At 71.1% G+C, this 54,933-nt stretch carries 59 protein-coding genes (2 of these 59 only partly in view); 27 read left to right on the forward strand and 32 right to left on the reverse strand.

The genetic code is table 11. The features are described from left to right. Positions 1–183, reverse strand: the 5' end (the start) of a protein-coding gene (locus IE237_RS06545; RefSeq protein WP_229842358.1) for a suppressor of fused domain protein. 594 nt of this gene lie to the left of the window's left edge; 183 of the gene's 777 nt are visible here — the first part of the coding sequence; it begins with the start codon at positions 181–183; its stop codon lies off the left edge, out of view. 161 nt (positions 184–344) lie between these two features. On the opposite strand from IE237_RS06545, the gene IE237_RS06550 reads away from it, so the two are divergent. Both IE237_RS06550 and IE237_RS06555 read left to right on the forward strand, forming a co-directional pair. Then, a complete protein-coding gene (locus tag IE237_RS06550; RefSeq protein WP_189800848.1) occupies positions 345–665 on the forward strand; it encodes an ArsR/SmtB family transcription factor in 321 nt (106 codons plus the stop codon). Next, a complete protein-coding gene (locus IE237_RS06555; protein ID WP_189800849.1) occupies positions 662–1,072 on the forward strand; it encodes an SRPBCC family protein in 411 nt (136 codons plus the stop codon). The genes IE237_RS06550 and IE237_RS06555 overlap by 4 nt, the downstream gene beginning before the upstream one ends. A 32-nt stretch (positions 1,073–1,104) precedes the next feature. Here IE237_RS06555 and IE237_RS06560 read toward each other — a convergent pair whose 3' ends face one another. The 7 genes from IE237_RS06560 to IE237_RS06590 form a co-directional block, all read right to left on the reverse strand. Continuing rightward, positions 1,105–1,926 (reverse strand): YwqG family protein, encoded by an 822-nt coding sequence (locus IE237_RS06560; protein ID WP_189800850.1) that lies wholly within the window; start codon positions 1,924–1,926, stop codon positions 1,105–1,107. Beyond that, positions 1,923–2,126: a hypothetical protein gene (locus IE237_RS41715; RefSeq protein ID WP_189800851.1), complete on the reverse strand. Its 204-nt coding sequence runs from the start codon at positions 2,124–2,126 to the stop codon at positions 1,923–1,925. Before IE237_RS41715 ends, IE237_RS06560 begins: the two co-directional genes overlap by 4 nt. Before the next feature lie 92 nt (positions 2,127–2,218). Continuing rightward, positions 2,219–2,932, reverse strand: a complete 714-nt coding sequence (locus tag IE237_RS06570; protein WP_189800852.1) for an alpha/beta fold hydrolase — start codon at positions 2,930–2,932, stop codon at positions 2,219–2,221. 57 nt (positions 2,933–2,989) lie between these two features. Then, a complete protein-coding gene (locus IE237_RS06575; RefSeq protein WP_189800853.1) occupies positions 2,990–3,430 on the reverse strand; it encodes a VOC family protein in 441 nt (146 codons plus the stop codon). A 312-nt stretch (positions 3,431–3,742) separates the two neighbouring features. Continuing rightward, positions 3,743–4,012 carry a hypothetical protein gene (locus tag IE237_RS06580; protein ID WP_189800854.1) on the reverse strand — a complete coding sequence of 90 codons (270 nt, stop codon included), beginning with the start codon at positions 4,010–4,012 and terminating at the stop codon, positions 3,743–3,745. Continuing rightward, the gene (locus IE237_RS06585; protein WP_189800855.1) at positions 4,009–4,329 is read right to left on the reverse strand and encodes a hypothetical protein; all 321 of its coding nucleotides are present in this window, start codon (positions 4,327–4,329) and stop codon (positions 4,009–4,011) included. The genes IE237_RS06580 and IE237_RS06585 overlap by 4 nt, the downstream gene beginning before the upstream one ends. Before the next feature lie 229 nt (positions 4,330–4,558). After that, on the reverse strand, positions 4,559–5,422 hold the full coding sequence (locus tag IE237_RS06590; protein ID WP_189800856.1) for an alpha/beta fold hydrolase: 864 nt from the start codon (positions 5,420–5,422) through the stop codon (positions 4,559–4,561). A gap of 78 nt (positions 5,423–5,500) precedes the next feature. On the opposite strand from IE237_RS06590, the gene IE237_RS06595 reads away from it, so the two are divergent. After that, positions 5,501–6,361, forward strand: a complete 861-nt coding sequence (locus tag IE237_RS06595) for a helix-turn-helix domain-containing protein (protein WP_189800857.1) — start codon at positions 5,501–5,503, stop codon at positions 6,359–6,361. 946 nt (positions 6,362–7,307) lie between these two features. Here IE237_RS06595 and IE237_RS06600 read toward each other — a convergent pair. The 4 genes from IE237_RS06600 to IE237_RS06615 all read right to left on the reverse strand — a co-directional run bounded on the left by IE237_RS06600 (position 7,308) and on the right by IE237_RS06615 (position 10,643). Then, the gene (locus IE237_RS06600) at positions 7,308–8,621 is read right to left on the reverse strand and encodes an NlpC/P60 family protein (RefSeq protein WP_189800858.1); all 1,314 of its coding nucleotides are present in this window, start codon (positions 8,619–8,621) and stop codon (positions 7,308–7,310) included. 109 nt (positions 8,622–8,730) lie between these two features. After that, positions 8,731–9,936, reverse strand: a complete 1,206-nt coding sequence (locus IE237_RS06605; protein WP_189800859.1) for an aggregation-promoting factor C-terminal-like domain-containing protein — start codon at positions 9,934–9,936, stop codon at positions 8,731–8,733. A 159-nt stretch (positions 9,937–10,095) separates the two neighbouring features. Then, positions 10,096–10,371 (reverse strand): hypothetical protein, encoded by a 276-nt coding sequence (locus IE237_RS06610; protein ID WP_189800860.1) that lies wholly within the window; start codon positions 10,369–10,371, stop codon positions 10,096–10,098. Positions 10,372–10,376: 5 nt separating this feature from the next. Further along, positions 10,377–10,643, reverse strand: a complete 267-nt coding sequence (locus IE237_RS06615) for a hypothetical protein (protein ID WP_189800861.1) — start codon at positions 10,641–10,643, stop codon at positions 10,377–10,379. Positions 10,644–10,912: 269 nt separating this feature from the next. Between IE237_RS06615 and IE237_RS06620 the strand changes: the two genes are divergently transcribed. Further along, positions 10,913–11,899: a helix-turn-helix transcriptional regulator gene (locus tag IE237_RS06620; RefSeq protein ID WP_189800862.1), complete on the forward strand. Its 987-nt coding sequence runs from the start codon at positions 10,913–10,915 to the stop codon at positions 11,897–11,899. A 16-nt stretch (positions 11,900–11,915) separates the two neighbouring features. On the opposite strand, the gene IE237_RS40585 is transcribed toward IE237_RS06620, so the two are convergent. From IE237_RS40585 to IE237_RS06645, 5 genes are all read right to left on the reverse strand, one after another. After that, the gene (locus IE237_RS40585) at positions 11,916–12,317 is read right to left on the reverse strand and encodes a hypothetical protein (RefSeq protein WP_229842359.1); all 402 of its coding nucleotides are present in this window, start codon (positions 12,315–12,317) and stop codon (positions 11,916–11,918) included. Positions 12,318–12,365: 48 nt separating this feature from the next. Beyond that, positions 12,366–14,465 (reverse strand): SpoIIE family protein phosphatase, encoded by a 2,100-nt coding sequence (locus IE237_RS06630; protein WP_229842360.1) that lies wholly within the window; start codon positions 14,463–14,465, stop codon positions 12,366–12,368. Between the two features lie 165 nt (positions 14,466–14,630). Next, positions 14,631–15,935 carry an MFS transporter gene (locus IE237_RS06635; protein WP_189800864.1) on the reverse strand — a complete coding sequence of 435 codons (1,305 nt, stop codon included), beginning with the start codon at positions 15,933–15,935 and terminating at the stop codon, positions 14,631–14,633. Positions 15,936–16,059: 124 nt separating this feature from the next. Beyond that, positions 16,060–17,229: an acyl-CoA dehydrogenase family protein gene (locus IE237_RS06640; protein WP_189800865.1), complete on the reverse strand. Its 1,170-nt coding sequence runs from the start codon at positions 17,227–17,229 to the stop codon at positions 16,060–16,062. Positions 17,230–17,243: 14 nt separating this feature from the next. Further along, the gene (locus IE237_RS06645) at positions 17,244–18,800 is read right to left on the reverse strand and encodes an acyl-CoA synthetase (protein WP_189800866.1); all 1,557 of its coding nucleotides are present in this window, start codon (positions 18,798–18,800) and stop codon (positions 17,244–17,246) included. Between the two features lie 113 nt (positions 18,801–18,913). On the opposite strand from IE237_RS06645, the gene IE237_RS06650 reads away from it, so the two are divergent. The 3 genes from IE237_RS06650 to IE237_RS06660 all read left to right on the forward strand — a co-directional run bounded on the left by IE237_RS06650 (position 18,914) and on the right by IE237_RS06660 (position 21,259). Continuing rightward, on the forward strand, positions 18,914–19,540 hold the full coding sequence (locus IE237_RS06650) for a TetR/AcrR family transcriptional regulator (protein ID WP_189800867.1): 627 nt from the start codon (positions 18,914–18,916) through the stop codon (positions 19,538–19,540). 105 nt (positions 19,541–19,645) lie between these two features. Continuing rightward, entirely contained in the window at positions 19,646–20,833 is a 1,188-nt protein-coding gene (locus IE237_RS06655) for a serine hydrolase domain-containing protein (RefSeq protein WP_189800868.1), read from the forward strand. 54 nt (positions 20,834–20,887) lie between these two features. Further along, on the forward strand, positions 20,888–21,259 hold the full coding sequence (locus IE237_RS06660) for a hypothetical protein (protein WP_189800869.1): 372 nt from the start codon (positions 20,888–20,890) through the stop codon (positions 21,257–21,259). Between the two features lie 59 nt (positions 21,260–21,318). On the opposite strand, the gene IE237_RS06665 is transcribed toward IE237_RS06660, so the two are convergent. Both IE237_RS06665 and IE237_RS06670 read right to left on the reverse strand, forming a co-directional pair. Next, positions 21,319–22,029 carry a hypothetical protein gene (locus tag IE237_RS06665; protein ID WP_189800870.1) on the reverse strand — a complete coding sequence of 237 codons (711 nt, stop codon included), beginning with the start codon at positions 22,027–22,029 and terminating at the stop codon, positions 21,319–21,321. Between the two features lie 195 nt (positions 22,030–22,224). Continuing rightward, a complete protein-coding gene (locus IE237_RS06670; protein WP_189800871.1) occupies positions 22,225–23,445 on the reverse strand; it encodes an alpha/beta hydrolase family protein in 1,221 nt (406 codons plus the stop codon). A 268-nt stretch (positions 23,446–23,713) separates the two neighbouring features. Here IE237_RS06670 and IE237_RS06675 point away from each other — a divergent pair, with 268 nt between their 5' ends. After that, positions 23,714–24,178 carry a DUF2199 domain-containing protein gene (locus tag IE237_RS06675; RefSeq protein WP_229842543.1) on the forward strand — a complete coding sequence of 155 codons (465 nt, stop codon included), beginning with the start codon at positions 23,714–23,716 and terminating at the stop codon, positions 24,176–24,178. Further along, positions 24,175–24,840, forward strand: coding sequence for a hypothetical protein (locus tag IE237_RS06680; RefSeq protein ID WP_189800873.1), 666 nt, complete (start codon positions 24,175–24,177; stop codon positions 24,838–24,840). The genes IE237_RS06675 and IE237_RS06680 overlap by 4 nt, the downstream gene beginning before the upstream one ends. A 192-nt stretch (positions 24,841–25,032) precedes the next feature. Here IE237_RS06680 and IE237_RS06685 read toward each other — a convergent pair whose 3' ends face one another. Continuing rightward, positions 25,033–25,566: an allene oxide cyclase barrel-like domain-containing protein gene (locus IE237_RS06685; RefSeq protein WP_189800874.1), complete on the reverse strand. Its 534-nt coding sequence runs from the start codon at positions 25,564–25,566 to the stop codon at positions 25,033–25,035. 219 nt (positions 25,567–25,785) lie between these two features. Between IE237_RS06685 and IE237_RS06690 the strand changes: the two genes are divergently transcribed. Then, complete coding sequence (locus IE237_RS06690; RefSeq protein WP_189800875.1) at positions 25,786–26,985, forward strand: low temperature requirement protein A; 1,200 nt, start codon at positions 25,786–25,788, stop codon at positions 26,983–26,985. 86 nt (positions 26,986–27,071) lie between these two features. Here the strand turns inward: IE237_RS06690 and IE237_RS06695 are convergent, their stop codons facing one another. Further along, on the reverse strand, positions 27,072–27,776 hold the full coding sequence (locus IE237_RS06695) for a M24 family metallopeptidase (RefSeq protein WP_229842362.1): 705 nt from the start codon (positions 27,774–27,776) through the stop codon (positions 27,072–27,074). Between the two features lie 249 nt (positions 27,777–28,025). On the opposite strand from IE237_RS06695, the gene IE237_RS06700 reads away from it, so the two are divergent. From IE237_RS06700 to IE237_RS06710, 3 genes are all read left to right on the forward strand, one after another. Next, the gene (locus tag IE237_RS06700; RefSeq protein ID WP_189800876.1) at positions 28,026–29,177 is read left to right on the forward strand and encodes a S1 family peptidase; all 1,152 of its coding nucleotides are present in this window, start codon (positions 28,026–28,028) and stop codon (positions 29,175–29,177) included. Positions 29,178–29,380: 203 nt separating this feature from the next. Beyond that, positions 29,381–30,640 (forward strand): glycoside hydrolase family 16 protein, encoded by a 1,260-nt coding sequence (locus IE237_RS06705; RefSeq protein ID WP_189800877.1) that lies wholly within the window; start codon positions 29,381–29,383, stop codon positions 30,638–30,640. Between the two features lie 47 nt (positions 30,641–30,687). Then, positions 30,688–32,379, forward strand: coding sequence for a glycoside hydrolase family 64 protein (locus IE237_RS06710; protein ID WP_229842366.1), 1,692 nt, complete (start codon positions 30,688–30,690; stop codon positions 32,377–32,379). A 54-nt stretch (positions 32,380–32,433) separates the two neighbouring features. On the opposite strand, the gene IE237_RS06715 is transcribed toward IE237_RS06710, so the two are convergent. Next, on the reverse strand, positions 32,434–33,885 hold the full coding sequence (locus tag IE237_RS06715) for an RNB domain-containing ribonuclease (RefSeq protein WP_189800878.1): 1,452 nt from the start codon (positions 33,883–33,885) through the stop codon (positions 32,434–32,436). Positions 33,886–34,018: 133 nt separating this feature from the next. On the opposite strand from IE237_RS06715, the gene IE237_RS06720 reads away from it, so the two are divergent. Next, entirely contained in the window at positions 34,019–35,080 is a 1,062-nt protein-coding gene (locus IE237_RS06720; protein ID WP_189800879.1) for an NAD-dependent epimerase/dehydratase family protein, read from the forward strand. A gap of 124 nt (positions 35,081–35,204) precedes the next feature. Here IE237_RS06720 and IE237_RS06725 read toward each other — a convergent pair whose 3' ends face one another. After that, on the reverse strand, positions 35,205–36,317 hold the full coding sequence (locus IE237_RS06725) for a sensor histidine kinase (RefSeq protein WP_189800880.1): 1,113 nt from the start codon (positions 36,315–36,317) through the stop codon (positions 35,205–35,207). Next, a complete protein-coding gene (locus tag IE237_RS06730; RefSeq protein WP_189800881.1) occupies positions 36,314–37,045 on the reverse strand; it encodes a response regulator transcription factor in 732 nt (243 codons plus the stop codon). The genes IE237_RS06725 and IE237_RS06730 overlap by 4 nt, the downstream gene beginning before the upstream one ends. A gap of 117 nt (positions 37,046–37,162) precedes the next feature. Between IE237_RS06730 and IE237_RS06735 the strand changes: the two genes are divergently transcribed. Genes IE237_RS06735 through IE237_RS06745 form a run of 3 tightly spaced genes read left to right on the forward strand, consistent with a single transcriptional unit; the run spans position 37,163 to position 39,146 of the window. After that, positions 37,163–37,858, forward strand: coding sequence for a glycosyltransferase family 2 protein (locus IE237_RS06735; RefSeq protein WP_189800882.1), 696 nt, complete (start codon positions 37,163–37,165; stop codon positions 37,856–37,858). Further along, positions 37,855–38,487, forward strand: coding sequence for a TIGR04282 family arsenosugar biosynthesis glycosyltransferase (locus IE237_RS06740; RefSeq protein WP_189800883.1), 633 nt, complete (start codon positions 37,855–37,857; stop codon positions 38,485–38,487). Before IE237_RS06735 ends, IE237_RS06740 begins: the two co-directional genes overlap by 4 nt. Continuing rightward, positions 38,484–39,146 (forward strand): class I SAM-dependent methyltransferase, encoded by a 663-nt coding sequence (locus tag IE237_RS06745; RefSeq protein ID WP_189800884.1) that lies wholly within the window; start codon positions 38,484–38,486, stop codon positions 39,144–39,146. The genes IE237_RS06740 and IE237_RS06745 overlap by 4 nt, the downstream gene beginning before the upstream one ends. On the opposite strand, the gene IE237_RS06750 is transcribed toward IE237_RS06745, so the two are convergent. After that, positions 39,122–39,541 (reverse strand): hypothetical protein, encoded by a 420-nt coding sequence (locus tag IE237_RS06750; RefSeq protein WP_229842368.1) that lies wholly within the window; start codon positions 39,539–39,541, stop codon positions 39,122–39,124. The two genes, IE237_RS06745 and IE237_RS06750, sit on opposite strands and share 25 nt — an antisense overlap. After that, positions 39,538–40,707 (reverse strand): molybdopterin-dependent oxidoreductase, encoded by a 1,170-nt coding sequence (locus tag IE237_RS06755; RefSeq protein WP_229842369.1) that lies wholly within the window; start codon positions 40,705–40,707, stop codon positions 39,538–39,540. The genes IE237_RS06750 and IE237_RS06755 overlap by 4 nt, the downstream gene beginning before the upstream one ends. Before the next feature lie 113 nt (positions 40,708–40,820). Here IE237_RS06755 and IE237_RS06760 point away from each other — a divergent pair, with 113 nt between their 5' ends. Next, a complete protein-coding gene (locus tag IE237_RS06760) occupies positions 40,821–42,221 on the forward strand; it encodes a glycosyltransferase 87 family protein (RefSeq protein WP_189800886.1) in 1,401 nt (466 codons plus the stop codon). Between the two features lie 107 nt (positions 42,222–42,328). Next, positions 42,329–43,063 carry an SOS response-associated peptidase gene (locus IE237_RS06765; protein WP_189800887.1) on the forward strand — a complete coding sequence of 245 codons (735 nt, stop codon included), beginning with the start codon at positions 42,329–42,331 and terminating at the stop codon, positions 43,061–43,063. A gap of 43 nt (positions 43,064–43,106) precedes the next feature. Here the strand turns inward: IE237_RS06765 and IE237_RS06770 are convergent, their stop codons facing one another. From IE237_RS06770 to IE237_RS06780, 3 genes are all read right to left on the reverse strand, one after another. Beyond that, positions 43,107–43,889, reverse strand: a complete 783-nt coding sequence (locus tag IE237_RS06770) for an SAM-dependent methyltransferase (protein ID WP_189800888.1) — start codon at positions 43,887–43,889, stop codon at positions 43,107–43,109. 89 nt (positions 43,890–43,978) lie between these two features. Further along, a complete protein-coding gene (locus IE237_RS06775) occupies positions 43,979–45,274 on the reverse strand; it encodes an FAD-dependent oxidoreductase (RefSeq protein ID WP_189800889.1) in 1,296 nt (431 codons plus the stop codon). A 145-nt stretch (positions 45,275–45,419) separates the two neighbouring features. Continuing rightward, complete coding sequence (locus tag IE237_RS06780) at positions 45,420–45,908, reverse strand: MarR family winged helix-turn-helix transcriptional regulator (RefSeq protein ID WP_189800890.1); 489 nt, start codon at positions 45,906–45,908, stop codon at positions 45,420–45,422. An 80-nt stretch (positions 45,909–45,988) separates the two neighbouring features. On the opposite strand from IE237_RS06780, the gene IE237_RS06785 reads away from it, so the two are divergent. Continuing rightward, positions 45,989–48,127, forward strand: coding sequence for an MMPL family transporter (locus IE237_RS06785; RefSeq protein WP_189800891.1), 2,139 nt, complete (start codon positions 45,989–45,991; stop codon positions 48,125–48,127). A gap of 154 nt (positions 48,128–48,281) precedes the next feature. Here IE237_RS06785 and IE237_RS06790 read toward each other — a convergent pair whose 3' ends face one another. After that, positions 48,282–48,815 (reverse strand): GNAT family N-acetyltransferase, encoded by a 534-nt coding sequence (locus tag IE237_RS06790; RefSeq protein ID WP_229842375.1) that lies wholly within the window; start codon positions 48,813–48,815, stop codon positions 48,282–48,284. Positions 48,816–49,038: 223 nt separating this feature from the next. Here IE237_RS06790 and IE237_RS06795 point away from each other — a divergent pair, with 223 nt between their 5' ends. The 4 genes from IE237_RS06795 to IE237_RS06810 all read left to right on the forward strand — a co-directional run bounded on the left by IE237_RS06795 (position 49,039) and on the right by IE237_RS06810 (position 52,403). After that, positions 49,039–49,773: a D-Ala-D-Ala carboxypeptidase family metallohydrolase gene (locus IE237_RS06795; protein ID WP_189800892.1), complete on the forward strand. Its 735-nt coding sequence runs from the start codon at positions 49,039–49,041 to the stop codon at positions 49,771–49,773. Between the two features lie 92 nt (positions 49,774–49,865). Next, entirely contained in the window at positions 49,866–50,804 is a 939-nt protein-coding gene (locus tag IE237_RS06800; protein WP_229842377.1) for a penicillin-insensitive murein endopeptidase, read from the forward strand. A 294-nt stretch (positions 50,805–51,098) separates the two neighbouring features. Beyond that, a complete protein-coding gene (locus tag IE237_RS06805; protein ID WP_189800893.1) occupies positions 51,099–51,455 on the forward strand; it encodes an STAS domain-containing protein in 357 nt (118 codons plus the stop codon). Positions 51,456–51,668: 213 nt separating this feature from the next. Then, entirely contained in the window at positions 51,669–52,403 is a 735-nt protein-coding gene (locus tag IE237_RS06810) for a dienelactone hydrolase family protein (RefSeq protein WP_189800894.1), read from the forward strand. 107 nt (positions 52,404–52,510) lie between these two features. Here IE237_RS06810 and IE237_RS06815 read toward each other — a convergent pair whose 3' ends face one another. Then, complete coding sequence (locus tag IE237_RS06815; protein WP_189800895.1) at positions 52,511–53,161, reverse strand: nitroreductase family protein; 651 nt, start codon at positions 53,159–53,161, stop codon at positions 52,511–52,513. An 85-nt stretch (positions 53,162–53,246) separates the two neighbouring features. On the opposite strand from IE237_RS06815, the gene IE237_RS06820 reads away from it, so the two are divergent. Together IE237_RS06820 and IE237_RS06825 are read left to right on the forward strand one after the other, a co-directional pair. Beyond that, positions 53,247–53,936 (forward strand): IclR family transcriptional regulator, encoded by a 690-nt coding sequence (locus IE237_RS06820; protein WP_189800896.1) that lies wholly within the window; start codon positions 53,247–53,249, stop codon positions 53,934–53,936. 165 nt (positions 53,937–54,101) lie between these two features. Further along, a complete protein-coding gene (locus tag IE237_RS06825; RefSeq protein WP_189800897.1) occupies positions 54,102–54,287 on the forward strand; it encodes a hypothetical protein in 186 nt (61 codons plus the stop codon). 119 nt (positions 54,288–54,406) lie between these two features. Here the strand turns inward: IE237_RS06825 and IE237_RS06830 are convergent, their stop codons facing one another. Then, positions 54,407–54,631 carry a DUF6458 family protein gene (locus tag IE237_RS06830; RefSeq protein ID WP_189800898.1) on the reverse strand — a complete coding sequence of 75 codons (225 nt, stop codon included), beginning with the start codon at positions 54,629–54,631 and terminating at the stop codon, positions 54,407–54,409. A 185-nt stretch (positions 54,632–54,816) separates the two neighbouring features. On the opposite strand from IE237_RS06830, the gene IE237_RS06835 reads away from it, so the two are divergent. Further along, on the forward strand, positions 54,817–54,933 hold the beginning of the coding sequence (locus IE237_RS06835; protein ID WP_189800899.1) for a mechanosensitive ion channel family protein. The gene runs 933 nt beyond the window's last position; 117 of the gene's 1,050 nt are visible here — the first part of the coding sequence; it begins with the start codon at positions 54,817–54,819; the stop codon falls past the right edge of the window.

Consider the following 54,933-nt stretch of genomic DNA (forward strand, 5'->3'; position numbering starts at 1 on the left):
GAGACCATCGGCGGCTCCAGGGGCGGGCCCGGCGCCGCCCCTGGCCGATTCGTCGGGAAAGTACTCCAGAGGTGTCTCGTCACCCCTCGCCATCTCCCGGTCTAGCCGACCCTCCCCGGTGTCGCCGTCCGGCGTGTGCGCCTCGACGATCTCCACATCGCCGTCGACGAAGGACGCGATCACGACCGGTTCCTTCATGCGCAGGACGCAGGAGGACGTAAACAAGGCTGTGTCGTCCGGCGTCGACAAAGTCCGCATCCGCACCCTCTACGTCTCCGTGTCGACGACACCCAGAACCCGCTGCCGCCAAGTCGCGTCGGAATATCCCGACGTATTCTCGTGGCATGCCGACCGACGTGTTCAGCGTGCTGGCCAACCCAGTGCGCCGCAAACTGCTCGAAACGCTGCGCGACGGCCCCCGCTCGACGGGCGAACTCGCCGGACTCTTCGAGCTGGGCAGGCCCGCGGTCTCCGAGCACCTGGCCGTGCTCCGCAACGCCGGACTGGTGCGCGAGGAGCCCCGCGGCCGGAACCGCTTCTACCACCTCCAAGCCGCCCGGCTGGCCGAGGTCGGCGCATGGCTGCATCCCTTCGAGCACTACTGGAACCAACGCCTCGACGCGCTGGCCGATCTCCTGGACGAGGAAGAGGAAGACAAGTCATGACCGACAACGACACGATCACCTGCGAGAGGTTCCTTCCCCACCCGCCTGCGGCGGTCTGGAAGGCACTGACCGACCCCGACCTGCACGCCCGCTGGTGGGCCGCGGGCGACATCAAGCCCGTCGTCGGGCACCACTTCACCCTCGACATGGGCGGCTTCGGCCGACAGCCCTGCCAGGTGACCGACGTCGACCACGAGCGCCTGCTCGCCTACCGCTTCGCCGAAGGCTCCCTGGACACCACCATCACCTGGACACTCCAGCCGGAGAACGACGGCACCCGCCTGACCCTCGTCCACGCCGGCTTCGACCTCGATTCCCCGATGGGCCGTCAAGCCCGCGAAGGCATGGGCAAGGGCTGGCCCCACGTCCTGGACAACCTTGCCACCCTCCTCGGACAGGCCGCCTGACCCCGGCACTCCGACGACAGCGCGCCGGTTCACTACGGGCAGTCGTAGCGGTGGGTGAACGGACGCCCCGGGCAGGTGCGGCACTCGAAGAGATAGACACCTCCCAGGTCACCCAGTACCAAGCCCGGCCCCTCGTAGGGCATGTGGGTGTCTTCGGTCGGGACCCAGGCACGCCGCGACAGGGCGTCGGCTTCGGTGCTCTGCACTGTCAGCAGGTGTTCCATGCGATTCCCGCAGCCGCTGCAGTCCGGCCACTTCGGGTCCTGGCACCAACCGGGGTATCCGACCAGCTTTGTGCCGGGCGCGGTGGAGAGGTGGCTCTGATAGTCCCAACCCGTTTCCTCGTCCACTTCCAGGAATCGGAACTCCAACTCATCCCACATGTCGTCATGCAGGTCCCAGTAGGGGTACTCCGTCACCGGCTCCGGATGTACTACGCAGGGGCGGGGGACGTAGTTCTTCCACACCTCAGCCGGGCTCGGCGGCGCCGCCAACGCATTCCGAACCGCGCCGGCCTCCCGCCATTGCACGTGCGGGACGACCCAGCGGTAGCCGCTGTGCTTCCGTGGGCACCACAGGACCTGGAGGAGATCACATTCGTCTGGAAACGGGACGATGTCAGGAACACTGCTGCGGTAGATCTGTACGACCGGCACCATCGGCGCCTCTTCATGCTCGGGACACTGCGGCCAGGCCTCCTCGGCCGGCCACAGCAGCGGGCCTCCGACCGAGCTGTCCCGGCACGTCGGCGCACCCGCACGCGGATGAAGCCTCACCGTCTCCTTACGGAGGGGCACCACCTCGGGAAACAACTGCTCTACATCCACTGGGCGTGGCGGTGTCTGACGGGTCATGTCCACAGGCTACGGAAACTGCACCATCCCGGAAGGTCGACCAGGCGCGTCACCGCAAACAGCACGACTCTCGCGGCGGCCGGCCGCCGCAGTTCGACCCCGTCGACTACCGTGAGCGCCACGTGGTCGAGTATGGGATCGACCACCTCAAGAGGTACCGCGCCGTCGCCGCGCGATACGACAAGCCGGCGGTCCGCCATGAGGCGACCGTCCTCATAGCGCGCCCATCGGCGAATGGCTGTGACCAGCACACAAGCGCGTCCAAACCAAGCCCGCAGGCAGGGAGGTGCTCTCACTCCACGGCAGCATCGAGGAGAATCTGCGCCAGCTCGCGCGGCTGGGAGAACATCGGCCAATGGCCGGTGTCCATCTTGACCAGCCGCCAGCATTTGCTGTCCAGCAGCTCGGCCACATCTTCGTCGGGCTCGGCGTCATCGGGTTCGGCCCCCGGCATCACGCACAGGATGTAGGTCGCCGGAAGTTCACCGAGCGGCCCCGCCAGCACAGCGGGTTCGGTCAGCGTGGCACCTGGGTGAGGCGTCGAGCCACGCACGAGGCGTGCGATCTGCTCATCGGTGAGACCTTCGCCGTCGTAATGAGCAGCTGGCGCGAGCGGCCAGAACCCTCCGTTGTCGGCGATCGAGGCCTCCACTACAGCCCCACCGTCCGGCCAGGCGGAGACAAACGACTCGCCGTCAGTTGGAACACTTGAGTCGACGAATACCACGCGGGCCAGTCGGTCACCGATCCGCTCCGCGGCCTGACCGACCGGGATGCCCGAGTAGCTGTGACCCACCAGGACTACGTCACGCAGACCCTGGCGTTCTACCTCGGCAACGATGTCCTGGACGTGAGTCGCTTGCCCCGCCGGTACACCCCGCTTGTCAGCAAGACCGGACAGCGTCAACGGATAGACGCCGTGGCCAGCCGCACGCAGATACGGCACCACATCGCCCCACGCCCACGCCCCGAGCCGTGCACCTGCAACCAACACGAAATTCACCATGCCCGAACCGTAGCCGGGCAGCCTGACAACCCCCTAGAAAATGCTTTCTTACACGCCCTAGCCGATCTGTTCGGCCAGGGCGAGGATGATTCCCGAGGGGCCGCGGAGGTAACAGAGGCGATAAATGTCCTTGTACTGCGCCACCTCGCCGATCAGTTCGGCACCATGCGGGCGCAGACGGGCGATGGTGTCGTCGATGTCGTCGACGGCGAACATGACCCGGTGCATGCCCATCGTGTTCGGCGGCGGGTTGTGCGATCCGTCGCCGATCGCCGCGGGGTTGTGGTACTGCGCGAGCTCCAGCTTGCCGTGGCCGTCCGGGGATCGCAGCATCGCGATGTCGCTACGGACGCCTTCGAGCCCGACGGACTGATCAGCAAAATGGCCCTCGATCCGAGCCAGGCCTTCGACCTCCATACCGAGCTCGGTGAAGAAGGCAACGGCGGCGTCCAGGTCTTCGACAACAATGCCGACGTTGTCCATCCGCTGAAGCGTCACGATGGTTCTCCCTCTGTGTGGCGCAGACCCTCTGCGCCACCGGTATACCAAGGACGAAGCCAGCCGTACCTCCCCGACACCCGTAAACGGGCTCGGCCCCAAAGGCCCGCCTCGGGCCCCACCCTGGGATGGCCGTCTTCTCAGAGTGGGGGGAGCGGCTCTCGCCTCCTTGCCGAGATGGTCCGAGACCAGGAGCGGTTCGGACTACTGGTGCGGGCCGAGAAGGTGGATGACCTCCACGCAAGGTTCCGCAGGCCGCGCCGACCTTGAGCCGGCCGGAGCGGAGCAGCTCACGCTGCGCCGACGTGTGGGCTATCCGCAGTCGGGGCACCAGGCCGCGCGGCCCTGCCGGCGCAGAGGGCGTACGGCGATCATGTGCCGGACGACGGTATGGGTGTGGTGGGTCGGGCAGGAGATCGCGTTGATGGTGGCTGCCCCCTCTCCCTGCCTGACCATGAAGTACGGGTCGCGCTGGGTGGAGTGGTCGTGCGTGATCTCCCAGCCCGGGAGCCACGGGCACGGGCCGAGGGGTACGACGCGCTTTCTGCCGTCGCTCTCGACACGGGTCGGCCTTCGGGTCACGAGGTCGTTCCCTTCACCCGGCGACCGTCGCCGGTGAACTCCACTGGCGTGGCCGTGACGACCTGGAGGCCGAGAGCGTGAAGGGCTTCCAGCATTCCGTCGGTGTCTCGGATGTCGGTGCCGGTGGCGCGCTGGAGGAGGTAGGTGCAGGGCCACAGGAGTCCGGCTATGGCAACGAAGTGCGAGTACCAGAGGGCGCCCGTGGCGGTGCTGGGGGGCTCCCCGTGGGCTGCGGCGAGGATGTCGACGCGGGTGAGGGTGTGGGAACGACCTTGAGTATCGGTGATGGTGGCGGTCCCCGTGGGTGCCGTGGTCATGGCGCGCGCCCTTCCGCTGTCAACATCTCGTTGAATTCGCGTGATCCTAGCGTGCGGTGCGCGGGCCATACGAGGTTGCCGGCCTGAGTGCCGGGTGCCGTACATGCCGGCGGTGCGGCCGACGCCCATTTCGGGGTCCTGACCCTCTCGAACACCTCCGGAAGGACCGAGCCGGCGATGCCGGCACCGGAGACGAGGATCCGCACAGCTCCCCTGCTGGTCCCTCGGTTCACCTCGCGGCCTGGGTCGCAGCGAAGGCCAGCAGGGCGGCGGCAGTGCGCGGCGGGTCCTCGAGCAGGGGCGAGTGCCCGAGGCCGGGCAACAGCTCGACCACCGCACCCGCAACAGCGAGGTAGTCGGAGGCGGACGAGGACCGCCATCGGCGGTCGTCCTCGCCGAAGAGCACCAGGAGCGGCTTGCCCAGGACCGCCAGCCGATCCGGGAGCGCCTGCTGCTCCAGATAGGCACGGGTGGCCAGCATCGTCGAGGTGAACGAGTGGTACGTCATCCCGCGTACGTCGTCCAGGAGTTCCTCCAGGAGCTCCTCCGGGATCCGTTGGCCCGCAGGGCCGAAACCGGTGCTCGCCCTGTGGTGGAGCTGCTCGTCGGTGGGCGGCCACTGCGCCGGGGCGGGGGCGGCGGACTCCGGTGTGATCAGGGCGTCCAGGCCGGGGCCGGTGTTGATGAGCGCGAGTGCGGTCACGAGGTCGGGCCGTGCTTCGGCGAGGGCGGTGGCGACCGCGCCGCCGCTGGAATGTCCGACGATCACGGCGCGCCGGACGCCGATCAGGTCCAGTGCCGTGCCGGTCCGACGAGCCTGGTCGGAGACCGCGTAACTGCTCCCTGTCGGTTTGGCCGACCGGCCGTGCCCGAGCAGGTCGATCCGGATGACACGGTGGGTGGGGGTGAGCAGCGGGACCATCGGGGTCCATGAGCGGGTCGACGACGCCGACCCGTGGATGAGCAGGAGTGCGGGGGCGTCGCGGGGGCCGTCCTGGCAGAAGTGGATGTCGTCGCCGTCCAGCGTCAGGACCCGGCTCTCAGTGGGAGCGGCGCCGGCGCCTGCGTATGAGCGGTCGTCAGAATCAGTCATGGGTCGAGTGTCCGTGCCGATCGGTGCCGGTGGATTGGACGAATGTTCCCGTCGTCGGGCCCGGCTTAGCATGGGGCGATGCAGACGTTCACGCATGGCGCATCCCTGTGGGACGTCGCGTGTCCGCAGCGGCGCAGCCGGGTGCCTGGTGTCACCATGGCCGGGTTCCCGGTCCCGGACTTGGATGCGCTCCGGATCGTCCCGCATCCGGCCGTGACCCTGCTCGTGGAGTTCGGCGACGGCGTGCCGGTCATCAGTTGCGCCCCTGGGCGTCAGGAGCGGGGAAGCCTCGTCGCCGGACCCGGTCTCGGTTCCGGCGGGGCGGTCCGGGCCTGGGGAGCGAACGTCGAGTGCGTACAGGTGCGGCTGTCCCCGGTGGTCGCACGCTCGGTTCTGGGTGCTTCTCCCGCCGAGCTGGACGGCGCCGTGGTGCCGCTGGACGATCTGTGGGGCCGGGAGGTGTCACGGATACGGGAGCGCCTGGCCGACGTCGCATCGTGGCAGGATCGCTTCGCGTTGACGGACGCACTGCTCGCGCGCCGGTACGAGACGGGGGCGCCGGTGGACCCGGAGGTGGCCCGGGCCTGGCACCGGATCGTAGGGAGCCACGGCCTGACGCGGGTCGACGACCTCGCCGCGGACGTCGGGTGGAGCCGCAAGCGGCTGTGGTCCCGGTTCCGGTCGCAGCTCGGCCTGCCGCCCAAACGGGCCGCGAAACTGGTCCGCTTCGACCACGCCGCCCACCGTCTCGTCGCGGGCGAGGGCACCGCTCATGTCGCGGCCGACACCGGCTATGCCGACCAATCCCATCTCCACCGGGACGTCATGGCATTCACCGGTACAACGCCCGCGGTGATCGCCGGCGAGAAGTTCCTCGCCGTTGACGACATGGCATGGCCCGGCCGCGGCACCACCGACGCGTCGCACACGTCACCCTGAGGCGCACGCCCGGCGTGGAGGCCTGAACGGGACGGCCTCGCGAGCGGATGGGTGGCGTGGAGGTCCTGGTGACCGCAGCAAGGCGCGGCAGGACGGCTCGCTCCGCGTTCAGCCGACTGCTGCGTTCGCCATACCGCTCTCACCCGCCCGTACGAGCAGAGAGGGAACGCCGACTGATGCGGCATCGGACAGGGGTGAGAGATGGCTGGTCTCGTCATAGATCCTGCCATGCCACCACTCTCCTCCTTGATGCCATGGCTGACGGTAAGCGAAAGGGTCGGGCAGGGTTCTACGCCGCAACTCCTCGTCCAACCCGCAAACCAGGGAGGCCAGTTCACCACGCGCACGGGCCGGGAGTCTGGACAGAACCAGGGCGAGAAGGTCCCGGGCCGCAGCCACGTTCTCCCCCAGTTCGCAGTCGTCACAACCGCAGGTGGTCCTGAGCAGGTACAGGTACCGGCCCGGACGGGCCAGGAATGTCCGGTACGCGCACAAGGCTGTGCGGGTGTCGCCGGGCCCGAGGCCTTCGTCAGGAGGGCGTCGGCACTCCTCCCGGTGGATGACGGAAGCCGTCCGGCCGGAAGGCTTGTCGATACGGGTCGGCCACGGCAGGGGGACGGCTGACCGGTATGTCCGAGGGGGTATCACGTTCTGGGCGCGGAGCGCGCCGGGCCGATTACGCGGCATGAGCCTTTCGGGTGGCAGCCATGCCGGGATCGTGGCACGCGCTCCTGAAGTTGTCGAGGTGTCAGCAGTACGGGAATTCCGGCCCGTAGCCGCCGTCAGCGTCGCAGGCACGGACCGTCGACGCGAGGCACGTGACGGCCTCCCGCTGCGCCGTTACGCATCATGCCGAGGACCATGCCGCCGGTCCGTCGCTCGCGTCCTCCCGGACGCTCGCTCCCAGACCGGCGACATGGTCCGCCGAACGGGTCCTGACGAAGTCCTAGCCGTTGACGACCTTGTCGTAGCGCAGGGCGACGTAGCCGGAGGCGGCGTGGCCCGCGATGCGGCCGTCGGTGCCGCCGTTGAGATAGTCCTGGCCGCGCATCATGTCGTCGTTCGGGTTGGACTCGTGGATGTACGAGAACTTTCCGGCGGCCTTGTCGACCCAGCGCTCGAAGAGCACCACGTGGCCGTCCTGGGTGTTCAGCGCGTCGCCGGGCTGGAGATCGGACTTGGAGATGGTGGCGCTGACGCCCGGAAGGCTGGCGGTGGTGTAGCTGCTGTTGGCGTGCCAGGCCATGGAGATGAAGCCGGAGCAGTCGGTGCGGTAGGTGTGGTCGCCGTCGGGGTCGCCGGCGTACGCGCTCTGGCTGTAGGGGATGTCGCGGTTCAGCCAGTTCACGGCACGGCTCAGGACCTCGCTGCGGGCGATCTGCCCGCCCCGGGTGGAGGGGGTGGGCGTGGGAGGCGTCGGCGGCTGGTACGTGCAGTCGTTGGCGAAGGCGGACAGGAGGGTCTGGGTCCAGCCGCTCGCGTCGACCGGGTCGTCGGAGTGGTAGGCGATGTCGTCGCCCTTGCCGTCGGTGGGGTCCGCGTCGTGGTACCAGTACAGACCGCCGTTCGTGCGGCCGTAGTAGAGGCCGCCGCCGGGCGAGACCAGACTGTCGACCGCCGACCAGCCGGAGCTCTTGAGGTCCGAACGCTCCCAGTCGCCGACGCCGTTGATCTGGTAGGAGAGCAGCCTGCCGTCGCTCGTGGTGGCCACGAGGACGTCGTCGCCCGCCGCCGCGAGGGTCTTGAGGACGAAGCCCTCGTCGATCACGACGTGCTTGGCGATGTGTGCCGGTCCGGAGGGCTTGGCCTGGGAGACGTTGTAGCGGTGGAGCTGGCCGGCGACCGTGCCGTAGAGGTGGCCGGCGCCGTCGTAGGTCATCTTGTCGAAGGTCCAGCCGCTGTCCCAGATCTTGGTGACTCCGGCCAGGGCGAGGGCGTTGTCGTTGGTCTGGACGTCGACGCGGTACAGCTCGCCGGCCGTCGACGTCACGAGGACCGTGTTGAAGTTGAGGGTGGCCATCGCCTTGGGTGTGAACCCGAGGTCAGGGCCGATCAGCGTCTTGACCCGGTCGCCGGTGTTGGGGGATATCGCCGTGTAGGTGAGGCGTCCGTCGGCGAGGGTGCCGTAGACGGAGACGTTGCCGCCGCAGATGGCCGCGGCCTGGGCCGGCGTCGCCGAGCCGAGGGTGGCCAGGCCCAGGGACGAGGCGGCCAGGGCGAAGCCGGCGGCGAGACGGAGTGCGCGGGACGACGAGAGCATGGGTCCTCCGGATGCGGGCAGCCCTGACGTACGCGTGTCGGGCTGAGGAAATGAGGGGAAGGAGCAGAGAGCGGAAGGGGCTCGGGCACGCGGGTGCGCGGCCGGCGGCTCAGTACCAGTTGTTGTTCAGGAAGTGGTTCCAGGCGGCGCAGGGCGTGCCGTACCGGCCGTCGATGTAGGAGAGTCCCCACTTGATCTGTGTGAGGGGGTTGGTGCGCCAGTCGTCGCCGAAGGCGTCCATCTTCGAGCCGGGCAGGGCCTGGGGGATGCCGTAGGCGGAGGAACTCGGGTTGTCGGCCCAGTAGCGCCAGCCGCTCTCCCTGGTCCACAGCTGGTCCAGGCAGTTCCACTGAGTGGTGCTGTTCCAGACTCCGCCGTCGTACGTGTTCATCAGATCGCGTCCGGCCGCCTTCACCGCGGGGATTTCGGTGCCGTCGAGCGGGTCGGAGCTGGTGGTGCAGCTGAACGTCCCCGGCTGGGCGGAGAGCAGCCCTTGCGTCCAGCCGCCGGTGTTGACAGGCGTGTCGTTGTGGTACGCGATGTCGGTGCCGGATCCGTCGGCCGGGTCGGCGTCCTTGTACCAGTACATGGCGCCCGTGGTGGCGATCCGACCGTAGTAGAGGCCACCGCCCGGCGACACGACCTGATCGAAGGCGGACCAGCCCGAGGTCTTGAGGTCGTCCCGCTTCCAGCCGCCGTCGCTGTCGATCTTGTAGGAGTAGAGCGCACCGGCCGCGGTGGTGGCGAGCAGGCGGTCGTCTCCGGCGGCGGTGAGGGTCTTCAGGACGAAGCCGCCGCCGATCTCCTTGCGCTGGCCGATGTGCGCCGAGCCGGTCGGCTTGGGCTGGGAGACCAGGTACTGGATGAGGAGGCCCCCGGCCGTGCCGTAGAGATGGCCGTGTCCGTCGTACGTGAGCTTGTCGTGGGTCCAGCCGCTGTCGAAGAGCTTGACGGGCGGGCGCTCCAGGACGAGGGACGTGTTGTTGGTGAGCACGTCGAGGCGGTACAGCGCGCCGGTGGTCGACGTGACGAGGATGGTGTTGAAGTTGAGGGTGGCCATCGCCTTGGGCTCGAAGCCCAGGTCCGCCCCGATCACCACCTTCTTCAACTCGCCGGTGGCGGGCGTGATCGTGCTGAAGGTGAGGCGGCCGTCGGGGAGGATGCCGTAGATCGAGGCGGTTCCGTTGCAGGTGGTCGCGGCCTGTGCCACGGGAGCGGCGCCCACGGTCGCGGCGGTGAGGAGTCCGGCCCCGAGGGCACCGGACAGGGCCGCGATCGTGGTCTTGCGGGCAGCCTGGCGGAGGGTCGTCGTCACTGTGTTCCTTCTGGAGATGTCCGCGTGCGGAGGCGGGAACAGGTACGGGCACGGGCACGGGCACGGGAGCAGGTATGGGCACGGGCACGGGTGCGGGAGCAGGTACGGGTACGGAAGGGCGTCCCGGCGTCGTCGGGGCGCGCGCGTGCCGGGCCGCCGTCAGCGGCGGGGTGCGGCTGCGCTGTAGCCGTGGACTCGTAGAGCGGCGCGGGCGCCGTCGAGAATGGCGCGGGCCTGGTCGAGGGCTGCCGCTTCCGAGGCGGCGCGCAGGAAGAGATAGATGTCCACGCCGTCGTCAGAGGCTGTGGCGCGGACGTGCTCGAGTCCGTTTCCCGTGTCCGAGTGGGCCCAGATGAGGTCGGAGAGGAGTGCGAGCACGGTGGGGAAGCCGGGGCCGTGGCGCGGCCCTTCAAGGGACGCCTGGATGACGCGCACCCTCCTCAGTCCCAGTTGATGCTGCCGTCGGAGGACTTCGGTGCCGTGTCCCAACTGATGCTGCCGTCCGAGGACTTCGGCGCCGTGTCCCAACTGATGCTGCCGTCAGAGGCGCTGACGCGGTGTCGGGCGTGGTCTCCCGCGGAGGCGCCGGCCAGCGTGGAGGCGGAGACGGCGCCGATGCCGGCAACGGCGCAGAGGACGGCGGTCGCGGCGAGGGCGGCCGAACGGGCGGTGCGGGCCGAGTGGGCGGTGCGGACGGTGCGGAACATGGGAATCCCCCTGGTCGATGGTCGGGAAGCGCTGCGTTCGGTGCGGTGTACCGCGCTACGTGCTGTTCCGGGCCGTCCTCGCGGCTCTGGCCCGGATCGGGGACTACCGCCCCGCCGTTCCGGTGTTCACAATGCTGCTGTCCCCGTCACACGTGGGGAAGGAGTTGCGTCTGTCACCAAGTGGTCTGGCACCTTGGTGACAGACCACGTCTACGATCGCGGGCAGGCACGCTCGTGGGGCGGCCGGAGCACAGCTGGGGGGCTGGGGCATGCTGCAGGCAATGGGACTCGGGGCCGCTGTGGAAGCCGTCTACCGGGGGATGCTGGCCGACCCCTCGGAGGGGATCGCCGAACTCAGCACGCGCCTCGGTCTCGCACAGACGCAGGTCCGCGAGAGCCTGGACCAGCTCGTCGACCTCGGTCTGCTCAGGCCGTCACGGGACAGTCCCGGTGCGCTCCGGGCGGTACGGCCGGAACTGGGCCTGGAGGTGCTCCTGCGCCGCCAGGAGACAGAAGTGGCCCGACAGCAGAAGGAGTTGGCGCAGAGCAGGGCCGCCGCGGCACAGGTCGTCTCCGAGTTCGCCGAGCTGCGTCCGAACACCGAGGTCGACGGCGCCGAGCGGCTCGTGGGCATGGACGCCATCCAGAACCGGCTGGAAGAGCTCGCCCACGGACTGGCCCGGGAGTGCCTGGCGATCCTGCCGGGCGGCGCGCTGTCGGAAGCCAGCATGGAGGCGTCGCGCCCGCTGGACCGGAGGGCGCTCGCCCGCGGCATCGAGATGTGCTCGGTGTACCAGGACAGTGCCCGCAACGATCCGGCGACGCTGGCCTACGCCCGGTGGCTGACCGAGCAGGGCGGCCAGGTGCGCACCAGCCCGCTGCTTCCTCCGCGTCTGCTGGTGTTCGACCGCACGGTCGCGGTCGTGCCCATCGACCCCGACAACTCCCGTACGGGCGCCCTGTGCACGAGCGCGCCCGGCATCGTCGCCTCCTTGGTCACCTTGTTCGAGCAGACGTGGGAGGCCGCCGTCCCCCTCGGAGCGGACCGCCCCCGCGCCACCGACACGGGGCCCACCGGGCCCGAACTCGAACTGTTGAGACTCCTGGCCTCGGGCATGACCGACGAGGCGGCGAGCAAACGCCTCGGGGTGTCGCTACGCACCGTGAGACGGCAGATGGCCGCGCTGATGGAACGCCTCCACGCCACCAGCCGCTTCGAGGCGGGCCTCAAGGCGGCACGCGAAGGTTGGCTCTGAGACGCTGTGCCGCGGTTCACACGGACGTCGATGCGGCCCCTTCCGCCGCCTCGGCAGAGCCCGGCAGGTAGGGAGTGGGCCAGGCCTCATTCCACCGCCAGGTCGCCCACCGGTCGGCATCCGCGAAGACGCCGGTGCGGGAGGCCAACATCCCGAGGGTCTCCTCACGTGCGGCGTCGACGGCCCGGTGCTCGGTGTCGGTGATGATGCCCAGCCGCCGTACGTGCGCGTACTCGTCCTCGTCCTTCCACTCGTAGTGGTCGAGGCCGGCGTCGACGACTCCCCCACCTCGAAGCCCCGCATCCCCTGCCTCCTCGGCGTGGGCCCGGCCGACCTGGCGCAGCCACCCTCTCAGCCTGCCCCGGCCAGACCGGGCAAACCGCCCGATCGACGCCTTGGTCGTCGCGCGCTGACCCACCGTGCCCCGTCGTACCCCGCCGTACGCCGCCGTGCCCCGCAGGCCGGCCTACCGTACGGGCTCCACGGGTGGCCGACGGCCCACGTGGGCCAGGACGAGCACGGTGTCGTCGGTCGGCGCGTCCGGCAGAAGTCCGGACAGGACGGTGTCCGCTGCCTCCTCCAGCGCCTCGGGCTCCCCCGAGGTCTCCGTCAGGGCGGCCAGTCGGTCACAGAGCGCCCGCACACCCTCGTCGATGTCCTGATCGCGGGTCTCGACGAGCCCGTCGGTGTAGAGGGCGAGCAGATCCCCCTCGTGGAGTGCGATCTCGGTCGTGCCGAAGGGGAGGCCGCCGACGCCGAGGGGCACACCAAGCACGTCGTCGACCACCAGCACGGTGCCGTCGGGACGGCGGACGAGCGGCGGCGGATGCCCCGCGTTGGCGACGAGTGCGCGGCCGGTCCCGGGGTCGTACCGGATGTAGAGGCAGGTCGCGAGCTCGATGCCCGCCTCCTGGGCGCAGGCGTCGAGTTCGGCCATGAGGTCGCCGGGGTCGAGATTCTGTCGGGCCAGCGCCTTGGCGGTGATGCGCAGCCGGCCCATCGCCGCGGCGGCCGGTACGCCGTGCCCCATGACGTCGCCGACGACCAGGGCGATCCGGCCGCCGGGCAGTTCGGTCACGTCGTACCAGTCGCCGCCGACCTCCGTGACATGGCTGCCGGGAAGGTAGCGGTGGGCGATGCGCAGGGTGGGTCCGGTGGCGAGAGCGGTGGGGAGCAGGGCGCGCTGAAGGGTGAGCGCGATGTCCTGGACGCGGCTGTAGAGGCGGGCGTTGTCGAGGCAGAGGGCGGCTCGGGAGGCGAGTTCGGCGGCCAGGCTGAGGTCCTGATCGGAGAAGGCGGGGCGGGCGGCCGAGCGCCCGAACATGACGATCCCCTGGACCGTGCCGCGGGCGATGAGCGGGGCGATGAGGAGACAGGTCAGTCCGCTGTCGATGAGCAGCCGGGCGCGGGCCTGGTGGATGACGGTCCGGGTCACGAAGTCGTCGTCGACCGGGACGCAGATGGGCCGGCCCGTGCGCAGGGTCGCGTGGATGGTGGAGTCCGGCGGGTACGTCACGTGTGTGAGACCGCTGACGAGTTCGGGCGCGGGCGGGGGCAGCGTGGTGCCGGAGGCGATCCGGCGGGTCCTGAGCGGGCTCTCGGGTACAAAGACCTCCGGCTCGTCCATCCAGTCGACCACCTCCACGGCTGCGGCGTCACAGAACTCGGGGACGACCGTGTCGACCAGTTCGCGCGCGGTGACCTCGACGTCGAGGGTGGTGCCGATGCGGGAGGCCGCGCGGTGCAGCAGATCGAGCCGTTGCCGGCCGGCGGCGGCCTCGACCAGGGCCTGCTCACGGTCGGTGACGTCCACGAGCAGCCCGCCGACACCGGGTCGTGTGCCGACGGCCCGGCTGAGCGGGAAGAGGCTCACGGAACGGATCTGGTCCCGGTCGGGGTGGCCCGGGGTGCGCAGGCCGACGAGCGCGCTGATGACGGGCCGCCCCTCGTCGGCGACGGCCCGCAGCAGGCCGGAGTAGGCGCCGCCGTCCGACGTGATCATGATGTCTTCCATACGGCGCCCGATGTGGTCCTCGATGGGGACGCCGTCCATGTCGGCGAGGGCCTGGTTGAGGTGGACGTACCGCAGGTCCTCGTCCAGCATGACGAGTCCGATCGGACACGTCTCGAACAGCGCGTCCAGGAAGGCGAGGTTGCTCTTGACCCGGTCGAGCTCTTCGCTCCTGCTGGCCAGGCCGACGACGACGGACCGCCCGGCGGCCCCCGTCACCGGGAAGACCCGGAGGCCGCAGTCGAACACGGCGCCGTCCCGGTGCCTCGCCGTCATTCTTACCCGCCAGTAGCCGAGAGTCAGGCCCCGCTCGACGAGCAGCTCAGCGGAATCGACCCCGTCGGCTCCTGCTCGGGGGAACAGAACGGCCGCCGACCGGCCGATCGCGTCCGCCGCCTCGTACCCGAAGAGGTCCTGCGCACCGGGCCCCCAGTAATGGATCCGGCCCTTCTCGTCCAGGCCGAGCACGGCCACGGGCACATGCTCCAGCAGGGTCCCCGGCTCCGACCACACCGGCCCGGGAGCCGCCTCCTCCCCCGACCGCCTGGATGGCACGTAGCCCCCTTCGCGCGTGCCCGCCGGCACGCCAGGTGACTCGGAAGTGACTTTCAGGGCAATTCTGCCCGCAGTCGCCGGATCGGACATCACGAAGCGGGTATCCGGCCCCGCTCCGCCGGTCGAGACTCCCGGCGAGGTGCCCGTGGCCCCGACCGACGCCCGTCAGGAGTGGGGTCCGGTGTCGAGCCCCAGGTGTCGTCGGTCCCGCTCCGGGCGGATGGCCGTGAGGGCGGCGGTCCCGGCCATGAGCATCACGCCGCCGGCGACGAGGAAGGCGGTGGTGTATCCGGCGGCCGGAGTGGCAGCCGTGTCGATGAGGTGCCCGGTCAGGAAGGGGGCCACGAGGCCCGGCAGGGTGCCGATTCCGGCGACGATGCCGAAGACGGCGCCGCGCTGGGCGGGCGGGACGACCTCCGCGGTCGTCATGTAGTGGAGGGGTACGGCGATCGCGGTGCCACCGAAGGCCAGGGCGATCAGTACGAGCCGAGGACCGGGCTCGTCGACGAACGGGAACGCCGCCATCGCGCACCCCGCCACGCACACGGCTGTGCTCTGCGCCGCCCCGCTGGACCAACGGCTGCTCACGCCACGGGATTTCAGGGCGTCCACGAACGGGGAGACCGCCAGGAGCAGCACCAGTCCGAGGCCGGAGATGACGCTGATGGCGGTCGCGGAGGCCGCCGCCGACATGTCCAGCTGCGTCCTGAGGTAGGCGGGCAGCCAGGCATGGCTGAGGGACAGCGCCCATGCCGCTCCGAAGGCGCTGGCGATGCTGCCGAGGACGGTGCCTGTCAGCAGAATCCTGCGGTAGGGCAGCCGGAGCCCGTTGGATCCGTGGGCCGTGTGCTTCTCGTCGTACGGGCCGTCATGGCCCACACGCCACCACAGCAGCGCCCAGCAGGCGCTGACGACCGCGAGGACGGCGTAGGCGGATCGCCAGCCGAAGCCGTCGATCAGCCAGGTGACCAGGGGTGCCGCGATCAGCGTGCCCAGGGCCGCGCCGCCGATCTGGAGGGCCGAGGGCAGGGCGCGCCTCTCCGGCGGGAACCACTTGTACAGGGCGTGCATCGACATGGAGGCCGCCGGCCCCTCGGCGGCACCGAGGAGGATGCGGCCGGCCATCAAGGTCGGCACGGAGGCGACCACGAGGACCGGGAGCTGGGCGACGGCCCACGCCACGGTCATGACGAACAGCAGGACCCGGCTGGAGATCCGGGTGGAGAGAAATCCGACGAGGAGTCCGGAGACGCTGAACAGGAAGGAGAAGGAGCTGGAGATCAGGCCGTAGGTGCTGTTGCTGAGGCCGAGTTCCGCCATGATCGGAACGGCGGCGAGACCGAGGACCGACTTGTCGGCGAAGTTGATGACCATGAAGGCCACGATCATCGCCGTGATCAGCCAGGTTCTGCGACCGTCGGGTGCCGGGACGGAAAGGGGCCGGGAGTGCGTGACGGTTCGGGGTGCCATGGGGAGACTCCTGCGGATGCGAGTGGGGCAGGGGGCCGTGCGGTGGGCGGTGGGTCCCCCGTGGCCGCGGGCCCGTCTGCCGAAGCGGGGGCCCGCGGCACCGCCCTGGGCACCAAGGGGTCGGTCAGATCAGGCCCTTGGCGATGGCGTTCTTGTGGATCTCGGTGGTTCCGGTGACGATCCGGAACATCCGCAGGCTGCGGAAGATCTGCTCGACCTCGTGGCCGCGGGTCAGCCCGGCCTTGCCGTGGATCTGGACCGCCTGGTCGGCGACGCGGAAGGACGCCTCCGAGGTGAAGAGCTTGCACATGTTGGCCTCGACGGAGACGTTGTCTCCGCGGTCGGCCTTGGCGGCGGTGGTCATCACCATCGCGCGGGCGGCGTAGATCTCGGTGGCCATCTCGGCGATCTTGTGGTGGATGGCCTGATGGGCGAGGAGCGGCTGACCGAAGACGACACGGTTCGTGGCGTACTCCAGCGAGAGGTCCCAGGCGCGGCGGGCGGCGCCGATGAGGGACGGGCAGTGGAGCAGGCGGTTGAGGGTGATGCGGCCGATGCCGATGCGCAGGCCCTGGCCGACCTCGCCGAGGAGGTTCGCGGCGGGGATCCGGCAGTCCTCGAAGACGAGGTCGCCCTCCATCTGCTGGCCGGACATGGGTACTTCGCCGTCGAGGACGCGGCAGCCTGGGGTGTCGAGGTCGACGAGGAACGCGCTGTACACCTCCTCGGTGCCGTTCATGCGGGCGACGACGATCGCGAAGTCCGCGAAGGGGGCGGCGGAGCTGAACACCTTCTTGCCGTTGAGGACGAAGGCGTCCCCGTCCGGGGTGGCGGTGGTCGTCATGCGGCGCACGTCGGAGCCGGCGTCCTCCTCCGTGATGGAGAAGCAGCACGCCCGCTCGCCCCGGACGACGGGCATCAGGTAGCGCTCCCGCTGTTCCTCGGTGGCGTGCTTCACGATCGCGCCGACGCGCAGCGGACCGCCCATGTCACCGAGTACGGAGTGGGAGAGGGCGGCACCGGATGCGGTCAACTCCTCTTTGAGGGCGCACAGTTCGTAGAAGCTCAGGCCCTTTCCGCCCAGCTCCCGCGGCAGACTGATGCCGTAGAAGCCGAGTTCAGCGCTGCGCTTCCAGACGTGTTCGAGGGTGGCACGGTCGAGCTTGGTCTCCGCGGTGATGCCGTGCTCGCGCTCGTACGGGATGAGCTCGTCGGCCAGGTAGGCGCGCAGGCGGACGACGAGGTCCTGGAGGCGCGGACGGTCGTCGTAGGAGGGCTGGAGGGTGAAGGGCATGCCAGGGTTCCTGTTCAGTTGACGCGGCGCTCGGCGCCCGCCCAGTAGCGGTCGCGGACGGCGCGGCGGTCGATCTTGCCGTTGGGGTTGTGGGGCAGGGCGGCGACGAAGTCGACCGAGCGGGGCTTCTTCATACGGGCCAGGTGCTGGGCGCAGAAGTCGATGAGGGCCGTCTCCGTGAGGGTGGCGCCCCGGCGCGTCACGACGACCGCCTTGACCGCTTCGCCCCACTGCTCGTCGGGAACGCCGACGACGGCCGCCTCGTACACGTCCGGGTGCTGATGCAGGACGGACTCGACCTCGACGGCGTAGATGTTGAAGCCGCCGGAGACGATCATGTCCTTCTTGCGGTCGACGATGAAGACGTACCCGTCCGCGCGCCGGCGGGCGAGGTCGCCGGTGAGGAACCAGCCGTCCCGGAAGGTCTCCGCCGTGAGCCCGGGCTCGTTGTGGTAGCCGGGGACGACATCGGGGCCGCGGACGGCGATCTCTCCGATCTCTCCGTCGGCGACGGGCTGTCCGCTGTCGTCGACGACGGCGACCTCGGCCTCGGCGAGCGGCCGGCCGCAGGACAGCAGCAGTTCCTCGTCCTCGCCCTCGATCCCCCGCCGGTGGTCCTCGGTGGAGAGGAAGAGCACTCCGGAGGTGGTCTCTCCGCATCCGTATCCCTGGGAGAGGACGGGGCCGAAGAGGTCCCAGGCTGCCCTGATCCGGGCCGGTGACATCGGCGCGGCACCATAGATCAGCTGGCGCAGGGTGGAGAGGTCGTAGTCGCGCGCGTGAGGCAGAGCGAGGACGCTGTTGACCATCGTGGGCACGACGAAGGCGTGGGTGGCCCGCTCGCGCTGGACGGTGGTGAGGAACTCCTCGGCGTCCCAGCGGGGCAGCACGATCGCGCAGCCGCCGGCGAAGAAGATGCCCATCAGCGGCATGCCCGAGGCGTGGGTGACCGGCCCGGCCAGGATCTGCCGGTCACCGGGGCCCACTCGGGTGCCGGCGCTCATCACGGACTTGCGCATGAGGGCGAGCCGGTTGCCGTAGGTCTGGACTGCCGCCTTGAGCTTGCCGGTGGAGCCCGAGGTGAAGTGGAGTACGGCGATGTCGCTCTCGTCGCACTCCGCCTCGACGGGTTCCGGCTCGGTACGCGCGAGGGTCTCCGCGTAGTCCGGGCCGAGGTCGCTCGGCCCGTCGTAGCCGAGGACGGTCTTCACACCCGTACCGGGCACCGCCGCACGGGCGATGTCCAGGTGGGCGGCGTCCGTCAGCAGCACCCGCGCGTCCGACTCGGCGAGCAGGTGGGCCACCTCGGCGGTGCCGAGCCTGGCGTTGATCGGCGCCCGGGCCAGTCCGGCCTTGTAGAGGGCCACTTCCGTGACCACGAGTTCCGCACGGTTGCCGGCGAGGGTCGCCACGCGGTCTCCCCGGTCCAGGCCGAGGGCGCGCAGCGCCGTCGCGAGCCGGTCGCTGTGGTCGTCGAGTTCCGCGTACGTCAGCCGGGCGGGTCCGCAGACCACCGCCTCGGCATCGGGTTGCTGGCCGGCAGTCCGGCGTACGTACCGCCCGAGATTCATCGCCCCTCCAGAGTTTTCGAACACAATGTCTCGTAACAAGCTTTGCGTGCGGCAACGTAAAGGCAGCGTTAGGGTCAGGTCAACAGTCCGGACGAGAAGGAAGCCGAGTGGACATGAAGCCCGCGGGAGACCGCCGCGTCCGCAGGACGCGGGCCGCACTGCGCCAGGCCCTGGTCGAACTGGTTCTGGAGAGGGGGTTCCACGCGATCACCGTCGAGGAGATCACCGAGCGCGCGGACGTCGGCCGAGCCACCTTCTACGCGCACTACCGCGACAAGGAGGACCTCCTGGTCGGCATCGTCCGCGACCTCGCCGAGGACCGGGACCGCCTCCTGCCGGCGGTCCGCCAGGCGCATGCCGAGGGGTTCACCGGACTTCCGGTGAAGTACATCTTCGAACACGCCGAGCAGGAGAAGCCCGTCTACCAGGTCGTCCTGCGGGGGGAGGGCGACGGCCGGGCCCTGCGGGAGTTCACGGACCTCATCCGCACCCACGCCGAGGCCGCCTTCCGCGCGCGGACCGAGCAGCTCGGGGTGACGCCGCGGATCCCCCTCGATGTCGTCGCCCGGGCGTGGACCGGCGAACTCATCGGCCTGCTGACCTGGTGGGTGGAGAACGACACCGGCTACACCGCCGCCGAGATCACCGCACATCTGCGGGACCTGTCGGTCTACGGCCGCGTGTGGGCCACCGGACTGGCGCCGTCCGACGCGCCGGGGGCCCTGGACCTGACCTCCTGAACGGCACGATCTCCGCGTCACGCCCGACACCTCTGGCTCAGTTACCGGACACTGTGTACGGTACTGAGCTCAGAAGACGCGTGATCGAAAGAGCGGAGCGTGCACATGACGGACATTCCCTCCTTGGCCGACCTCGTCTGGGCTCGGGGATACACCGATCCGGCCTGGGCCCGGCGCCACACCACCTCAGGCCGGGAACTCGTTCCGAGCCGCAGTGTCTGGCGGGGCCCCGGCGGCGCGTCCACGCTGCCGACGGCACCGCCCGGAACCCTGGACGGCCTCACGTTCCCGGGACCGCGGGGTCAGGACCTCACGCTCGCGGACCTGCTCACCCGGGCCGAGACCGATGCCCTGCTGGTCATGCATCGCGGGCACCTCGTGCACGAGGAATACCTCCACGGGTACGAACCCCAGGTCCCGCACTTCAACGCATCGGCCGCCAAGTCCTACCTCGGCCTCGTCGCCGCGACCCTCGCCCACGAAGGACAGCTCGACCGCGGCACCCAGGTCGCCAAGATCGTCCCCGAGCTCGCCGGCACCGCCTTCGGCGACGCCCAGGTCGACCACCTCCTCCACATGGGCACGCGGATGAGCTACGCGGGCCGCCCGTACGACAAGGCGCTCGAAGCGCAGCGCTACTTCGCCGTCCTCGCCCCTCGACTGCGCCCGTACGGCTATACCGGGCCGACCACGATCCGCGAACACCTCGCCACCGCCCGGGCGACCGGCGAACCGGGCGTCGAATTCCGCTACGAGAACGGCAACGTCGAGGCCCTCGCCGAGGTCCTGCGCCGCGTCACCGGCACCACCACCTCGGCCCTGCTGTCCGAGATGATCTGGTCCCGCATCGGCGCGGAGGAGGACGCGTACTACCTCCTCGACTCCGAAGGCTCCGAGGCCGCCTGCGGAGGATTCAGCGCGACCGCCCGCGACCTGGCACGTTTCGGCGAGATGATCCGGTGCGGCGGCTCGGCCGGCGACCGCCAGGTCGTCCCCGAAGCGGTCGCCTCGACGATCGCCTCCGGCGTTCCGGACGGCTACCCCTACCGCGTGCGCTTCCCGACAGCACCTCCCGACGCGCCCGCGACCCTCTCGTACCACGACCTCTGGTGGATACCGAACGACCCCTACGGCTCCTTCATGGCCAGCGGCATCCACGGCCAGCGCCTCTTCGTCTCCCCCGCCCTCGACCTGGTGATCGTCCACTACGCCTCCCAGATCGTCTCCCCGGCCGTCCCCCAGGTCCCCCTGGTCCAGGCGTTCCTGACGATCGGCACCCACCTCTGCGGCTAGACCGTTCCTGTGGATCATCTCCAGCCGTCTGTACGACCTGGATACGGTGGCGGCATGACGACGATCCTCCGGCACCCTCGACCTGGCTTCATGTGGGATTGGTGGGCGGTGGACGCTCGGGGCTTCCTCGTGCAGTTCAGCGGCGGGCCTGCTCCTGAGCACCTGTTCGACAATGTGGATCGTGTCGACGCGGCTGCTGCGTGGGCGGAGGAGAACTGTCCCGCATGGTTCGACGACGGTCCCCCTCCGCTCCACTCCTTCATCTGCGACGGCGAACTGCCGGCCTACACCCGCAACGGTGTCCCGGACTCTCCGTTGCGGTGGTCTGACGCACCCGCGGCCATCGCAGACGTGGCGGCCCTGGTTGAACTGCACCGGGCAGTGGGAGACGCCTGGACGGTCTACCTCGACGAGGGTTGGGTCTAGGCAGCGCGGCTGGGGTCATCTGTCGGCCGCCACGTCATGCACGGCGCCGCCCGCACGGCTCAGACGTCGATCATGGCCAGGTCGGGGTAGACGTCCTGCCAGCGGTAGCGGCGGCAGTGGAGGTGCCAGTACACGTAGGCGGTCATGTACCGCTCCAGGTGGGGCCGTTGCTCATCGTTGGCCAGTCGAAGCACCCGCCGGTAAGCCTCCAGGCCGCTGTCGACGCTGTGGCGGTATGAAGCGAGATAAGGAATGCCCTCCTGGACCGCGCGGCGGTGGATCCGGCTGATGTCGTCCTCGTCGGACGCGTCCGGATCGAGTTCCGATTCCATCAGGACACCGTTGACCGCGCTGTAGAAGAACGTCCGGTAGCCGGCCAGGAAGGTGGGGTCGCAGAAGCCCGCGATCTCGCGGAACATGTGCTCGATGTACCGCGCGTTCGGCGAGACCGCGAGCCTGGGTGCGCCAGGCGACATGCCTGCCCTCAGGACGGCTTCGGCCTCTGCGCTGTCCTTGGAGCACACGTCGTCGATGTTGGTGACGAACACCCAGATCCGGTCGACGGCGAGCGAGAGCGCCTCGTCGGCGATGGGCACCATCAAGGCCCGCATCAGCGTGATGTTCCTGGTGGTGGCGGGCACCACCACCCCGAAGGTCTCGAACTCGGCCGTCGGCAGGTCCGTGTGCGTCCGGACCCGCGCGAGGTCGACCGACGGGTCGAAGGATCGGGTACGTGCGATCGCCTGCTCGACCAGGCCTGAGTCCAGCACGCCGGCGACCATCGCGCGATGGCGGGCCTCGGGAACCGCCTCCAGCCCACGCCCACGCCTCCCGCCCCCGAAGCGCCGTTGACCCGACCGGGTGTACGGCGTCTCGGCGGTTTGACGGCGACGGGCCGGGGCTGTCAGCCCGTGTGGGGCTCCCCTGCCTTCATGGTCAGGCCGGCAGACGGGGCCCCCGGGCCCTCACGGGAGGAACGTCACCGCAGGGAAGGCCGGGGACGGCCCATCGAGCAGGTGCCCCCGACGATGGCGCAGGTGCTCGTCGAAGAACGCCAGCGGATACGCCTGCTGGATCTTCACCGCCTGGCCGGGATCGAGGGTGCCGATCACGTCCTGGAGCTGCTGCCCGCTCCATCCGTACACCTTCGCCACCTGGGGGAACAGCGCCTCGTTGTCACCGTACGAGACGTGGGCGGCGCCCTGGGCCTGGATGTTCAGCCGCCAGCCCCGCAGGTGCGACCAGAAGGCGGCGGCCTCGGGATCCGTGGCCCGGGTGAACTCGGCGGACACCATCATGAACGGTCGGTCCAGGTTGCCGGCCAGTGGCGGGTTCATCTGCATCGGGCCGTCGAGGCTCAGCCCGGCCCGGAGGCGCTCGTCCGCGAGCGTGGCGCAGGCGGTGGCCGTCCCGCCCTTCGACCAGCCGAAGGCGCCCATGCGCCGCGGGTCGAGGGCGCCGAGCAGGCCGGCCGGCAGTTCCCTGCGGTCGACGTCGGGATTGCACCCGGCGGCGAGCTTCTCGACGCAGTCGAGGACGAAGCGCAGGTCTGCGGCGAAGTCTCCCGGCAGCGTCGGCGCCTGCCTGTCGTGAAGCGGGACGGCGATCCGCCCGTCGGGGAATTCGGCGTACGTGTCGTACTGGTGAGCCACCGTCACGACCGCGTATCCGTGACTGGCGAGCTCTTGGACCACGACGGTGTGGTCGCCCTGGTGGCTGTGCGCGCCGTGCGAGAACACCACGACGGGCAGCCGTCGGCCCGTTCGCCGTACCGGAGCGCCCACGTGTCCCGCAGTGAGCGGCACCAGGCCGGCGAGGTCGCTGAACCCGGCGTCGGTGACGAACGCCTCGAACGCGCCGGCCGGCATCCAGGGCGACACCGGGTATCGCTGGACGTCCTGGGCGGGGTACCAGACGGTGGCCATCAGTTCGCGGAAGTGCCCGGGGCCCGCGATGGCGTCCGGTCGCGACCGGTCGACGAGATGCAGCCCGACCGTGCCCACCGGGTACGGGCCGGTCGGCACGGGCAGCGTGAACCGAGTCGCGGCGGGGGCGACCACGGCCGGCCCGGCCCACGCGGGGCGCGCGGCGGCGGCGAGCGGCACGGCTGCGCCTGCGGCCAGCGTGGCTCCCAGCATGCTGCGGCGCGTCAGGCCCTTCCGGCTGGTGAAGGGAGTGATGGGCATGGAGCCTCCTGTAGTGACGGATCGTCAACTGCGCCTCAAGGGGGAGTCCGCAGGCACGGAGGAACGCTGTCACGTTCCCCTGTCGCGTGGCATCGGCCCACCGTTCGACGGCGTAGCGGGTGCATGGGCCCACGGGTTTACACCCTGGGGCTGATGCGGTCGGCGGTGTCGTCGGGCTGCGAGGCCAGGCCGACTAGGCTCCGGCGCCATGACCAGTGATCACGGATTCACCTGCGCATGTTGCGGGGCCCACCACCCGGAACTGCCGATGAACTACACGGCCTACGCCCCGGCGGTGTGGGATCCCGCCTTCGCCGATGCCGACGACTGTCTGCTCTCACCGGACCAGTGCGTGATCCGCGGGCAGCACTACTTCGTCAAGGGCCTCATCGAGATACCGGTCATCGGCAGCGACGAGCCGTTCTCCTGGGGTGTCTGGGTCTCGCTCAGCCGGGGGAACTTCTCCCGGGCGGCAGACCTGTGGGACAAGCCGGGCCGCGAGGAAGAGGAGCCGTACTTCGGCTGGCTCACCACCGAACTGCCGATCTACCCGACCACGACCCTCAACCTCAAGACCCACGTCCGTACCCGCCCGGTCGGCGAGCGCCCCTTCGTCGAGCTCGAGCCCACCGATCATCCCCTGGCTGTCGAACAGCGCACGGGGGTCACGCTGGACCGCATACGGGAGATCGCGGCGGCCGTGCTCCATTCCGGCGGAGGGGAGCAGCGGTGACGGCAGGCGGCTTCGTGTCGTCGGTCCCGGTCGCGCCCGCCGGGCTGAGCGGCAGAGCCCGGAGGTTCGTCGAGGTGGACGGCATCCGTCTCCCTGGACAGGACGTCCTGGGCCGACGCGACGTGTGGATCCGGCACGGGATCCCCGCTGCGGAGGTCGAACGGGCCGCGGCCTTCCAGGACCGCTGGGGCGGCCTCGTACTGCCGCCGGCACCGTTCTACGAGGGTGGCCCCCGCATCCTGGACGCCGACTGCCCCGAGGGTTCGACGACGGAAGGCTGGTGGTTCCCGGCCGGCACCGGCCGTGTGTCCATGGCCTACGGATTCATGATCGGCCCCGAGGGGGCCTTCGGGATCGACGGCTACCAGTGGACACCTCTGCATGCCAGCACTGACGGATGGGTGGAGTCACTGGCACTGGCCGCCCACGCGAGACGGTGGGCCGGGACCGTCACAAGGGTCACCGGCAAGGCCGTCGATTCCCTGGACCTCGCCGGGTACGAACCGGTCCCTGAGGTGCAGGGCCTGACCGACACCTGGTGGCGGGGCAAGGACTCACTCATCGCCCTCTACCGCGGCGAGGCCCTCGGTCTCGATGCTCCTCAATGCCTCGAAGCCCACATCTACGGCGGCCTCGACGAGTGGGGCCTCAACGGGGGCTGACTGGCCGGTGCCGCCGAATCCGACCACAGGCTCGGTCCGAAGGGCAGACGATCAGCGCCGCATCGGTGGAAGCGGGCGGCGCAGGGGAACGGGACTCGGACGAGGAGACCTGCGGGATCGGACCGTTGAGAGCTGCGTCGCGGTCGCGTGAGAGAGCCCCCGCCAGGGTTCGCCGGGCGGGGGCAGGGTCGGTCAGACGAGGTGGATGGTGAAGCGCCTCGTGCCTGGGGCGATCGTGTCGGCGTGGACCGAGCCACGAGCTCGTTCGTACTTCCCGGTTCCGCCGGTGACGGCGTTGTCGAACGAGGGGGGAGGGCCCGGGACGAGAATGCCGAAGAGCATCCCCTGCACGGAGAGCTGGCCGTCCGGGAGGTTGTAGGTCACGACGCACTCCTCCGCTCCGCCGTCCTCGACCCGTGTGGTGGTGCAGGTGCCGCCGGTTTCGCCGACCTCCTTGCCCTTCTGGTCGTAGAGGACCGAGCGGAAGACGGTCCGATCGCCCTGGGCGGGGCTGCCACCGGGGTTGACGGGGAAGCGCGACTGCTGCGCGAGCCGTCCGGTGAGTGTGATGACCCGGCCCTTGCTCTTGGCGTGGGCGGAATCATTGTCGGTCGCGGCCGCCGCCGCGACGGGGACGCAGGCGAGAAGGGTGACCAACGCAGTGGCCGTGCCGAGACAGGCCGATCTGATGGGCCGCATCGTGGGGCTCCCGAGGTTGATGCTCATGAATGGTCCGGTGGCACATCCATAACCTCAGCTCCGCCGTCACCCCGCCCGACCACCCGAAGATCCGACCGATCGGACGAGCCGGCCCCGATGCGCGTACGAGCACGAACCCACCAACACGCTTCAGGTTCGGTTCGCGGTGGTGAGTACGGATTCGTGGTCTCATGCAGGCAGTCACAGTCAGTCCGTGTCCGGTCGAACCCTCACCCGGATGGCCCGATGAGCACTCCCTTCCCCGCGGTTCCGTCTCCGCCGCCCTCCCCCTCGGGCCCGGCCGTGAGCGAGGCCGAGCCCCGGCACGCCGGATGGCTGGAGCTCTTCTTCGACCTGGTCTTCGTCGCCTTCGTCGCCCAGCTCTCGCACGGGCTGCACGGCGACCCCGGCTGGCGCGAGTTCGGTGTGTTCCTCGGGCTCTACTTCCCGCCCTGGTGGATGTGGGCCAACCTCACCGTCTCCGCCAACCTCTTCCAGGACGACAGCGCCCGCCGTCGCCTCGCGATGCTCGCCGCCATGCTCTGCCTCGCCGTGATGGCCGCGGCGGTCCCGGAGGCCGACGGGGACCGGGGCCCCGCCTACGCCCTCGGCTACGCGGGGACCCGCCTGGTCCTGCTGGCCCTGTGGTGGCCCGCCACCCGTTTTCCCGCGCCCGGCCGGATCCCGCGCTGGCGGCCGCTGACCTACTGCCTGCTCTCCGCGCTGCTCTGGGCGGGCTCGGCGGCCGTTCCCGCGCCCTGGAGGTATCTGGTCTGGGCCGGGCTGCTCCTGGCGGAGATGGCCCTGGTGCTGACCGCCCGGGGGCGGGGCATCCCCGGACGGGTCCACACCGGGCATCTGGTCGAACGGGTCGGCCTGTTCGTGATCATCGTGCTCGGTGAGTCGGTCCTCGGCCTGATCACCGCCACGGACCACACCTGGACCGCCCGGGCCGGTGTCGTCGCGGTCCTCGGATTCGTCCTGCTGGCCGCGCTGTGGTGGTCGTACTTCGACTTCGCCTCGACGGCTGCGGAGCGGGTGATCGGCGCCGCGGGCACCCGTGAGGCCTACCTCCTCGCCCGTGACGTGGGCGGCTTCCTGCACTTCTTCGTCACCGCCGCCGTCATCTCCATGGCCGCGGGACTGGCCACCGCCGTGGACGAGTCCGGACACGACCACCTCGCCCGGGGCACGGTCTGGGCGCTGGCCGGCGGGCTCGCCGCCTACCACGCGGCGCACGCCCTGATCGGCCTGCGCTTCGGCCGGCCCCTGCGCGAGGTGGCCGTCTGGGCGGTGCCGGGGGTGGCGCTCCCCCTCCTCGTCGTCCTCCTCGCGGACGTGCTCGCGCCCTGGCTGGTGGTCCTCCTCCTGGCGGCCGAGGCCATCACCCACCTGCTGTACGCGAAGGCCGCGGCAGCCCGCCGCGCCAAGGCAGCTACCGGCTAAGACCCGTTCACCCGATGCCACGAGTGGGCGCACCTCACCGAGACGCCCCCGCCGGCCGGGGTGACGTCCGGCGAGGCGCCGGGCGGTCAGACGAGGTCGAGGAGCTGCTTGAGCGTTCCGCCGAACCCGCGGTGTTCGTCGACGAGCTGGATCTCCATCACCCAGTGGGCCGGGAATCCCGCCTGGTCCCTGCGGCGCAGGGGCGTGCTGTTGTGGGGAGCGATGAGCTCCTCCTCCGTCGTCGTGTCCCCGGCGTCGCCGACAGCGGAGCCCGTCAGCCGGCCCACGTGCCACGCGGTCAGTTCCCATCCGGCTTTCGCTGCCAGCGCGAGGACTTGGGCATGCAACTGGCCGCCGGTGATGTTCTCGCGGCTACGAAATGCCTCCCTGCCGTCGGTGAACAGCCCTCGCAGATCCTCGACGAGCCGGTGCCGACGAGGATCGTCACCGAGCACCACCGTCTGCGCGAAGCTCGTCTCGTGGGCGGCCAGCAGCGGACTGAGATCCACGACCGCCACGTCGTTCTCCGCGATCAGCCGATCCGGCGCCGCCTGCCCGGTGGGCAGCGCGGTGTGCGGCCCGGAGCGTACGAGGCGCCCCTCCCCGCCCAGCAGGGGACCTGCCACCCGTCGGGCGATGTCCCGGATGTCGCTGTCGACCTCGCTCTCGTAGCGGCCCGGGGCTATCACTCCGTCCTTCACGGCCCGGGTGAACACGCCCTCCGCCATCCGCTCGGCCTCGCGCAGCCGCACCGCCCGCAGCCGCTCGTCCATCCGGTCGGGCACCGTCACCGCGCGCTCCCTTTCTCGTACTCCCGTACCAGACCCGTGCGCCCACAGCTTGGTTCCCGGAGGTGTCGGCGGGCATGTGACACCTCCCCGTGGTCCGGGACTTCGTCATGGCCGCGCGTGGTCGTGCGGGGCCATCTCCGTGACGGCCGGTTCCTGGTATGGACCTGACAAGCAGGTGCGGCTAACGTGACGGCGACGTCCGGTTGAGAGCGCTCTCAACCACTGGAAGCCCCCACACCAGGAGGACCCGTGAAACGCACCACCCCCCTGCGCGCCGCCCTCACCGCCTTACTCCTGACGGTCGGTCTGGGCGCCGCACACGCCGGTATGGCGAGCGCGGCCCCGCTTCCGGAGCCCACTGCCGCGGCGCCCGCCTCGGCCGGACTGCTCGACGCCATGCGCCGCGACCTCGGGCTCACCGCGGCCGAGGCCGAGGAGCGGCTGAGCGCCGAGAAGGCCGCCGTCGAGGTGGAGAAGGCCGCCCGCCAGCGCACCGGCGCCGCCTACGGCGGCTCGTGGTTCGATCCGGCGACCGGCCGACTGGTCGTCGCCGTGACCGACCGCGCCGAGGAGGCGGAAGTGCGGGCGCTGGGCGCCGACACCCGGCTGGTCCGGCACAGCGCCGCCGCACTGGACCGCGCCAAGGCCCGCCTGGACACGCTGCACGCGCCCGCAGGAGTGGCCGGCTGGCACGTCGACCCGAAGACCAACAGCGTCGTGGTCGACGTCGTACGCGCCGAGCGGCGGGACCCTGACGTGCGGTCCTTCGTGGACCGGGCCCGGGCCGACGGCCCTGTCACCGTCGTCGAGAAGGCGCAACCGCCCCGCACGTACGCGGCAGGCACCGTCGGCGGCGACCCGTACTACACCGGCAACGTCCGCTGCTCGATCGGCTTCTCCGTGTACGGGGGCTTCGTGACGGCCGGACACTGCGGGCAGGCAGGCGCGGCGGTACGCGGCTGGGACGGGTCCGCGATGGGCACCTTCCAGGGCTCGTCGTTCCCCGGCGACGACTACGCGTACGTCTCCATCCACAGCGGCTGGTGGACCGTGCCCGTGGTGCTCGGCTGGGGCACCATCCCCGACCAGCTGGTCCGCGGCTCGGCCGAGGCCCCGGTGGGCGCCTCGATCTGCCGCTCCGGCTCGACCACGCACTGGCGTTGCGGCACGGTCCTGGCCAAGAACGAGACGGTCAACTACAGCCAGGGCGCCGTGTACCAGATGACCAAGACCAGCGTCTGCGCCGAGGGCGGCGACTCGGGCGGCTCGTTCCTCAGCGGCGACCAGGCCCAGGGCGTCACCTCCGGCGGCTGGGGCAACTGCTCCTCCGGCGGCGAGACGTGGTTCCAGCCGGTCAACGAGATCCTCGGCCGGTACGGGCTGCGGCTGCACACCGCCTGAGGCCGGCACGGCACACGGGTCCTTCCGGGGAGCGCCCGGAGGGACCCGCTGTACGGCTCCTCTCCGTCCGGCCCGCACGGACCGGACGGAGGCCCAGCCCTTGAAAGCGCTCTCAAGGCGCCGCAGTTCACTCCGTACCGTCCCCTCAGCCCCCTTCCCTCTCATCAACCCATCACCCATCACCCAGATAAGGAAGCGTGCCCATGGCCGCTCATCGCGCACGACGCCGGTCCCTCGGTGGAGTCGTACTCGTCCTCACCGCCGCCCTGGTCGCTGCGGTCTTCATCTCCTTCAGCGGCCCGGTCACCCCGCGGGCCCGCGCCGCGGTCGCCGCGCAGACCTGGTCCGACGAGTTCGACGGCGCGTCCGGCCGTGCTCCCGATGCCGCCAAGTGGACTCTGGAGACCGGAGGTTCGGGCTTCGGCAACCACGAGCTCCAGTACTACACCCAGAGCACGTCGAACGCGGCCCTCGACGGACAGGGCCACCTGGTCATCACCGCGAAGAAGAACACCGACGCCGGCCTCGGCTGCTGGTACGGGCCGTGTCAGTACACCTCGGCCCGGCTGAACACCGCCAGGACCTTCACCCAGGCCTACGGCCGCTTCGAGGCCCGCATCAAGATCCCGCGCGGCCAGGGCATCTGGCCCGCCTTCTGGATGCTCGGCAACGACCTCGGCACCGTGGGCTGGCCCAACAGCGGCGAGATCGACATCATGGAGAACATCGGCCGCGAGCCCACCACCGTGCACGGCACGGTGCACGGTCCCGGCTACTCCGGAGCGGGCGGCCTCGGCTCCGCGTACAGCCTGCCGGGCGGCCGCGCCTTCGCCGACGACTTCCACGTGTTCGCCGTCGACTGGAGCCCGAACTCCCTCGTCTGGTCGGTGGACGGCACCACGTACAAGACCCTCACCCCTGCCGACACCGGCGGCAACAAGTGGGTCTTCGACCACCCGTTCTTCATCATCCTCAACCTGGCGGTCGGCGGAGACTGGCCCGGGAGCCCGGACGCCTCCACGGCCTTCCCGCAGACGATGACGGTCGACTACGTTCGCGCCTCGTCCTCCGGAAGCGCCCCCGCCGCGCAACCGATCCGCGGCATCGGCGGCATGTGCGTCGACGTCGCCGGCGGCTCCGACGCCGACCGCACCCCGATCCAGCTGCACAACTGCACCGGCAACGCGGCCCAGCAGTGGACCGTCGGCGGCGACGGCACGGTCCGCGCCCTGGGCAAGTGCCTGGACGTGGCGGGCGGTTCCACCGCGGACGGCGCGGTGGTCCAGCTCTACACCTGCAACGGCACCAACGCCCAGAAGTGGACGTACTCGGCCGCCCACGACCTCACCAACGTCGGCGCCGGCAAGTGCCTGGACGCCACGGGCAACTCCTCCGCCGACGGCACCCGGCTGCAGACCTGGACCTGCACCGGCGCCGCCAACCAGAAGTGGACGATCGGCTGACCGGCCGAACACTCCCCACCGACCCCCACGAAGAACGGACCCCCACCGTGACGGCACGACACCAGCGGACGATGCCCCGCAGAAAACTCCTCGCCGCGACCGCGGGCCTGGCCCTGGCGGTGCCCGCCGTGGCCTCCTGGCTGGAGGTGGGCGCCCACGCGTCCACGACCGCCACGCTCCCCCTCGACCTGGTCAACACCACGGGCAACAACACGGTGTACGCCTACGTGCTCGGCCGCGACCCGGCGGCCGGCGGCACCTGGGCCTTCATCCAGGCCAACGGCTCCAGCCTGTACCACCCGCCGGCCCCGGCCAACGACCAGACTCCGCTCGGGGTCGACTGCGCCATCGCGCTCAACGCGTCCGGCGCCGGGGCACGGAGGGTGACGCTGCCGCGTCTGGACAGCGGCCGCATCTACTTCTCCGTCGGCGCGAAGCTCACCTTCCTGATGAACCGCGGCGGCGGCCTGGCCCTGCCGTCGGTGAGCAACCCCACGGACCCCAACGCGAACGTCCACCACGACTTCTGCGAATTCACGTTCAACAGCGACCAGTTGTACGCGAACATCACGTTCGTCGACATGGTCTCGCTGCCGATCGCCTTCCAGCTGGAGACCGGGCAGGGCACCCAGACGGTGCGCGGGCTGCCCTCCGACGGGCTGTCCCGGGTCGCCGCGGCGCTCCGGGCCCAGTCCGCCACCGATGGCAGCGACTGGAGCAGTCTCATCGTGACCAAGGGCGGTGGCGACCTGCGCGTGCTCAGCCCCAACCTGGCGATCCGCGGCAACAGCGCCTTGTTCCGCGGATACTTCGACAGCTACGTCGACGAGGTGTGGAGCAAGTACCGCTCCACCGACCTGCGCATCGACACCCAGTTCACCTGGGGAACGGTCACCGGCCGGGTGAGCGGCGACACCCTGGCCTTCCCCGGAATCGGGAGCTTCGCCAAGCCGTCGACCCTCTCGATCTTCTCCTGCAGCGACGCGCCCTTCACCACGGGCAACGACCTGATGGGCAACCTCAGCGCACGGCTCGCCGCCGCGTTCAACCGCACCACCCTGCTCGACAACCCACTTCAGCCGACCGCCGAGAACCCGGCCGCCTTCTACACCCGGTCGCGCACCAACCACTACGCCCGCATCCTGCACAACACCACCCCCGACCACCTCGGGTACGCCTTCCCCTACGACGACGTGCACCCGGCCGGCGTCGACTTCGAGGGCAAGGTGCAGTCCGGCAGCCCGGGCCGCTGGACCATCACGGTCGGCGGCGTGGCCGGCGGCGGTGGCACGCCGACTCCGACGCCCACCGCCACCGCCACGGGCGGCGGGGTCAGTGCTTTCGCCACGATCCAGGCCGAGGCGTTCAACGCCCAGTCGGGAGCGCAGGTGGAGGCCTGCTCCGACAGCGGCGGCGGCTCCGACGTCGGCCATCTGTCCAACGGCGACTGGCTCAGGTTCTCGTCGGTCGCCTTCGGTACCTCCGGCGCCACCCGCTTCACCGCCCGCGTCGCGTCCGGTGCCGGTGCCGGAGTCAGCGGCCTGGTCCAGGTCCGTCTCGGCAGCCCCACGGCCACCCCGGTCGGCAGCTTCGCCGTCGCCAACACGGGTGGCTGGCAGGCCTGGCGCACCGTCCCCGCCGACATCGGGCGCACCACCGGCACGCACGACGTCTACCTCACCTTCGACAGCGGCCAGCCCGCCGACTTCGTCAACGTGAACTGGTTCACCTTCGCCTAGGCGGTGTCCGGGTCCACGGCGCGCGGGTTACCGGCCCGGGTGAGGTGACGGCCGCTACACGGTATTGAAGAGGATCTTGTTCTTGCCGGTGAAGAGTGGGTCGGCTCGCGTGAGCTTGGCCTGGACGCACGCGCCCAGGTCGAGCTCGGCGCCGGACGTGATCCGGCCCATCACGGCGGGGTCCGCCAGGTGCACCGTGCCCTCCTTCGGCCTGTTGTCCTCCGCGTCGGTGTTGATGACCAGACCGCCGAAGACCTCGCCCACCCTGTTCTTGAGCACCGCGGCCTCCACCAGGTCCACCGCGCGCCGGTCCGCCACCTTCCCCTTTCCCCGCGCCATGTCGCACGGCAGGCAGTGAAGGGCTTCCAGCACCCAGGGCGGCGGAGCCTGGCCGGCGCACGCTGCCACGCACAACTCACCGGTGTACCGGTCGATCAGGCGCCGCAGCGGAGCCGTGCAGTAGGTGTACGGGGCCGCGATCGCCGCATGGGCCGTGTGCTCCGGGACCTGGTGGTCCCGGAAGGTGGTGTACTCCGCCCTGAGCAGCATGGTGGTGGCCTCGCTGAGAAAGGCCATGTGCTTCGGGTCGGCCGGATCGAGGGAGTTGGCCAGCGCGGCGTACGTGACGCCGGGTTGCCAGTCGATGCCCAGGTGCTTGGCGATGTCGTGCACCCGCTGGACCACCTGCTGGTCCCCCTGCTCCTTCTGCGTCCGCAGGATCCCGGCACCGCTGTCCAGCATGATCCGGGCGGCGGCCATTCCCGTCATGAGGGAGATCTGCTCGTTCCAGCCCTCCACGGGCAGGGCCGCCACATAGCTCAGCCGGAACGATCCGTCCTTCAGGGTGACCTCCTGGTCCGGCAGGTTCACCGACACCCCGCCGCGTGCGGCCTCGAGGGCCTCCCGCAGCTTGCCGATCTCGCGCAGCAGGGCGACGGGCTCCGCGGCCGTGCCGGCCTCGATGTCCTGCTGGACGCCCTGGTAGTCGAGCTTGGCCAGGCTGCGGACCTTGGCCCTGCTCACGGTCGAGTCGGTCACGTTGCCGTCGGCGTCGAGGTCGTGCTGCCACAGCAGGGCGGGGACGACCTGGTTCGGGAGCAGGCTGGCCGGTCCCTCGGAGATCGAGGGCGGATGCAGGGGCACCTTGAGGTCGGGGAAGTACAGCGTCTCGATCCGGTCGTGGGCCTCGGCGTCCAGCGGACTGCCGGGCTTGACGAAGGCGGCCACGTCGGCGATGGCGTAGTGCACGCGGTATCCGCCGCCGGCCCGACGCTCCAGGTGCATGGCCTGGTCGAGGTCCATCGAGGTCGGCGGGTCGATCGTGAACAACGGCAGGTGGGTGGCGTCCTTGGCGGGCAGCTGGACCGCGGCCTTGGCGGCCTCCGCCGCTTCGAGCACATGCGCGGGGAATTCCATGGGGGTCTTCAGCTCCGCCCGGAGCTGTTGCAGTGCCTGGAGCAGGGCGTCCTGAGCCTCGCGGGACATGTGCATCTGACGGCGTCGCATGCACTCACCGTAACGGTGCGCATACGGAGTGGCACGATGGGCGGGCCCGGATGTGCCCCAGGGGGATGACGGAAGTCTTACGGCCCGGCGCGGACGGGTCCACAGCTCAACGACGGTCCGTAGCGTCGCGCCCATGCGCGTACTCGTCACAGGAGGAGCCGGTTTCATCGGCTCGCACATCATCACCACGCTCCGCCGGGCCGGCCACGAGCCCGTCGTGCTGGACGCGCTGCTGCCCAGCGCGCACCCCACCGCCCCGGACCTGCCCGACGTGGAGTTCCTGCACGCGGACGTCCGCGATGCGGCGAGCGTGCGACGGGCGCTGCGCGGGGTCGACGCGGTCTGTCACCAGGCCGCCATGGTGGGCCTCGGCAAGGACTTCGCCGACGCTCCCGCGTACGTGGGCTGCAACGATCTGGGCACGGCGGTGCTGCTCGCGGCCCTGGCCGACGCCGGTGTGCGGCGGCTCGTTCTCGCCGGGTCGATGGTGGTGTACGGGGAGGGGCGGTACGAGTGTCCCCGTCACGGAGTCGTCCGGCCCGGACCCCGCCGCCCCGAGGATCTGGAGGCGGGGTGCTTCGAACCACGCTGCCCCGTCTGCGGCTCCGAGCTCGCGCCCGGCCTGGTCGGCGAGGACGCACCGGCCGACCCCCGCAACGTGTACGCCACGACGAAGCTCGCCCAGGAGCACCTGACGGCGGCCTGGGCGCGTGCGGTCGACGGCACGGCGGTCTCGCTGCGCTACCACAACGTGTACGGGCCGGGGATGCCCCGGGACACGCCGTATGCCGGGGTGGCCTCCCTCTTCCGCTCGGCGCTCGCCCGCGGTGAGGCCCCCCGTGTCTTCGAGGACGGCGGCCAGCGCCGGGACTTCGTCCATGTACGGGACGTGGCGGCGGCCAACGCGCTGGCGCTGGAGGCGTCCGCCGCTCTGCCGGCCGGCGCCCTCACCTCGTACAACACCGGCAGCGGCGACCCGCACACCGTGGGCGAGATGGCGACGGCGCTGGCGCTGGCCCACGGGGGTCCCGGGCCGGTGGTGACGGGCGAGTTCCGGCTCGGGGACGTACGGCACATCACGGCGGACTCCTCGCGTCTCCGGCGCGAACTCGGCTGGCGTCCGGAGGTCGGCTTCCAGGAGGGCATGGCGGAGTTCGCGCGGGCCGGGCAGCGGGCGTCGGCGGCCGTCGGCTGACAGGGGCGCCGGGTAGCCTGCAGGCGGCTTCGGGCTTCGGAAGCGGTCGGTCACCCGGCGGCTGCGGCCCTTCGGACCCGGTCGGTGCGTCGCCCGGCGGCTGCGGCCCTTCCAACCAGGTCGGTCACCCGGCGGCCGCGGGCAGCGTGACCTCGAAGCGGCAGCCGCCCGGCACGTTGCGCACCTCGGCGCTGCCCGCGTGTGCTTCGACGATGCCTCGCACGATGGCGAGGCCGAGACCGGCTCCGGCCGGCGGTGTGCGGGCCTCGGTGCCGCGCCAGCCGGTGTCGAAGACCCGGGGCAGGTCCTCGTCCGGGATGCCGCCGCAGCCGTCCGTGACCGACACGACGACGGCACCGTCCCGGCGTTCGGCGGCCACCGCGATCGTGCCGTCGGCGGGGGTGTGGTGGATGGCGTTGACGAGGAGGTTGGCGAGGACCCGGGTCATCTCCTTGCCGTCCACCTCGACGGGGACGGCCGCGACGTCCTCTCCCACCAGGCGCACGCCGTGTTCGCGGGCGAGCGGGTCGGCGCCGCTCAGGGCGTCGCCGACGAGGTCGTACACGGACATGCGGCTGGGACTGAGGGGCAGCGTGCCGGCGTGGATGCGGGAGAGTTCGAAGAGGTCGGTGACCATGGCGGTGAGGCGCTCGACGTCGGTGCGGATCCGGCGGTGGTAGCGGGCCGGGTCGGCTGCCACGCCGTCCTCCAGGGCCTCCGCCATCGCCCGTAGCCCCGCCAGCGGGGTGCGCAGGTCGTGGGAGATCCAGGCGACAAGCTCCCGGCGGGACGCCTCCAGGGAACGCTCACGCCTGCGGGAGGCGTCGAGTCTGGCGCTGGTGGCGGCCAGTTCCCGGGTCAGTGCGGCGAGTTCGGCGGTGGCGGCTCCGTCGGGGGCGGAGAAGCTGCCCCCGTCGCCGAAGTCGCGTGCGGCGCGGGCCAGTGCGCGGCTGCGGGCCACCACCCACCGGCCGAGGACGACGGCGGTGCACAGGGACACCAGGGCGGCCATGGCGGCCACGACGGTCACCACCCACAGGTCGTGCGCGGACAGGAACATCGCCTGCGCGACGGCCAGCGTTCCGGCGAGCATCGCGGTCACGGTCACGGCGGCGACGACCGTCAGCGAGACGGCGACCGAACGGCGGCGTACGAGGCGGAGGACGACCGCCCCGGCCAGCCCGGCGCAGACGGCTCCTCCGAGGGCGAAGGCGGCGATGAGCAGGACGTCCTTCATGCCGGGATGCCCTCCGTCCGCTCCGGCTCGAAGCGGTAGCCGACGCCCCACACCGTCTGGATCAGGGACGGCCGGGCCGGGTCGTCCTCGATCTTGGCGCGCAGCCGGCGGACGTGCACGGTCACGGTGGAGAGGTCGCCGAAGTCCCAGCCCCAGACCCGGCGCATGAGGTCCTCCCTGCTGTGCGCCGCCCCGGGACGTTCCATGAAGTACGCCAGGAGATCGAACTCCCTCAGAGTGAGGGCGAGTTCCGTACCGGCGCGGGTGGCCCTGCGGGTCGCGGGGTCGACGGCCAGGTCACCGGCGCGCAGCACACCCCGGGGCGCGGCCGGCGCCGATGCGCGACTGCGCCGCATCACGGACGCGACGCGCAGGACGAGTTCGCGCGGGCTGAACGGCTTCGTGACGTAGTCGTCCGCGCCCACTTCGAGCCCCGTGATGCGCTGCTCCTCGTCGCCGCGCGCCGTCAGCATGATCACCGGCACGGGCCCGGCGGACCTCAGCCGGCGGCAGACCTCCAGGCCGTCCAGGCCGGGCAGCATCAGGTCGAGCACGACGAGGTCGGGCCGGCGCTCCCCGGCTCGGCGCAACGCGTCGAGGCCGTCGGCCGCCTGCTCCACGCAGAATCCGGCCCGTTCCAGGTAGCCGGTGACGACCTCGGCGACCGTCGGGTCGTCGTCCACCACCAGGATCCGGCCCCCGGTCCCGGGGCCGCTGTGCTCGCTCATGCCGCACAGCCTCGCATCCGCTCCTGTCCGGCGACCACGTCCACTTGGGCGGACGCCGCACGACGTCCGCGTTTCGTAAGGACTTCCACGGCCCCGAAGGGCCCGGTGATTCCTACGGTGAGAGGCGTGACCACCTTGACCGTAGATGTCGTCCTTCCGTGTCTCGACGAGGCCGAGGCCCTGCCGTGGGTCCTGGCCCGCATCCCCGCCGGATGGCGGGCGATCGTCGTCGACAACGGCTCCACAGACGGTTCCGCCACACTCGCGGCCGGCCTCGGCGCCACCGTCGTACACGAACCCCGGCGCGGCTTCGGCGCCGCCTGCCACGCCGGGCTGCTCGCCTCCCAGGCCGAGTTCGTCTGCTTCTGCGACTGCGACGCTTCGCTCGACCCCGGCCTGCTGCCCGGCCTCCTGCGATCCGTCGCCGAGGGCTCCGCCGACCTCGTCCTCGGCCGCCGCCGCCCCACCGCGCGCGGCGCGTGGCCGGCCCACGCCCGGGCGGGCAACCTCGCCCTGTCCCGGCTGCTGCGCCGCCGCACCGGGCTGCGGCTGCGCGACCTGGGACCCATGCGGGTGGCTCGGCGCGAGGCGCTCCTCGGCCTCGGCCTGTCCGACCGGCGCAGCGGCTATCCGCTCCAGATGGTCGTCCGGGCCGCCGATGCCGGCTGGCGGGTGCGGGAGGTGGACGTGCCCTACCTCCCTCGTTCGGGCCGGTCCAAGGTCACCGGCACGTGGAAGGGCACCTGGCAGGCCGTGCACGACATGCGCCGGGTACTGGACGAGCCGGCGCCGGTCGGCGGTGGGCGTCCGTGACCACCCTCCTCGTCATCGCCAAGGAACCCGTGCCCGGCCGGGTCAAGACCCGGCTCGCTCCCCCGTTCACCTCCGAGGAGTCCGCCGCGCTCGCCGAGGCGGCGCTCGCCGACACGCTCACCGCCGTCGCGCGCGTCCCGGCCGACCGGCACGTGTTGGTGCTCGACGGGAAGCCCGGTGGCTGGCTTCCGTCGGGCTTCGACGTCGTGCCCCAGGCGGTGGGCGGGCTCGACGTGCGGATCGCCGCCGCGTTCGCCGCCTGCGACGGTCCGGCGCTGCTCGTCGGCATGGACACCCCGCAGGTCACCCCCGCCCTGCTGGCTCCGGCGCTGTGCTGGGAGACGTACGACGCCTGGTTCGGCCGGGCGGTCGACGGCGGGTTCTGGGCCCTGGGCCTCGCCGCTCCCGACCCCGCTCTCCTGCTCGGCGTCCCGATGTCGCGGCCCGACACCGGCTCCGTACAGTACGAGCGGCTGCGCACGGCCGGCCTGCGGATCGGCACCCTGCCCGTACTGCTGGACGTGGACACCGCCGAGGACGCGCGTGTCGTCGCGGCCGAGACGCCCGGCAGCCGCTTCGCCGCCCTGCACTCCGCTCTGACCGCGATGCGGGCGGGAGCGGGCGCGTGACCGCGACGGCGGCGTGGCTGGCCGACCCGTACAGCGACGCCCTCCGCGCCGGGCGGGGCCCGCTCTTCCTGCGCCGCGACGACGGATGGCTGCTGCCGCTGGAGGTCGAGCGCTGGTGCGAGGCGCCCGACCTCGCGGACCGGTCGGTCCTGGATCGCTGCCATGGCGCGGTCCTCGACGTGGGCTGCGGTCCCGGCCGGCTCGTGGCTGCCCTCGCCGCCGAGGGGCGTCGCGCCCTGGGCATCGACGTCAGCCCGGAGGCGGTCGGCCGTACCGTTCGCCTCGGCGCGACGGCCCTGTGTCGCTCGGTCTTCGACCCCCTGCCCGGGGAAGGACGCTGGGACACGGTCCTGCTCATCGACGGCAACGTCGGAATCGGCGGGGATCCGGCCACTCTGCTGCGTCGGCTGCGGCAGGTCGTGTCCCGCTCCGGCCGGGTCATCGCGGAATGCGTGCCCGTCGATGTCGACGAGCGGTGCGAGGTGCGGGTGGACGACGGCCGAGGAGGGCGAGGCGCGCCGTTCCCCTGGGCCCGCGTCGGGGTGCGCGCGCTGTCCGAGCACGCGGCCGTCGCGGGCTGGACGGTGTCCGAGCGGTGGGACCTGCGGGGCCGTCACTTCGTGCGCCTCACACGTCAGTCGCCGTCCGTGCTCCGCTGAGGGCGCCTCCGCCACCGTCGTACGACGATCACCACCGCCGCCACGACCACCACCGCCGCGAGGACGATCACGAGGTTCCGTCCGTACGGCAGCGGTAGGGCGGAGGGGTTCGGCGGCGCTCCGGGCCGGACCAGCAGCGGCAGCGTGACCAGCACCAGGCTCCCCGCCACGACGAGCGCCCCGCGCAGCACGCCCCGGTCGCGGCGCCCGACGAGCAGCAGTCCGACGGCGAGGACCAGCGGGGCGAGGATCCCGTCGTGCAGGACCACCGCCCCGGCCAGCCAGACCAGCACGCCCAACGGGTCCGGCTGGTCCGCCAGGCGCCACGCACCGATGCCGATCAGGACGAGTCCCAGGGCTCCGGCCCCGTACCGGAACACGCTCGCCGTCTTCACAGCAGCTCCAGGCGGTGCACCCACTTGGTCTGCAGCACCCCCGGGCGGTTGGGGGCGATGATCCGGGCCGGGTAGCCGTGGTCGAGGGCGAGCGGCTGCCCGTTGAGGGCGAGGGCGAGGAGGGTGAGCGGATCCTCCGCGTACTCCGCACCCATCTCCATGACGCGATAGGCGCCGCTCACCTCCAGCGAGGTGACGCGCAGCGCGTCCCGGCCCGGCCGTCCGCCCGCTCGCTCCATCAGGTCCCGCACGCGTACGCCTCCCCAATGGGCCTCGACGCTCCAGCCTTCGACGCAGGCGATCGGCAGGCGCGCCGCGGTGCGGGGCATCGCCCACAGGTCGTCGAGGGTGAGGGTGTACGGGCGGGGTCCGTACACCTCCAGGCGCCAGGTCCGCAGGCCCGGGACCGACACACCGGCCGCGGCGGCGGTCCGGTTCACGGGCAGCCCTTGCGGGCCGTCGTCCGGGTGCCGGGGCGCCAGCAGGTCGAACGCCTTCAGCGGTGTGAAGGACTGCCCCACCGTCGTCAGGGTCACCACCCCCACGGCGGCGCCCGTACCGAGGAGGAGGGAACGGCGGTCCCGCGCGTCCTCGGCGGGCAGCGCGAGCGTCCCCTCCGAGCGTCTGCCCCAATGGGCGGTGATCTCGGGCGCCTTGACCGCGACGTGCAGCAGGATCGAGCCGGCCACGACCCAGGCGACGGCGAAGTGCACGGGCACGAAGGAGAAGGGCCAGGGGTACCACTCGACGATGTTGAGCAGCCCGGTCAGCACCTGGAAGACGGCCGAGGCGACCAGGACGGCGACGGACAGCCTCTCCAGCGCGTGCCGCGCGGACCGCACCGGTGGCCACACGAACAGCCGTGGGTACACCGTCCACAGCTTCACGAGGAGCAGCACGATCGCCGCGAGACCGGTGGCGACGTGCAGTCCCTGGGTGAGCCGGTAGCCCCACGCCGGACGGGCCGGCAGGTGGTTCGCGAGCCAGTCCGGCGGGTGCTGGAGGTAGTGGCTGACGAGGCCCGTCGCGAAGCAGACGGCGAAGGCCACGCCGAGCCAGCGGCCGACGGAGGTCGCCGTGCGCGCGTCGTGGAGACGGCCGGTGAAGGCGGGCGGGCGGAGTGCGGGCAGGGCGGCCCGGCGCGGCCCGGGCGGACGGGAGGTCATGGAGTCCATGACACCGCCGCTCGCCTCCGCACGGAGGGTCCGACACCTTACGAAACCCGAACGCCTCGACGGGTCGCCCGCCGGGCGGTCGGACGCACTGCCAGGCTGCGCCCATGCTCCGTGTCCGTCCGCTCGTCGTCACCGCCCTCCTCCTGGCGGCCCTCACCACCGCTCTGGCCGTCCTGCTCCGCGGGGATGCCCTCGGGGTCCCCTTCCTTGCGGGTTACGCGGGATGCTGGGGGCTGTTCGCGGCTGCTGCGGTCGCGCTCCGGCGGGTCCCCGCCCGGGCGGTGGTCTCGCTCGTGTTCGCCGGGGCGGTCGCGGTCACCGCCACCGGGCTCGTGGCGGCGCCGCGTACGAGCACGGACTCCTACCGGTACGCGTGGGACGGCCGGGTCCAGGCCGCCGGCATCTCCCCGTACGACCACGCGCCCGACGACCCGGCCCTGGCCCGGCTGCGCGACGGGTGGCTCTTCCCCGACCCGGCCGCCTGCGCGCACGGCCGTGACCTCGCCCCGCTGGCCGGCGGCGGGTGCACCCGCATCAACCGGCCGGCCGTGCACACGATCTATCCGCCTGTCGCCGAGGGCTGGTTCCTCCTGGTCCACGCCCTCTCACCGGCCGACACCCGGCACAAGGCGCTCCAGACCGGCGCCGCCCTGCTCTCTCTCGCGGTGACCGGCCTGCTCGTCGCCGTCCTGCGCCGGCGGGGCGATCCCCGGCAGGCCGCCTACTGGGCCTGGTGCCCGGCCGTCCCCGTCGAGGCCGTCGACAACGCCCATGTCGATGTCCTCGCCGTCCTGTTCTCGGTCGCCGCGCTCGCCGTCGTCGCCCGCAGCCGCATCACCGGCGGCACCCTGCTCGGCTTCGCGATCGCCGCGAAACTGCTGCCCGCCATCCTGCTCCCGGGCGCGCTGTCCGGGGTGCGGCGGCCACGGACGTTCCTGGCGGTCGTGGTCCCTGCGGTGGCGGTCGTCGGGATGCTCTATCTCCCGTACGTCCTGCTCTCCGACGGCTCCGTCCTCGGCTACCTGGGCGGATACGCGCAGGAGGAGGGGTACGAGGACGCGGCGGCCGGCGGCCGGTACGCCCTGCTGCGCCTCGTCCTGCCGGACGCCTGGGCCCCGCCCGCCGTCCTCCTCGTGATGACGGCGGTGACGCTCACGGTCTGGTGGCGCGGCGACCCCGAACGCCCCTGGCGCGGCGCCCTGCTCACCACCGGCACGGCGTTCCTCCTCCTGACCCCCGGCTACTCCTGGTACGCGCTCCTCCTCGTCGCCGTCGTCGCGCTGGACGGCCGGTGGGAGTGGCTGGGCATCGCCCTCGCGGGTGCCGTCGCCTACCTCGCGGCACCGGTGATCGGCGTCGAGGGGGTGACCGGGGCATACGGAGCAGCGGCGCTGATGGCGGGCGGGGGCTGGTGGGCGCGGAGGACGCGACGGAGGGGACACCACCCGGCGGCCGAGCGGCGGGATGGCGTCGAAGTCGCCGGCGTACGGGACGGCACGGGGTGACTCTTCGCGCGGGCGCCGGGCGAGGGTCGGGTGATCCAGGCGTCGAACCGCCCGGCACGCCCTGGCGATGCGCGCCCGACTCCTCCGTGCCGTGGCACAGTTGCTCCATGTGCGGCCGATACACCTCGACCCGAGGCCCCGAGGATCTGACCCGGCTCTTCGGGATCACCGACTGGCGCCCCGAGGAGACGCTGGCGCCCAGCTGGAACGTCGCGCCGACCGACGCGGTCTACGCCGTCCTCGAACGCGCCGGCCGGGACGGTGAGGGCGAGGTGCGCCGTGAGCTGCGGGCTCTGAAGTGGGGCCTGGTGCCTTCGTGGGCGAAGGACCCGAAGGTCGGCTCCCGGATGATCAACGCCCGGGTGGAGACCGTGCACGAGAAGCCCGCCTACCGGCGTGCCTTCGCCAGGCGCCGCTGCCTGCTGCCGGCCGACGGCTTCTACGAGTGGGAGCCGGTGAAGGACGAGGCGACGGGCCGGACCCGCAAGCAGCCCTACTTCATCCACCCCGTCGACGGTCAGGTGATGGCCATGGCGGGCCTGTACGAGTACTGGCGCGATCCCGACGTCGCCGGCGACGACGACCCCGCCGCCTGGCTCACGACCTGCACGATCATCACCACCGAGGCCACCGACGCCGCCGGGCGCGTGCACCCCCGCATGCCACTCGCCCTCACCCCCGACCACTACGGCGCCTGGCTCGACCCCCACCACCACGACACCGACGACCTCCGCGCCCTGCTCATCCAGCCCGCGGACGGTCGTCTCGACGCCCGGCCCGTCTCGACGGCCGTCAACAGCGTCCGCAACAACGGAGCCCACCTCGTCGACGCCGTCACCTGACGGCCTGAGGAAACCCTCGGCCGCGCACCTCTGCGAGGCGCCTTCATCTGCGGCCGACACCCGCGTACATCGCGACGTCCGGTGTCGTCGTCTCCGCGCGCCAGGCGGAGCAGGACACCACGCCGGGTTCGAGCAGCTCCAGGCCGTCGAAGTAGCGGGCGACGGCGGCCGGGGTCCGCTGGGTGAGCTTCGGCGTGCCGTGCTCGTTCCAGAACGCCACCGCAGCGTCGACGTCCGGCATGTCGGGGTGCGTGACCGTGTGGGAGAGGACGAGGTGGCTGCCGGGGGCGAGCGCGTCCATGAGGCGGCGGACGATCGCGTACGACTCCTCGTCGTCCTCGACGAAGATGACGACCCCGAGCAGCATCAGCGCGACCGGCTGCGAGAGGTCGAGCGTCTTCGCCGCGGCCGCCAGGATCGTGTCGACGTCCCGCAGGTCGGCGTCCAGGTAGTCGGTGCGTCCCTCGGGCGTCCCGACCAGCAGGGCACGCGCGTGTGCCAGCACGAGCGGGTCGTTGTCCACGTACGCGACCCGTGCGTCGGGTGCGACGCGCTGGGCGACCTCGTGGGTGTTGTCGGCGCTCGGCAGTCCCGTCCCGATGTCCAGGAACTGCCGGATGCCCTCGCGCTCCGCCAGGTGCCGCACGGCCCGCCCCAGGAACAGCCGGTCCGCCTTCGCGTACTCCCCGATCCCGGGATGCAGCGCGCGGATCTGGTCGCCGGCCTCCCGGTCGACCGGGTAGTTGTCCTTGCCGCCGGTCCAGTAGTTCCATATCCGGGCGGTGTGCGGCCGGGACGTGTCGATGCGCGATTCGATGTCGGTCACACCTTCAACGTAGCGCAGCGCCACTGCAACTCCCTTGCTCCAGTGGCGCATTGTCCTCAGTGTTCACTTGGCCCGCGCCAGGAAGACGCCTACGCCGAACGCGGGGAGCGTGACGTCCGCGACGAGCCGCTTACGGGGTGACCGTGGCCGAGGTCGGCCAGGACCTCCCGGGCGGCGCGGGCACCCGAGGCGAGGGCACCTTGCAGCGAACCGGTGGCCCGGTGGTCGCCGCACACGTAGCGGCCGACGCCCACGCGAGTGGTCCGGGTCAGCGGAAGGGGAGGCGGCATGGCCGGCAGCGCGTCGGGCACCGTGACCTGATGGACCGTTTCCCAGGAGCCCGTGTCCGTCCCGTACACCTCGGCGAGAACCTCTCGGAGTCGTGCGTTCCGTTCGGGAGAGAGCTCTCCGAGCACGGAGGTCGACACCAAGGCCCGGCCGTCCCTCGCGAAGCGCGGATGCACCTCGGTCAGGACGCAGGTGTTCAGGAAGCGGCGGCGTGCGTCCACGACGAGGGTGGGCTCGGTCAGCGGGGAGCGTTCGGCTGCGTGATAGATCGTGCTCACGGTACGACCCGCGGGCACTTCCAGCCCTGGCAGGAGGCGGGCCGCTGCACGCGGGCCGGTGGCGACGACCACGGCCCGGGCGTCGGTCTCGGCGCCGTCGGCCGCCCGTACTCCCCCGTCCGTGAGGCTGTCGACCGGCGCTCCCGTCGACAGCACACCGGCTGGGAGGGCGGCCGCCAGCTGCGCGGGCACGGCTTGGATGCCGTCGGCCGGCAGGCAGAGGGTGCCACGCAGGAAGGTACGCCAGACAAGGTGGAAGAAGCGGGCCGAGGTCTCCAGGTCCTCCTCCAGGAAGACTCCGGAGAGGAAGGGCCGGAAGAAGGTCTCGACCAGATCCCGGGACACCCCCGCTTTCGCGAGGGCGGAACGGGTCGTGGTGTCGGCCCTGGCACGCACCAGGGCGGCCGGCTCCAGCATGTCCCGCGCCGACAGGGCGCCCACGGCGAGCAGATCCCTCGGCGAGGCCGTCCGGCCGGTCAGCAGGTCACGGCCGCGCCGGAGATCCCGCGTGGGGTCGGCGAATCGCCGCATCCCGCCCGGGGTCGACACGAGAACGGCAGGGGTGAACGGGCGGAGGTGCAGGCGCCGGAGGTCGAGGCGCCGCCTGACCTGCGGGTACGACGTGTTGAAGACCTGGAAGCCGCGGTCGGCCGTGAAGCCCGCGACATGATCGGTGCGCATGCGTCCACCGGGAGATCCGTCCGCCTCCAGGAGCCGGACCGCGAGTCCGGCGGTGGCGAGGTCTGCCGCGCACGCGAGGCCGGCCACACCGGCTCCGACCACGACGACGTCGCATCGTTCCCTGCCTGACACGACCACGGTGGTCCTCCTCTCCTCCGGACAGCGACAGTCCTTCTTCTGTCGTGGGACCGGAGACGGATGCGTATCGCGGCAGATCCGGCTGTGCGCGTACGAGGGGGACGGTCCGGGTGGGTACGACGGGACCGAGTGGTGGACAGGGTCCCTACGCCGGTCCCTCGTGTTCGGCGGCCAGTGCGGCGTTGAGCGTGCCCAGAAACGTGGCGATCGTCGTGAGCTCGTCCGCGCTGAACCGGCTGCGCGCTGCCTCCGTGGCGCGCGCCAGGGGGCTGAAGTACTCGCGCGCCAGGGAGCGGGCGTGCGGGTTGTAGACGAGGTGAACGACTCTGCGGTCCGCGCTGTCTCTCACGCGACTGATGTGACCTGCGCGTTCCAGGCGGTCGAGGCAGGCCGTGACGGCCCCGGAGGTGAGGCGCAGCTCTTCTCTGAGGCGGGAGGGAGTGGCGGGCCCGTCGGGGTTCTCCGCCGAATCCATGATCACGGAGAGTGCGTGGATGTCCGTCGCATGCAGCCCGTGCTGGTGTGCGAAGTCCAGGGTGCTTCGGTTCAGCTCGCGGTTGAGCGTGCGCAGCAGAACGGCGTAGGCGGGCAGGTCGCTGGCCCGGCCGTCAGCGGATGGCGAAGGTGACTGCATACCTCAAGCATAATATTGCTCAATGATTGAGATAGTTTATGTTCGAGATACCTCAGTGACCCGCCCTCGTTAGGGAGTCGATGAACAGCGCGCGCCGACCAGTCCGCTGGCTGGTCCCCCTCGTCCTCGTGGTTGTCTGGCTCGGTCTGGGTGGAGCCTTCGGCTCCTCCGCGGGCAAGCTCGGGGAGGTCTCCACCAACGACCAGGCGGCGTTTCTGCCACAGAACGCCGAGTCCACGAAGGTGATCGAACAACAGAAGGCGTTCCACCAGCAGGAGACCGTCCCTGCGATCGTCGTCTGGACCGCAGCCGACGGCGCGGACATCTCCGAGGCTCAGCAGAAGGCGGCGACTGCCGCGCTGCGGTCCCTGGCGGAGGAGGAGGGGGTCGACGGAGCACCGTCGCCGGCGTTCCGGTCGCAGGACGGAAAGGCCCTGCAGGGTGTCGTACCGCTGAGCCCCGATCTCGGCGATCGGCTCACCGACGTTCTGGACGGGATCGAGCGCGCGGCAGCCGAGGTGCCGGACACGCGGGCACAGCTCGCCGGACCCGCGGCGACCCAGGCGGATCTGAAAGACGCGTTCGCCGGAATCGACGGGCTTCTGCTCGGGGTGGCCCTCGCCGCGGTGCTCCTCATCCTGCTGCTGGTCTACCGCAGCGTCCTGCTCCCCTTCCTGATCATCATCAGCTCGGTGTTCGCACTCGGTGTCGCCGGCGCGATCGTGTACGTGCTCGCCGACAACGGCGTCGTCCGGGTCGACGGCCAGGTCCAGGGCATCCTGTCCATCCTGGTGATCGGCGCCGCCACCGACTACGCGCTCCTGCTGACGGCTCGCTTCCGCGAGGAACTCGCCACCACCGGGGACCGCGCCACGGCCGCCTGGGCGGCCACCCGGGGGTCGTGCGGAGCCATCGCCGCCAGCGCCGCGACGGTCGCGCTCGGCCTGCTGGCACTGCTTCTGAGCGATCTGACCAACAACCGGGCCCTGGGACCGGTCGGCGCGATCGGCGTCGTCTGCGCCGTGCTGACGACTCTGACGTTCCTCCCCGCGGTCCTCGCCCTCATCGGCAAGGCCGCCTTCTGGCCCGCCAAGCCGAAATCGGCCGACGTCGAAACGGGCGGTCACGGCATCTGGAGTCGGGTCGCCCACCGGGTGGACACCCGGCCCCGACAGCTGTGGATCATCACCACCGGTCTTCTGCTGGCAGGCGCGGCCTTCTTCCCCTCCCTCCAGTCGAAGGGAGTCCCCTTCGACGAGCTGTTCGTCAACGACGCCCCGTCCGTCGCCGCGCAGCAGACCCTGGGCAAGCACTTTCCCGGCGGTTCCGGCCAGCCCGCCGTGATCATCGCCGACGCCGAGAAGGTGACCGCAGCGCAGAAGGCCGCCGCAGGTACGCCAGGAGTGGCCGGCGTCAAGGTGGTCACGAGCGGCCCCGGCACACAGCCGCTGGTCGTCGACGGCCGCGTGCGCATCGACGCGACCCTGGCCGACGCCCCCGACAGCGACGCGGCCAAGCGAACCGTTCAGAACCTGCGCGACCGCGTACACGCCGCCGACCCGAGCACGCTCGTGGGTGGCTACACGGCTCAGCAGTACGACACACAGCGCACGGCGGAGCACGACAAGAACCTCATCATCCCCGTCGTCCTTGCGATCATCCTCGTCATCCTGATCGTCCTGCTCCGGTCCCTGCTCCTGCCCGTGCTGCTCGTGGCCACCGTGGTCCTGAACTATCTGGCGACTCTCGGCATCGCCGGGCTGGTGTTCGAGCACGGCTTCGGCTTCTCCGGCACGGACGCCTCCGTCCCTCTGTACGGCTTCGTCTTCCTCGTCGCCCTGGGAGTCGACTACAACATCTTCCTCATGTCCCGGGTGCGCGAGGAGACCCTGCGCCTGGGAACCCGGCAGGGGATGCTCCGCGGACTCGTCGCCACCGGTGGTGTGATCACCTCGGCGGGGGTGGTTCTGGCCGCCACGTTCGCGGCCCTCATCGTGATCCCGCTGGCCTTCCTTGCCCAGATCGCCTTCATCGTCGCCTTCGGCGTGCTGCTCGACACGATCGTGGTCCGCTCACTCCTCGTGCCCGCTCTCGTCAGGGACATCGGCCCCGCCGTCTGGTGGCCCGGCCGGCTGAGCCGAGAACCCCACCGTGAGCACTCCCCGGCCTCCGGATCCGAGGCCACGAGCGCCGAGGGGAACGACCGCATCGTCGGCTAGCGGCTCGACCGGAAACGATCACGGGGTTGGTGCCGATGAGGGCCTCCGCCACTTGGATGTGACGTCACATCCGAGTGGCGCGAGGAGGCGCGACGGCAGAGACCGGTGGGGCGGGCGACCTCTCCCGGAAGCGGCCCGACCCCCTGCCGCACGATCAGATGTCGCCCTGGACGAGCGCGTGCAGGTGCTCGTCGTGCCATCCGTCCGCATGGAGCAGCGCGCTGCGCATGGTGCCTTCGAGGGTGTATCCGGCCTTGTCCGCGACACGGCAGGACGCCGGGTTGGCCACCGAGTGACACAGCCGCAGACGGTGCAGGCCGAGGTCCTTCAGGGCCCATTCGCTGACGCGCTTCGTGGCTTCGACCACGACACCGCCCCCGCGTGCCGAGGGGAGGATCCAGTACACGATCTCGGCGCTGCCACCGCCGAGGTCGATGTCGCCCCACCCGATCAGGCCCACCGCCTCGCCTTCCGGTCGAGCGATGGCCCAGATCGCGCTCAGCTCGGCCCGCCAGCGCTCGTGCATGCGTTCAATGCGTCGGCGCGCGTCTTCCGGCGTCTCGACCAGCAGGCGGTTCCACTGGCGAACCGCGGGATCCTGGCTGCCGGCCACCAGGACGGCGGCGTCGGAAGGACGCCAGGGACGCAGCTCCAGGCCGCTCGGAAGGCTGAGCACCGGCTGGTCCATCGCGGCCATCCGCCCCGCCGGAACGACTGCTGGAATGCGTGAGCTGGAGATCATCACGGCATCGTGCCACAGCGCTCAGTCGCGAAACGGCCTCTGTCTGAGGGCCCGTTGTGCCGGAGGTCTGGTCCTGTGGCAGATGGTGACGGGGTGGACACGCACAGATCGCAGCCGTCACACTCGACTCCGCCCCTGTCGGGGAATCAGAACTCGGGACGGAGACGCGATGCTTCGGCGTACGATCCAGCTCAGCCTGTCGCTTGTCATGGTCATGATTGCTGCCGTGGGTGGCATGCTGACAACGGCCGGACCGGCCCAGGCAGACGAGTGCTACACCTGGGGCCGCACGCTCTCGCAGGGGATGTCGGGCTCCGACGTGACGGAGCTGCAGATCCGGGTGGCCGGGCACGCGGCGTACGGCGAGGTCATCGCCGTCGACGGTGACTTCGGGCCGGCCACCAAGGCCGCGGTGACCCGCTTTCAGCAGGCGTACGGGCTCCCCGCGGACGGCGTCGCGGGCTCACAGACGTTCGGCAGGATCTACGCCCTGCAGGACCCGGACTGCACCCCCGTCCACTTCACCTACGCCGAGCTGAACAAGTGCAACTCCGACTGGTCCGGCGGTGCGGTCAGCGCGGCGACGGCCAAGTCCAACGGCCTGCGCACGATGTGGAAGCTGGAGGCCATGCGGCACGCCATGGGCGACGTCCCGATCACCGTGACCAGCGGATTCCGCTCGCACTCCTGCAACAGCGCGGTGGGCGGCGCCTCGAACAGCCGGCACCTGTACGGCGACGCCGCCGACCTGGTCGGCAGTCCGTCGCTGTGCCGGCTGGCCCAGCAGGCCCGCTCCCACGGCTTCGGCGGGATCTTCGGCCCCGGCTATCCCGACCACAACGACCACACCCACGTGGACGGCCGTACCAGCCGCTCCTGGTCCGCGCCCAACTGCGGTGTCTGAAAGGCGCGTACGAGAACCGGCACAGCGCAGACCCGCCGTACCCGCTCCGGCATCCGGGGCACCCCCTTGGCCAGGAAAGCGAGGAAGGAACCTTGAGACAGCTCGTACGACTCATGGCACTGTTCGCCGCGGTGGCGGGACTGCTGATCGGGCTCGGCGTCCCCGCGCAGGCCTTCTCCCAGGCAGCGTTCCCCCTGGTGAGCACGGGCAACCGAGGCTCCGACGTCATCGCGCTGCAGCATCTGCTCGCCGCGCACGGCCGCTCCGTGACCGTCGACGGCGTCTTCGACTCGGGCACGCACAGCGCGGTGGTGGGATTCCAGCAGTCCCGGGGACTCACCACGGACGGCATCGTCGGGCCCGCCACCTGGAGCGCTCTCGCCGTCACCGTACGCCGGGGCGACAACGGGCCGGCGGTGAAAGCCGTCCAGTCACTGCTCAACGCCAAGCGAGGGGCCGGCCTCACGGTCGACGGCGCCTTCGGACCCGGCACCGACGCCGCCGTCCGTACCTTCCAGTCCCATGCGGGCCTCGGCGCGGACGGCGTCGTCGGGCCGGTCACCTGGAAGAACCTGCTGTGGCACTACGAGAGCATCGCCTTCGGCACCGGCACGATGTGCGCCCAGAGCCCGGACGGCAACCCAGGCGCGCACTGGGCGACAGGCGGTGCCGTGGGGCAGCTGGAAGCCGCCGCCGGCGCGTTCGCCGCCACGGGAAACGGGGCGCTCCCTGTCGGCGACGCGGGCTTCGAACACGGCGGGGACATCGCCGGCCATGCCAGCCACGAAGTCGGGATGGACATCGACGTGTGGCCGATCCGCACCGACTCGGCACAGTGCACCGCGGGGCGGATCACCTGGCAGTCGGGGACCTACGACCGCGCGGCCACCCGCAGGCTCGTCCAGGAGATCCGGGCGAAGGCCCCCTCCCACGTCGAGCTGATCTTCTTCAACGATCCGCAGCTGATCTCGGAAGGACTGACCACGAGCTACCCGAACCACGACAACCACCTGCACATCCGCTATCGGTAGAGGGCTGCCGCCGCTGCGGGTCGGCGGCGGTGAAGGCCCGTCAAGAGTGGTTGCGCCGGTCGCGCCGAGGAGGCACGCCCGCGAGCCTGCGACGGCGGTTGCACGGAAGGCTCTCCTCTGCCTCGTCCGGGTGGATTCTTTCGCTCGTGTTGGGGATCCGTGCTGGTCAGATGGGGTGAAAGAGAAGCGTGGCTCGTTTCTCGACACCGGGTCGCAGGCGTTGATGGGCACGTGAGTACTTCGAGCACAGCCCCGATACTGCCCGCCGCTCTCGCTGTCCCTGTCGCTCCCGTCGTGCACGACTCGGGCGCGGACAACGCGCCCGGTGTCATAGTCATCGACTCCGTCACCACGCTCGGCATCACTCTGGTCGTGTGCCTCGTCGGTGAGATCGACGGCCACAGCGTCGCCCCGCTGCGTGCGCTGTTGGCCTCGGCGGCGGCCGACGGCTACACCGGGCTCGTCGTGGACACCGCGCGGGTCACCCTCTGCGACGCGAGCCTCCTCGCCGCCCTCGGCTGGTGGTCGCGGCAGGGACGCCGCCTCACTCTCGTGAACCGTTCCGGGGGCGTTCCACGCAGCCAGTACGTGGCTTGTCCAGGGCAGTCGGCGCCACGGGCCGGCTCACTGACAGCGGCGGCCGCGTCATGACGTTCCTGCAGAGCGACGGAAGCCGCGGCGCCCGCGTCGAAACCTGTTTGCGGGCCCCGGCGGGCCACTGCTACGTTTTCGAAGGCCGTGCGAGAGAACGAGGAGGTGGTACCCGTGAACGAACTGACATGGGTGCTCTCCTCCGGGGTCACGGTCGGGCGATAGGTCGTCGTCCGGGAGCGCCGTATCTGAGCACTCCCGAAAGGCACAATCGTGCAATTCGCTTCTGAACAGCACCTCGACGACGGCGTCCTCGAGCGCGCGTTCACCCTCGGTGAGATCCCCGGCATCCTGTGGACGCCCGCATCCGCATCCGCACCGGTGCCGCTGATCCTGCTCGGCCACCCTCCCCTCGGGTTGCGCACGATGTACCCGCGACTGGTGGACCGGGCCCGGCACTGTGCGGCGGAGGGCTTCGCCGCGGCCACCATCGAGCTCCCCGGAAGCGGCGACCGGCCCCGTCGGCCGGCCGCCGAGCAGGCCCGCGCCGAACTGCGACGGGCCCTGGAGGCCGGTGAGCCGGTCAGTGACGAGCTCGTCGACGCGCTCGTCCTCCCACTCGTCGACACGGCGGTCCCGGAATGGCAGGCCGCCCTCGACGCCCTTCTGTCGCTGCCCGAGATCGGCGGCCCGGTCGGGTACTCGGGTGGAGTGATCTCCATCGGCGTCCGGCTGGCGGTCGTCGAGCCGCGCGTCTCGGCGGCCGTTCTGTTCGCCGGGAGTTTCGTGCCCCGCGCCATCGTCGAGGAAGCCCGGCAGGTCAGCATTCCTCTGCACGTCCTCCTGCAATGGGACGACGAAGGAAACGACCGGCAGGCGGCCCTGGACCTGTTCGACGCCTTCGGCTCCGAGGAGAAGACCTTGCACGCCAACATGGGCGGGCACACCGGCGTCCCACCGTTCGCCGGGGACGCCGCAGACCAGTTCTTCACCCGCCACCTGAAGTGAGGCCGGGCGGCCGAACCGACAACGGACGGTAGGAGGGCCGGGTGGGCCAGGACGCTGCTCGGCAGGTCCTGGCCCTCTTCACGGGCCGGGGCACCGCCCCGGCCCGATCACCAGTGGTCCCAGTGCAGCACCTGATCGCGCGGGATCCGGCGGGCGGGGCGGAAGTCGGTGCCGAGGGTGTAGGCGACCGGGATGAACGCGGCCTGCATGACCTCCTCGTACGGGATGCCGAGCGCCTGCGCGAACTCCCGCTCCGGTGGCAGGTTCCCGGTCGTCCATACGGTGCCCAGACCGCGCTCCCGGGCGGCCAGCATGAAGCTCCACGCGGCCGGCAGGATCGAGCCCCAGGTGCCGGCCTGGTGGGTGACGGACAGACCCTCGGTGCGTCCCTCGACGCAGGGGATGACATAGGCGGGGACCTCGTGCAGATGCCGGTACAGGTGCTCGACACCCGTGTACACCCGCTCCATCACCCCCGGCGCCACCTCGGCCCGCCGCACGTCCCTCTCGGGGAGCGGCTGATGGGCCGCCGCGATGCCCAGGCTCGCCCGCCACAGATCGGCGAGCAGCGCCCGGCGGGCCGGGTCGGTGACGATCACGAAGTGCCAGCGCTGCCGGTTGCGACCGGTCGGCGCCTGGACGGCGAGATCGACGCACTCCTCAAGGAGCGCGCGAGGCACCGGCCGCGTCAGGTCGAGCCGGTGGCGCACGGCGCGGGTGGTGGAGAGCAGGGTGTCGGAAGGGAGACCGAGGTTCATGCGTTGACCCTCGTACGGCCCGGACAGGGCTGGGAAGCCTGGGCTTCCACTGAGTGGAAGCCGGCCGGGAGACGGGGGCGGGGCCTTGGGCGAGAGTGTGGCGGGACGGCTGTTGTCGGTGCTGGACGCCTTCGAGGACGGCGGCCCGGCGGCGCTGCGGCTGACGGACATCGCGGCCCGCACGGGGCTCCCCGCGCCGACGGCCTTGCGTCTGGTCCGCGAACTGGTGACCTGGGGCGGACTGGAGCGCGGTACGGACGGCAGATACCGGCTGGGACTCCGGCTCCGCGTCCTCGGCGCCGCGGCGCCCTGTCCACGCCGGCTTCTCGACGCCGCCCTCCCCGCCCTGCGCGCGCTCAGCGCCCACACCGGTGGACACGCGGATCTGGCGGTAGTCGCCGCCCCGCCGGACGGCGGCGTGCTGTGCCTGGTCAGCGGCGAGCGGCCACCGCCGCACGCGACGGCGTACGGAAAGGTGCTGCTCACCGCCCCGCCGGAGCGGCTGACCCGGCATACCCGCCACACCGTCGTCTCCCCCGGTGTCCTCGCCGGGCAGCTCGCCCGGATCAGCGCGGCCGGGCTCGCGGTCTGCGCCGAGGAGTTCCGGCTGGGCGAAGTGACGGTGGCCGCACCCGTACGCGGCCCGGAGGGAACCCTCGCCGCACTCGGCGTGACCGTCGCCACCGGTGTCCCCCTGGACCGGGTGACGGCAGCCGTCCGAACGGCGGCCGGGCGGGTACAGCCTCCGCGACGGTCGCCATCGCCATCGCCGTGACGAACCCCGACGACCCCGTTCGGCCGACCGGTTCTCAAGAAGATGCACCGGTCTTTGACACTCGTCACCACCGTCGTGATCATGGCGAACATCGGGCTGTCCTCCGCGCCCCGTGTGAGGCCCCGGCGGACCCGTCCCTGACCACACCACCCGAGGGAGATCGTGATGAGACTCGTCTGGCTGGGCGCGCTGAGTGCTCTCGCCGTCCTGATGGCGGTTTTCACGCCGTACGTGTTCCGCACCGAATCGCGCTGGCAAGGCATCGCCTGGCTCGTCATGCTCGCCGGCACGGTCGCTCTCACCGCCGTACTCCTCCGCGCCGAGCTGCTGATCCGTCGTCAGCGCCGATGATCGAGCGGTGACGCCTCCGGCGCCTGGTCCGCGCGGCATCGGCGATCCGGAACGTGCGGTCCTCGCGGGCCGTTCGTCGTCCGGACCGGTGCCGCCCTCTCAAGCCCGGTGCCACCGTCTCAGAGCAGGTCCCGGCGGTCGTCGTCGGTGACCGTCGGGGCGACCGGGGGAACGACCGTCCGGCGGCGGCGCAGGATGCTCGTGTACACGGCGGTGCCGATGATGCCGACGGCCATGAGGATGAGCCCCACCAGGTCGAGGTCGACCCCGTCGACCTCCCAGTCGGTCGCGAAGGTGAGGATGGCTCCTACGGCGATCATGATGACGCAGACTCCCAGACCCATGTTTCCTCCCTTGTCGGATCGGACAGGGCCTCGGCTACCCCGATCCGCCCGTCTCATCCCCGCCCCGCAGACGACCGCGCTCCGGCTCCCGGTCCGCCGGCACTCCCACCACGGCGCGTGTTTGCACGGCGGACGCGCGGTGAGGCGAGAGGAACGACCCCGTTCCCTTCGTCGACTGGGGAGTCATGGAAAGCCTTGTTCGATCGGCGATCGTCCTGAGCGGCTCGGTGCTGGTGCCCCTGGCCGTCGGCCGGGCGGCGGACCTCCTCGCGCGCTACGCGGACGCACGTCACCCCGACACC

The organism is Streptomyces tanashiensis (genome assembly GCF_014648895.1).
Lineage (GTDB): Bacteria > Actinomycetota > Actinomycetes > Streptomycetales > Streptomycetaceae > Streptomyces > Streptomyces tanashiensis.

Bases quoted from the DNA above. Each gene is read 5' to 3' on its own strand.
- IE237_RS06830 (WP_189800898.1), bottom strand. From the start codon at position 54,631: ATGGGTCTGGGAGTCTGCGTCATCATGATCGCCGTAGGAGCCATCCTC.
- IE237_RS41715 (WP_189800851.1), bottom strand. From the start codon at position 2,126: ATGGCGGACCGCCGGCTTGTCGTATCGCGCGGCGACGGCGCGGTACCT.
- IE237_RS06670 (WP_189800871.1), bottom strand. From the start codon at position 23,445: ATGCCCATCACTCCCTTCACCAGCCGGAAGGGCCTGACGCGCCGCAGC.
- IE237_RS06690 (WP_189800875.1), top strand. From the start codon at position 25,786: ATGAGCACTCCCTTCCCCGCGGTTCCGTCTCCGCCGCCCTCCCCCTCG.
- IE237_RS06595 (WP_189800857.1), top strand. From the start codon at position 5,501: ATGCAGACGTTCACGCATGGCGCATCCCTGTGGGACGTCGCGTGTCCG.
- IE237_RS06650 (WP_189800867.1), top strand. From the start codon at position 18,914: ATGAAGCCCGCGGGAGACCGCCGCGTCCGCAGGACGCGGGCCGCACTG.
- IE237_RS06555 (WP_189800849.1), top strand. From the start codon at position 662: ATGACCGACAACGACACGATCACCTGCGAGAGGTTCCTTCCCCACCCG.
- IE237_RS06620 (WP_189800862.1), top strand. From the start codon at position 10,913: ATGCTGCAGGCAATGGGACTCGGGGCCGCTGTGGAAGCCGTCTACCGG.
- IE237_RS06705 (WP_189800877.1), top strand. From the start codon at position 29,381: ATGGCCGCTCATCGCGCACGACGCCGGTCCCTCGGTGGAGTCGTACTC.
- IE237_RS06760 (WP_189800886.1), top strand. From the start codon at position 40,821: ATGCTCCGTGTCCGTCCGCTCGTCGTCACCGCCCTCCTCCTGGCGGCC.
- IE237_RS06755 (WP_229842369.1), bottom strand. From the start codon at position 40,707: ATGACCTCCCGTCCGCCCGGGCCGCGCCGGGCCGCCCTGCCCGCACTC.
- IE237_RS06600 (WP_189800858.1), bottom strand. From the start codon at position 8,621: ATGCTCTCGTCGTCCCGCGCACTCCGTCTCGCCGCCGGCTTCGCCCTG.
- IE237_RS06790 (WP_229842375.1), bottom strand. From the start codon at position 48,815: ATGGACCAGCCGGTGCTCAGCCTTCCGAGCGGCCTGGAGCTGCGTCCC.
- IE237_RS06570 (WP_189800852.1), bottom strand. From the start codon at position 2,932: ATGGTGAATTTCGTGTTGGTTGCAGGTGCACGGCTCGGGGCGTGGGCG.
- IE237_RS06615 (WP_189800861.1), bottom strand. From the start codon at position 10,643: ATGTTCCGCACCGTCCGCACCGCCCACTCGGCCCGCACCGCCCGTTCG.
- IE237_RS06550 (WP_189800848.1), top strand. From the start codon at position 345: ATGCCGACCGACGTGTTCAGCGTGCTGGCCAACCCAGTGCGCCGCAAA.
- IE237_RS06685 (WP_189800874.1), bottom strand. From the start codon at position 25,566: ATGAGCATCAACCTCGGGAGCCCCACGATGCGGCCCATCAGATCGGCC.
- IE237_RS06785 (WP_189800891.1), top strand. From the start codon at position 45,989: ATGAACAGCGCGCGCCGACCAGTCCGCTGGCTGGTCCCCCTCGTCCTC.
- IE237_RS06590 (WP_189800856.1), bottom strand. From the start codon at position 5,422: ATGACTGATTCTGACGACCGCTCATACGCAGGCGCCGGCGCCGCTCCC.
- IE237_RS06730 (WP_189800881.1), bottom strand. From the start codon at position 37,045: ATGAGCGAGCACAGCGGCCCCGGGACCGGGGGCCGGATCCTGGTGGTG.
- IE237_RS06645 (WP_189800866.1), bottom strand. From the start codon at position 18,800: ATGAATCTCGGGCGGTACGTACGCCGGACTGCCGGCCAGCAACCCGAT.
- IE237_RS06640 (WP_189800865.1), bottom strand. From the start codon at position 17,229: ATGCCCTTCACCCTCCAGCCCTCCTACGACGACCGTCCGCGCCTCCAG.
- IE237_RS06725 (WP_189800880.1), bottom strand. From the start codon at position 36,317: ATGAAGGACGTCCTGCTCATCGCCGCCTTCGCCCTCGGAGGAGCCGTC.
- IE237_RS06780 (WP_189800890.1), bottom strand. From the start codon at position 45,908: ATGCAGTCACCTTCGCCATCCGCTGACGGCCGGGCCAGCGACCTGCCC.
- IE237_RS06560 (WP_189800850.1), bottom strand. From the start codon at position 1,926: ATGACCCGTCAGACACCGCCACGCCCAGTGGATGTAGAGCAGTTGTTT.
- IE237_RS06585 (WP_189800855.1), bottom strand. From the start codon at position 4,329: ATGACCACGGCACCCACGGGGACCGCCACCATCACCGATACTCAAGGT.
- IE237_RS06635 (WP_189800864.1), bottom strand. From the start codon at position 15,935: ATGGCACCCCGAACCGTCACGCACTCCCGGCCCCTTTCCGTCCCGGCA.
- IE237_RS06655 (WP_189800868.1), top strand. From the start codon at position 19,646: ATGACGGACATTCCCTCCTTGGCCGACCTCGTCTGGGCTCGGGGATAC.
- IE237_RS06660 (WP_189800869.1), top strand. From the start codon at position 20,888: ATGACGACGATCCTCCGGCACCCTCGACCTGGCTTCATGTGGGATTGG.
- IE237_RS06795 (WP_189800892.1), top strand. From the start codon at position 49,039: ATGCTTCGGCGTACGATCCAGCTCAGCCTGTCGCTTGTCATGGTCATG.
- IE237_RS06765 (WP_189800887.1), top strand. From the start codon at position 42,329: ATGTGCGGCCGATACACCTCGACCCGAGGCCCCGAGGATCTGACCCGG.
- IE237_RS06715 (WP_189800878.1), bottom strand. From the start codon at position 33,885: ATGCGACGCCGTCAGATGCACATGTCCCGCGAGGCTCAGGACGCCCTG.
- IE237_RS06815 (WP_189800895.1), bottom strand. From the start codon at position 53,161: ATGAACCTCGGTCTCCCTTCCGACACCCTGCTCTCCACCACCCGCGCC.
- IE237_RS06675 (WP_229842543.1), top strand. From the start codon at position 23,714: ATGAACTACACGGCCTACGCCCCGGCGGTGTGGGATCCCGCCTTCGCC.
- IE237_RS06825 (WP_189800897.1), top strand. From the start codon at position 54,102: ATGAGACTCGTCTGGCTGGGCGCGCTGAGTGCTCTCGCCGTCCTGATG.
- IE237_RS06720 (WP_189800879.1), top strand. From the start codon at position 34,019: ATGCGCGTACTCGTCACAGGAGGAGCCGGTTTCATCGGCTCGCACATC.